Here is a 57,671-nt window from a genome sequence, read left to right as displayed (position 1 = left end):
TAACATAGTTATATGTTCTTTGATTCATCTACTTGTACCAAAACACCAAACAGGTACCAAGAGACATGGTGATAGCGTACCAATACAAAATCATAAAGTAGTCCCACCCTGATTACTATTTGCGCACTCATTAAATCTATTACGCACTATAAAAATATTTAATAAGTATAATTTATAGGGTTTCTTTCGATAGGTTATCCAAAATAATATTACTTTCATGAAAGAGAGTGTATTTATTATTTTAGTGTGATTGATTAGCTAAATTTTAATTTTTGTTGCTACTTGGCTTTTTGTGCCGTTTATAGGTTTTTAACTTTTCTAGGTATGCTTTTTTTCATGCTAATATTTAAAATAAATCCATTAATTTTGTGGGTTAGTGCAAATTTATTACTGTTTTTTAAACGCTTTATTTTTTTTAAGTTTAGACAAAAGGATGTTTCTAGTTGGTTACTTAATAATCGTCTTTAATACCTTTGTATGAAAAAATGACATTTGTAATAATCGCTGGCACACTTAAGATTGAATTTTTGTTATCTGTATCACTTACTGTTGCAGTGTGTTGGTTGATCGAATAGATTTAGCTCTCAATATCGAGAATGTGGATAGAAAATAATAAAAAAGTAAGAAGTCATTAGATAAAATCTTAAAGAGATTGCATATTGGGGGAACCCAGATGAATTTGCATAAGGAATATGCACGCCTCAAAGTTGTTTCGCAGGATCATGTTTGTAAGGGTCCCGCTGTTACCTTCTTAACCTCATCAGTCAACTTGCAGAGTTCAATTTTTGCAGGGCATATTGAAGAGGAGTTTAAAACCAGATGCTCCATTGTTCAGCGAGTCCCATCTTTTTCACTTGATGGAGTTAAGGCTGATTATCTCTTGCTCGACTGTGTTGGGCTCTTTAAAGCGGATCTTGATCAGTTATTACGTGATATTCATGCTTCTACTAACTCGCCTGGCATTATTCTCTTAAATGTTGACGACCCTAATGAGTTTGACTTTGTCTTACACTGGGAGAAGGTCCTAGGATTGATGCCGGCAAAATGTGAGCCCGGGGTTATTATGGAGCGATTAGGTAAGATATTCCTGGGGGAATATTGGTTCCCTAGAGATGTTCTGCATAACTTTTTAAGGCAGCATAGACGTCCTAAAAGATGGATGGATTCTAGCGCAAACCTTACACAAAGAGAAAGACAGATATTGGAGCTTATTTGTGAGTGTAGAACCAATGCAGATATTGCGGAGGTACTATGTGTCAGTGAGCATACCGTTAAAAGTCACCTATACAAGGTTTATAAAAAGATTGGTTGCAAAAACAGATTGGAGGCAAGTAGTTGGGCGAGTCAAAATCTGTGAAATTAAAAATTCTATTTTTTTCTATTTGGTTTATTTCTAGTACAGTTATTTCCCAGGAGTCAGAGTTTGCTCAGAGCGAAGAGTCAATCCTTACCGGTTTGGTGATTGATAACACAGTAAGTGGCATAGGGCATGAGTTCGCACGCTCTTTATCGTTGTATATTACATCCAACTTGACTGACTTTGATTATAACCTGACTGTGTATGAAAGGCCTTCTGCGCGGTGGGGTAGTGTTGTGTGGGTAAATTATGAGAATAAGCAGGTGTTCAGGACTGTTATTTACCCAGGCAGAAGACGTTTTGGGCAGATAGTTGAGCAAGCTGTTGCTCAAATCAATAATAATGTACGACAGCAAAGGCTGCAGCAGTTATTTTCACAAAACTTGGACTTGGCCGGGGAGGAATTATAGTGAGGTTGTATGCTTTATTGGTTTTATCTTTCTTTTCTGTCTCTGCTTATTCGACAGAGCTAATTTACACTCCAGTAAATCCATCCTTTGGAGGTAATCCATTAAATGGTAATTATTTGTTAAATAATGCCAGCGCTCAAAATAGTAAAAAAGATCCTAAAGCTGGTAAGTCACCATACTCTGATTCATCTTCTCTTGACAGGTTTACGGATACACTAGAATCCAGATTGTTGTCTCAGTTGCTCACAGATGTTGGAGATGGAAATGATGGTACTCTCGTAACCGATGACTTTATCGTTAATATACTCGATGTAGATGGTACCCTAACTATAACTATTACAGATGCTGTCACAGGAGAGCTTTCTGAGATCGTAGTCGTTGGCCTAAATCCTGGTAACTGATTTAATTGGTCAATAGATTGTTTGTTCTTTAGGGTGGTGGTGATGGTGGTTAGAATAATAGTTATATTTTTGGTTTTTATTTTAAGTGGTTGTAGTTTCTTTCAAAATGCAGGAGAGGCGTTGTTTGGCCCAGGGCATCAAAAAGCCACTTTGACGGATCGAATGAGTACTTATGCAGATCTTTTGAATTTGCCCTTACCGAGGGGGAAGATCGTAGTAGCGGTTTATGGGTTTAGTGATCAAACTGGCCAGTACAGGCCGGCACCGTCTAGCTCTTTTTCTACTGCAGTAACACAAGGTGCTGCCTCTATGCTCGTACAAGTACTCAACGAGTCAGGTTGGTTTGTTACTCTTGAACGTGAAGGGCTGCAAAACCTGCTTACTGAGAGAAAAATCATACGAGCAGCAATCAAAGAGCAAGAAACTCCCCAACCCTTTGAGCTCCCCTCCCTGATGTCAGCAAATATAATGTTGGAGGGCGGTATAGTCGCTTATGATACCAATATCAAAACCGGCGGAGCCGGTGCGCGTTATTTTGGTATTGGACTTTCTGAGCAATATCGAGTAGACGAAGTGACCGTGAATTTGCGTGCGGTCGATGTTAGAACTGGAAGGGTTTTAAATAGCGTTTTAACCAGTAAGAAAATTCTATCAAGGCAGATTCAGGGAGACGTTTATACATTTGTTGAGTATAAGCGTTTGTTAGAGATTGAGGCTGGAATGACGACCAATGATCCGGCTCAACTTTGTGTGCTTTCTGCGATTGAATCTGCAGTTATTCACCTTATTGCCAATGGTGTGACGAATAATATTTGGGCAATGCAGGATGTCAATGAATTCCCTGCATCTGTACTGAGTGAATATGCGGATGCAACTGTGAAAATTCTTTAGAATAATTTTTTTATTAAATATTCTGACTAATTTCTTTGTCTTGCAATGGTTGCTGGCTGCTCACATTCCTGTGTGGGCGGTTTTTCTTGTTGAATCTTTGTGTAAGTTTGTGTAATTTAGTAAATCTACTTGTCGATATCTTACATCTTCGTATTAAATCAACTTTCTAGAAAGGCTTTCATACAAAAGTCTTAAATATTTATTGTTTTCCCGCCCCAAAAAATATTCTTTTTTCTGATTTATTGTTTTCGCTTAAATTCCTATAGTGGTCCTCGATGAGCGGAATGGCTCTCGCTTTAATTAACCTTTAGGAGAATTTTGGTGGGCGTTATCAAAGTGAGCCTATGTGGTTTATTTTTACTCCTTACCTGTATTAACTCTGTCTGGGCTGGTGACTTAGATGATCATGATGAGCTGTTTTCTGGTCAGGGAAAGCTGGATCTCATGTTGCAACGGGATGAGTCTATTACTGGTCAGTTAGCTGAGGTCGTTCAGACAGGGGAATACAATTTTGCAGAAGTTTCTCAGTTTGGGCAGTTCAACCAAGTTTTTTTGGTTCAGGATGGCTATTCGAATGAAGCAGCAATTCAGCAGGCTGGGGAATATAACTATGCGGCAATTTCTCAGTCTGGAGCTTATAACCAAGCTACCGCTATACAAAATGGTTTAGATAATATTGCTCTAATAAATCAAGTGGGCAATGGAAACTCAGCCAACATCATCCAAAACGGAGATGGGCTCTTTGGATTTGTCGCGCAGTTCGGTGACAACCATGCGGTGCAGGTCGTTCAGCACGATTAAAGCACTGCTTTCTTTTTGTTTGTATTTGTTTACTTAGTCTGATGGAGAAACATAAATGAAAAAGCTTTCACTTGCTGCTGCGATTGCAATGCTTGTTGGTGCTGGTCACGCAATGGCCGATGCTAATTATGGTGATCAACTGCAGGTTGGAAATGACAACGCTGCTGATATCTATCAAATGGGCGAGTCCACCAATAATGCGGCTTATCAGTGGCAGGAAGGTAATGACAACCGTGCTTACGCAAGTCAATCCACCGCCGATGCTAACTATATCGACCAGACTCAGGTAGGTAATCGTAACTACTCTGAAACCACGCAATTCGATCAAAATAGCTCCCAAGCGTATTCCTATCAGCAGGGAGAGGGTAACTGGGGAGTTGTTCATCAGTGGGGCGGTAATGGCAATGCAGCTTATGCTACTCAAATGGGTAGTGAAAATACTATGCATCTAGATCAGTACCGCTCAGATGGTGGTGAGGCTAATTACAATACCCTTGATGCGGTTCAGGAGGGTAATGACAATATGGCTGCCCTGCAGCAGGACGGAGATAATAACCTGTTTGTCAGCACTCAGTCTGGTGATGGAAACAGCGTTTGGAGCAGCACCTGGATGAGCTCTGATGAAGGCTTCGTAGGAGGCCAAGTTGGTGAAGGTAACGTCGGTTTTGTTTATCAAGGCGGTGTTGAAAATACTTCTAACTTGGTGCAGTCAGGTGATTTCAACTATCTGAATATGTCCCAGGATGGGGCCAATAACTTCAATACTATTGCTCAGAATGGCACTGGTAACTCTAGTGTTACTGGTCAGTATGGTGATGCCAACACCATGACCGTTACGCAGAATGACCTCAACAATATTGGCGATATGTACCAATACGGCAATGATAATGCTGCAATTCTGCAACAAACGGGTGATCATAACGAAGCTGAATTCTCTCAGTTTGGGGATCTCAATACAGCTAATATTGATCAGCTGGGAAGTGCCAACTTCACTTATGGCCATAGCGAAGGTATGGCCAACACAGTTGATGTTGACCAGAGCGGTGAGCTGAACTTGGCTGAGATCCATCAGGACATGGGTGAGTTTAACCTGATGGTTGTATCTCAGGATGGCTTTGAGCACGGTGCTCACCTGGGACAGTCTGGTAGCGAGAACACTACCTATGTAACTCAGGCTGGCAATTTCAATATGGCCAGTGTGCACCAGGTCGGCAACAGCAATATGGCTACAGTTTCTCAAAACTAATACGCCTATATTGACTGTTGTCTAAACCCTCCTCGTTTCGGGGAGGGTTTTTTATTAGCGGCGTTTAAAAGAATCCGATTGCTTGGGCTAACTTTCTAAACGCTTTTCTGTCCACTCAAATTAAGTGTGAGTTCCATAAGGCCATTCCATGGGGACTGGTGAGTGTTGCCACCTTTGATCGCCGAATCCACCGCTCTGGCTTTTAAAAGAAGAGCCTCCAGTATATTTGGCGTTAGACGGTTTAAGGCATTTTGTACAAGTGGTTGGCGTTTTTGGATGCGAACTAAACGTGCTAGTTGCTGGCCCTGATTGAGTTTCTCCATTAGTTCCAGTAATGAGCGCATCTCTCTTGTTAGGGCCCAGAGCACCACAGGTGGCTCAATACCTTCCGAGCGTAAGCCTTGTAGCGTTTTGATCGCTTTCTCGGCTTCTCCTGCCAAAGCTCTGTCAATTAAATCGAAAACACTGTATCGCGCAGAGCTGGTTACACTTTGCTCTAACAGTTCGACCGTTATTGTCCCGTCACTATTTAAAAGTTTGAGCTTTTCGATTTCTTGGCTTGCTGCGAGCAGATTACCCTCTACTCTTTCGGCGAGAATACGTATAGCTTCTTTCTCAGCAGATAACCCTACGGCATTGATCCTTTGGTTGATCCAGTGTGGCATTTCCTGGGCGCTAACAGGCCAAATTTGTACGAGAGCACCATGCTGCTCAAGTGTTTTAACCCATTTGCTATTGAGTTGTGATTTGTCCAGCTTGGGCAAAACCAGCAGTAGTATCAAATCCTGACTGGCGAGAGCGGCAAATTCCTGTAAGGCTTTACTGCCTTTATCCCCTGGTTTTCCACTGGGAGCGCGTACCTCGATAAGCTTCCTCTCTGCAAAAAGAGACATATTTCCGGCTGAGGCAAGTAATAAACCCCAGTCGAAGTTATGCTCTGCATGTAGAAGTTCCCGCTCAGCGAAACCATTCTGCCTCGCTGCCGCACGTATTTGGTCGCAAGATTCCTGAACCAGGAGTGGTTCATCGCCTGAGATAATATAAACCGGCGCAAGCCCTTTCCGTAGTTGCTGGGGAAGCTGTTGGGGATTAATACGCATGACAGAACTACCTAGTAGCTCTTATCTTGTAAGGGGGCATTGACATCGATACGGCGCAAACGGTTGATCATTCGGCTAATCAACTCGCGGCGCATTTCCGCGCGTAAGAGGCGTTCCTCTTCTCCCTTGCTGACTATTTCTGAGACGTTCCACTCCAATGATCTATAGACATCGGCCTGAGCTTTATTTAGCAGTACTTCGCCACTGTGTGTACGCACGCTATAAATCGCGCTGGTAATCAACTCGTACTCAGAAGCCCGCCCTTCAGAATCCACGGCGACAGTTAATTTTCGTTCTATTTCTTTATGAATGGTGAGTAGGTAGTCCGCTTCAATAGGGGATGGAGCAACAGGGACCCCGCCGTTTTCCAGAAGACGGCTAATTTCATCGGCAATATCACTACGAGGGTTCTCACTCGATATGTAAATAGTACTGCCTGGAGGAAAGTTTTTTGGCGCTCCCCGCAGGTGCCAACCGCAACTGGCGGTGGCCACAAGGGTAACTAGCAGGACGATACGACGTGCAAATGTTTTCATAAACTACCTGGCTTTAGTGCCAGCAAATAAAGGGTTTGCAGATATGGGCCGGGAGCATAATGCTCCCGGCTATTGGTTGGATATAACTGCGCAGTAATTTTTACTTCGCGACAATATTTACCAGTTTGCCTGGCACAACGATGACTTTGCGTACGGTGGCATCGCCAATAAATTTCTGGACGTTTTCGTCGGCTAGGGCGAGTTTTTCCAAGCCCTCTTTGTCCGCATCAGCAGGCGCATCCAGCTTTGCACGTACTTTGCCATTGACTTGAACGACCAAAGTAATTGAGGTACGCACCAGAGCCTTTTCATCTACTACTGGCCAGGGAGCATCAATTAAGGTGTTGTTATTGCCCAGGATTTGCCACAGTTGGTGGCAAATATGCGGAGTTACCGGAGCCAGTAGTAAGACAGCTGCCTGTAGAGCCTCTCTCTCCACTGCCAGCCCCTGCTCATTACTGCGATCCGCCAGTTTACCAACCTCATTGAGAAGCTCCATCACTGCGGCAATAGCCGTGTTGAAGGTTTGACGGCGTCCGTAGTCGTCGCCAACCTTCTGAATCGTCTCGTGGGTTTTTCGGCGTAATTGTTGTTGCTGGTCGCTCAAAGACTGTTGGTCAATCTGAGCGCTGCTAGTGCTTACAGCAACATGTGCTTGTACAGTTTTCCAGAGCTTTCGCAGGAAGCGGCTGGCTCCCTCCACGCCGGCATCGTGCCACTCCAAAGTTTGTTCGGGCGGAGCTGCAAACATTGTGAACAGGCGTACAGTATCGGCACCGTATTCTTTAACAGCAGCATGGGGATCAATGCCATTGTTTTTTGACTTGGACATCTTCACAACGCCACCAGCAATTACTTCTTCACATGTTGCGCGCTCAACTGCCTTGATGGATTTTCCTTTCTCATCCCGCTCGACATCAACATCGGCGGGGTTGATCCAGGTTTTATGGCCGTTTTCTTCTTTGTAGAAGGATTCAGCCAACACCATCCCCTGGCATAACAGCTGCTTGAAGGGTTCATCGCTGTTGACCAAGCCCTCATCCCGCATCAATTTGTGGAAAAAGCGCGCGTAGAGAAGGTGCAGGATAGCGTGCTCAATACCACCTACATATTGGTCGACAGGTAGCCAGTAGTTGGCGCGGTCGGGATCGAGCATGCCCTCTTCGAAGTCTGGGCAGGTATAGCGAGCGTAGTACCAGCTGGACTCCATAAAAGTGTCAAAAGTGTCGGTCTCACGCTCGACCGGCGTACCATTGAGTTCGTCCTTGCGCCATTCGGGATCGGCTTTAATAGGGGACTGAACACCGTCCAGCTCCACATCTTCCGGCAGTAAAATAGGGAGTTTCTCGGCGGGCACCGGGATTTCTCCACCATCTGCGAGGTTGAACATGGGGATAGGGGCGCCCCAGTAGCGCTGGCGGGATACACCCCAATCGCGCAGGCGATAATTGGTGGTCACACGGCCTTTGCCTGCTGCTATTAAAACTTCGGAAATCGCGGTAAAGGCACCATCAAAATCCAGACCATCAAAATTGCCGGAGTTCACCAGTTTGCCTTTTTCGGTGAAGGCTTCTTTATTGAGATCGATTTTCTGGCCATCGGCGGGCGCTATGACTTGAGTCAAAGGCAACTGATACTTGTGTGCGAACTCCCAGTCGCGTTGATCGTGGGCGGGTACTGCCATCACCGCGCCAGAGCCATAATCCATCAGTACATAGTTAGCTACCCAGACGGAGACTTCCTCCCCGCTGATGGGGTGAATAGCCTTGAGACCGGTGTCCATGCCTCTCTTGTCCATTGTGGCTATATCGGCTTCAGACAGAGATTGCTTTTTGCACTCAGAGATAAATGTTTTCAGTTCGGGGTTAGTCTCTGCTAACTCCAGAGCGATTGGGTGTTCAGCGGCGAGGGATACATAGGTGACGCCCATCAGGGTGTCTGGGCGGGTGGTGTAAACATCGAAGTGATCCATACCAGCCACAGTGGTGGGCAGGCTAAAGCTCAGCTCCACACCTCGGCTCTTGCCGATCCAGTTGCGCTGCATGGTGCGCACCTGCTCGGGCCACTCCGGTAGCTTATCCAGGTCCTTGAGCAGCTCTTCTGCGTAGTCAGTGATCTTGATAAACCACTGGGCCAGCTCGCGCCTCTCCACGGTAGTGCCGCAGCGCCAACAGGCACCATCTTCAACCTGCTCGTTGGCGAGCACGGTCTGGTCATTGGGGCACCAGTTCACCGCGGAGTTTTTCTTGTAGACCAGACCCTTTTCATAGAGACGGGTGAAGAACCATTGCTCCCAGCGATAATAGGATGGCTGGCAGGTGGCTAGCTCGCGGGACCAGTCGAAGCCAAATCCGAGAGCTTTCAGTTGCCCCTTCATATAATCAATATTGGCGTAGGTCCATTTTGCTGGCGCGGTTTTATTCTGGATCGCAGCATTTTCAGCCGGTAAGCCGAAGGCATCCCAGCCCATGGGGTGCAGGACATTCTTACCCTGCATACGCTGATAGCGGGAAATAACATCGGTAATGGTGTAATTGCGCACATGGCCCATGTGCAGCTTGCCGCTGGGGTAGGGGAACATGGATAGGCAGTAGAACTTTTCCCTGCCGGTATCTTCCTTTACCTCAAAGCTTTTCTCTGCCTCCCAGAATTCCTGGGCGGAAGCTTCGACTGCGGAGGGGTTGTACTGCTCTTCCATCGATTGGGGACCTATACTCTGTGATCAAATTTTGCGGGGAAACTTTTCAGTGTTTTAGTGGAAGCAGCTCTGGATCGACAAGCAAAAGGATTGATTGCGATCAAGGACTGCCCCCAGAGCATCTTTTAGGATGCGTAAACGCGAGATTATAGGAGGGATACCGTGACGAAGGAACCGAAGTTACCGCCGAAGGACGATCTGGCCGATGAGTTTCGTGAAGACCTGGAGGATTTGATTGAGGGAGAGCTGGCAGTTGAGGACCTGACCGCAAATAAGGTCGCTTTTCTTCGCGCCTGGTTAAAAGATGATCTGCATCGAGCCGGGGATTATATGCGCGGTCTGGGAGGGGAGCTGATTACTCTGGAAGAGCGCGGGGGTGACTGGTTGCTGAACGCAGCGGACCCGACAGAAACGGCTTGGCCCAATCTTATGCGTTGTATCCGTGAAGGCAAACCCTGGGCCCTTGCGGGTGAGATAGTGGGGGCCGATGAGGAGCTGCAATGTCTGGGGTGTGGTTATCTCGCTCAGCCGCCGGAGAATAGTCAAATTACACCCTGTCACCGCTGTGGCTATGGTTGCTTCAGGCAAATAGAAGGCGGCCTTGAGTATTGATTGAGCTGTATAAAATAGCGGTCAATTTGTTGATGCCACCACTGGCGCCAATGCTGGGGCTGCTGGCGGCATTCTTGATACGCTTTTTTCCTGAAGGCTCTTTGCTGGAGAAATTGTCTCTGCCATTGGCGATCCTCTCATTTTGTCTGCTCTGGCTTAGTGCTACTCCGGCTTTTTCAAGCTGGATCGGTAAGCGCTTGGGCGTTGTAGCAGATTTACCTGATACAGAGGCAGCTCCAAGGGCTGTGGTGATCCTCGGAGGCGGTGTTTACAGGGATAATCAACAAGGCTATGAGTACCTATCTGCGTCCAGTTTGGAGAGGGTGATCTGGGCAGCAAAGCATGTCCCAAGGGATATGCCAATCCTGGTGTCCGGCGGCCGTGTTTCACCGGATGAGCATGTCTCTGAGGCAGAGTTGATGGCGAAAATGTTGGATGAGATGTCCCGCCCGGTGAGTTGGCGCGAAGCTTGCAGTCGAACTACCGCAGAGAACGCGGTAAATAGCGCGGAGATATTGCGCAATTCAGGTGTGGGAACTATTGTGCTCGCCACTCACTGGTGGCACATGCCCAGGGCTGCGGCAGTTTTTACCCGCGCAGGCCTAAAGGTACAGCCTTTATCAGTGGGCAGTGCTTCTGAGTTAGAGTCAAGGGAAAAGGGTGGGGTCTTAAATTGGGTTCCCAGTGCTGAGGCGCTGCTGCGGACTCAGGCCTATTGGCGGGAACTATTGGCACAAGCCTGGTATCAATATCGACCACTGCCACAGGCCAAAAAGTGCTGAGGAACTTTTGTGATGCGGTGCTCTCAGATACTTATCAGGCATGAGGGAATAGGCGTCGGCGAGGGATTGCATCTGTTTTTTGAAAGCTGGTTGTACTAGGTAAATGGACGACTGGCGCCACAGATCTCACCCGCTAATTACTACTTACATTGGAGTAGCGACTGTGGATAACAACCATAACAATAAACGAGATAACCTTATGATGAAGGGCATCCCGGTTTCCTTCACTCCCATCCAATTGCACAACCGACTCAACCGGGCTGTTTGGATCGGCTTCAAGCGTGTGGACCAGGATGGCCGAATTCTATTTTTCCTATGTGGCGGTGCTGAGAGCGGGGCCCATTTGAATAAAAATTTCGAGACATTTGCGGGGCAAATTGTCCGTGAGTTCGGTTTAGATCCTGCAGAAGTGGAATTCATCGAGCTGCGGGTAAATGCAGAGGAGTCCCAGTGGTATCGCTGGCACGCGCACTGGGTTGGCTCAGCCCCTATGGGTAGTCACGGGGATTTAGTCACCAGTGAATCCAGTCGGCGTTATTTAATGCAGGCCCTGGAGAGTAGCGTGGTCGCGGCTTAAGCAGCATAGCCTAATCCAGCCAATAAAAGTGCCCAGGAATCAGACACTTACCTTATTACTAGCATTGTCTTTAGCTAGTAGGTCGGCTAGTGCTTGTTCCAGGGTAGGAAACTGGAAACTGTAGCCGCTGTTTAAGGCGGCTCGGGGCTCCACTCTTTCGCTGGCAAGGAGTAGCTCTTCTGCCATCTCCCCGAACAGGGTTTTTAGCAGCCAGGCTGGAGAGCGGAAAAAGCAGGGGCGGTGTAGCTGTTTTGCCAATAAGCGGCTGAAGCTGTTATTGGTAACTGCTTCTGGAGCACTGGCGTTAAAAGGGGTGCATAGGCGTTGGTCAATAGCGTGAAGTATCAATCCGACTTCGTCGTCTTCGTGAATCCAGCTCATCCAGTGTTCGCCAGAACCCATTGGTCCACCAAGTCCCAGGCGAAATGCCGGTAGCATTTTGGGAAGTGCTCCCCCTCGGTTGGAGAGCACAATAGCGGTGCGTATGATTCCGACGCACATCCCGGCCCTTTGTAGTGGCAGTGTGGCCGCTTCCCAGTCACGGCACAGTTGTGCGGAAAACCCTCCGCCAGCAGGGCTGTCCTCCTTGAGCAGTTCGCCGCCACGGTCTCCGTAGTATCCAATAGCAGACCCTGAGAGAAAGTAATTGGGGCGTTCTCTTTGGGCGAGTGTCCAGCGTACTAGCCGTTCGGTGGTATTCAGGCGTGAGTGGCGAATTTCGGCACGGCGTTTCTCAGTCCAGCGAGAGGAAATGGGTTCCCCTGCCAGATTGACAACAACATCTACCCGCTCTTGCACCTCTTCAGGAGCGCTGGCGGCATTGACAGACTCTCCGCAGAGTTGGTGTATCTTATCCGGATGGCGACTAAGTACTGTAAGTGTGTCGCCACGAGCGAGCCAGCGTTGGCAAAAGAGTCTACCGATCAAACCGGTGCCACCACTGATTAAGCAATGCATAGACTGCCCATCCCCGCCATAATTTCACAGGTAAATTGCATGCAGCATAGCAGTCATCTGCACATGCGGGGTGTCTCGGCGGCGCACTTTAGAGTGATCAGTGGCAGGTCATTACTATTCGGTCACTCCCCCGGTCATCGGCTTGGCAGTGCTGTTTTTTCGCTTGCGATTGAGAATTACAGCCAGCGCCAACATTGGTAGTGCCAGGGCAAATACTGAGAAAATTCCGGCAAGCATAAATGGTGTTGAGCCGCGCATCGCACGTATGTCACCGCTCATATTGGCTTGCTCAAATTGTGGCAGCTGCTCAATGATAAGCCCGCGGGGATCGACAATCGCGGTTACACCGGTATTGGTGCCGCGGACTAAATAGCGACCGGTTTCCAGTGCGCGCATTTGCGCCATTTGCATATGTTGCAACGGCCCTATGGATTCACCGAACCAGGCATCATTACTGATGGTCAGGAGTACCTGGGAGGTGAGAGCGCTATCCGCCACTAGGCGAGGGTAGACAATTTCATAGCAGATTAGTGGAGCCCAACGTGCTCCTGCAGCATTCAGTGGCCCCTGTTGGTCGGGTCCGGAGCGAATAAAGGAGGTGGGTAAATTGAAGAATTCGATAGTGCCTCGAATCAGCTCCTCCAGTGGGACATACTCACCAAAAGGTACCAGGTGACGCTTATGGTAAACACTGGGGCTGCGGCCAAAGACCGCTGCGGAGTTGTGGACTTTGCGAGAGTTATCCACAGGGCTGTGGGTGTCGTAGAGAATTCCGCTGATAAGATCAATGCCGGTTTTCTCTGCATTGCGTTGCAGAGCCTGCATTAGGTTCGGAGCCTGGCCGTAAAACATGGGTAGCGCTGCTTCAGGCCAGATTATAACGTCGACATCACGCTCGCTCAGGGTGCGGGTACCCTCCTGATAGCGGCTAATAGTCTCGCCGCGAAACTCCGGCAGCCACTTTTTCTCCTGGGGAATATTAGCCTGTACCAGTCCAACGGTGATGATGCCTCCCTCTGCCTGAGTCCACTGTATATTGGCGAGGGCAGCACCGAGGGGCCAGGGTACGATTGCTGCTCCAATCAGTACAATATTGGCTGGTCGCTTGAGGGGGGACAAGCGGCCACTGGCAGCCAGTGCGATGACCGCACCGGAGAGGGCCAGAAAAAGCCCGATTCCGTAGACACTCACCACCGGAGCCCAACCAGATAGCCAGGTCTCCAAGTGGGCATAGCCGGCGAACAGCCAGGGAAAGCCAGTAAACATCCAGCTGCGGAACCACTCACTGATAAACCAGAGTGCGGCAAAGGCGAGGGCGAAGCTAAATTTGTTGGCGGTAAAGCGACCGAGGAAATAGAACGGTGCTGCAAGCAGCGCCGCCATCAGCGCGACGAAGCTGGCGGTGAGTGCGAATCCCAGCGGCGGCGAAGAATTGCCAAAATTGGTAATTGAGACATAGACCCAAGAGCCACCAGTGGCGTAAAGGCCTAGCCCATAACAGAAAGCTAGCCAGAGGCTGGTGCGCCCACGTAGCGGCTTGCCGCGAGAGGCAAACAGGAATAGCCCGGCAAAAAGCGCCAGAGAGAGTAGGCCGCACAACCAATAGTTGAAAGGGGCCAGGGAGAGCGTCATTAGCCCGCCGGCAGCTGCACCAGCGGCAGGTAAAAGTAATCTTCGCATAGACTCGCTTAATCGGTAGCCGCCGTTGCGGCTGCATCCTACCCGAGAAAATCTTGGCTAGAGCCCCAGAGGGGGCTTAGCTCAATCTTCATCGGGTGGTTTACGCATATGGGCCACGCGCAGCAGGTGGATTTGCCGGCTGTCCGCGTAGAGCACCCGGAAGAGGAAGTCTCCCAGGCGGGTGACTTCATCGCGACCGGGCAAGTGGCCGAAAGACTGCATAATCAGACCACCAACCGTGTCGAATTCTTCATCGCTGAATTCAGATTTAAAAAATTCATTGAACTCTTCAATCGGCGTGAGAGCTTTGACTATATAGTCATTTTCTCCCACCCGGCGGATAAAGCTATCTGCCTCTTCCTCATCGGTTTCGTCTTCGATCTCACCGACAATTTCTTCGAGGATGTCCTCAATGGTCACTACGCCGGAAACGCCGCCATATTCGTCGATAACGATGGCCATGTGGTAGCGGTTTTCACGGAACTCTCGCAGGAGAATGTTGAGGCGCTTACTTTCAGGAATGATATTGGCTGGGCGAATAATATCTTCGAGTTGAAATTCGCCGACGCCCTTGAGGAGCAGGGGGAGCAGGTCTTTGGCTAGCAGTATTCCGCGGATATCGTCGATACTCTCGCCGACGACAGGAAAGCGTGAATGGCCTGACTCGATAATCTTGGGGAGAAACGTTTCCGGCTTGTCCTGTAGCCCTACAACCACCATCTGCGAGCGAGGGATCATTATCTCCCGAACCTGCTGGTTGGATACGTCCAGGGCGCCCTCGATGATGGACAGGGCCTCGGCGTCAACCAGCTGATTTTCAGCGGCGTCTTTGATGATGTCCAATAGTTCATCGCGGGACTTGGGTTCGGCAGAAAATGCACCAAACAATCTTTCCAGCCAGTTTTTTTCACTCGACCTGGCTTTGCTGGAAGAGTGACTACTTGGGGGCTCGTCAGTGGTCATGGAAGTGGCCATGCTCCGAATATCTCTCGTCTATTTCAATCAGTAATCGTTAGGGGTAGATTCATTTCAACCCCCGTTATCCCGCCTCATCGAGAGGGGTGTAGGGGTCCGCAAAGCCGAGATGGGTCATTAGGCCAGTCTCTAGCCTTTCCATGATTTCCGCATCGCTGTCTTTGATATGGTCATAACCCAGAAGGTGCAGTGTGCCATGGACTAGCATATGTGCCCAGTGCGCCTCAGTCGTTTTGTTCTGTTGCTCCGCTTCCTTCTCCACAACGGGAGCACAAATTACCAAGTCTCCTAATAGTGGGAGGTTCAGCTCTGCGGGAAAGTCTGCTTGGAAGGACAGGACATTGGTCGGCTTATCTTTGCCGCGATATTGCGCGTTGAGCGCCTGGCTCTCCTCTTCGTCGACGATACGAACTGCCAGTTCGGCCTCATCTCGTCGACCGGACAGAGCGTTAATGACCCAGGTGCGGATCTTTTCATCGGAGGGGAGATTTGTGCAGCGGCTAGCCCGCTGCACATCAAGGGTTAAATCAATCATAACTCTGTGGAGGAACCTCAGGCGGCATTCTCGTCGGCTTTGTTGCTGACACTGGCATCCCGCTCAGCCTCGTGGATATCGTAGGCTTCGACAATACGTTGTACGAGAGGGTGGCGGACAACATCCTTGGCGCCGAAATGGGTAAAGCTGATGCCGTTGACCTTGCCCAGGACTTCCACCGCGTGACGCAGCCCCGAGGCCTGTCCTCGTGGCAGGTCCACCTGGCTCGGGTCTCCGGTAATCACTGCAGTGGAGCCGAAACCGATCCGGGTCAGGAACATTTTCATCTGCTCGCGTGTGGTGTTTTGGCTTTCATCGAGAATGACAAAGGCGTTGTTGAGGGTGCGCCCACGCATATAGGCCAGGGGGGCTACCTCGATCACATTGCGCTCTATGAGTTTGCCCACTGTTTCAAAGCCGAGCATTTCATAGAGTGCGTCGTACAGCGGTCGTAGGTAGGGGTCTACCTTCTGACTCAGGTCACCGGGGAGAAAGCCGAGCTTTTCGCCTGCTTCTACCGCCGGGCGCACTAGTAAGATACGCTCCACTTGGTCTTTGAGCAGGGCCTCGACCGCACAGGCTACTGCGAGGTAGGTCTTGCCGGTACCCGCTGGGCCAATACCGAAATTGATATCGTTACTCTGAACCGCATGCACATACTTGCGCTGATTCAAACCTCGGGGACGCACAGAGCATTTCTTAGTACGAATCAATACCACCTGGTCTGCTTCAGTGGATTCGCCCTTCTCTCCCTTGTGGAGAAGCTCCTCTACACCGGCTTGTTGCAGGGCTAAGTGGATCTCATCTGGGGTCAGTTGATCCCGGGAGTCAGTCTCCTTGTACAGGAAGCTAAGTAATTCACAGGCAGCCTTGGCTTTTTTAGCTTCACCGTAAACGGCGAACTGATTGCCGCGGTTGCGGATCTCAATATCCAGTCGCTGTTCTATTTGGCGCAGATGTTGGTCGAACTGACCGCAGAGGTTGGCGAGACGGCGAGCATCGTTGGGCTCGAGGGTAATACTTTGAGCGAGGGTTTGCGTTTCCAAACTGGTTTCCGGCACCTTAATCTAGAGGGTTCATAGCTAGGGTATACCCATTTTCCCCAGATAGGAAAGCTTTGGGTGCTACCAATAGGTTCTAACTTTACCCGATTTTAATTACAGCTTGTAATTTCAAAGGTGTTATTAGGAAATTTGGGTGGCAAGGGGTGGTTTTAAAGCACGCCTTGCCAGGAGGGAAGGGCGGTCACAACGCCTCAGATCAGAATAAGTCCTCTTCCAATTCCGAGGTGAGTAAAGTGCCGCGTAGGGAGTTTGGCAGGGCTTCCTCAATCAGCACATCGGCAAATTTGCCGATCAGGGCCAGGTCATCGGCGCGGAAATTTACCACCCGATTGTTTTCAGTGCGTCCTTGCAGCTGTCCTGGATCCTTCTTGGATACTCCGGTCACCAGAACCCTTTCAGTGTTACCTACCATGTGCCGGGCAATTGCCTGGGCCTGCTGGTTGATACGGTTTTGTAAAAGCTGCAGGCGCTCTTTTTTGATGCCTTCCGGGGTGTCGTCGGGGAGATCCGCTGCCGGAGTACCTGGGCGCGGGGAATAAATAAAGCTGAAAGATATATCAAAGCCCACTTCCTGAATCAGGTTCATGGTAGCTTCGAAATCTCTGTCGGTTTCACCGGGGAAGCCCACGATAAAGTCCGAAGACAGGCAGATGTCCGGGCGTATTTTCTTCAGGCGGCGAATCTTGGACTTGTATTCCAGCGCGGTGTGTCCACGTTTCATGGCCATTAAAATACGGTCGGAGCCACTTTGCACTGGCAGATGCAGGTGGCTGACCAGTTCAGGCACCTGTGCATAGACGTCGATCAAAGCGTCGGAGAACTCTACCGGATGCGATGTGGTGTAGCGGATGCGGTCGATGCCATCAATTGCCGCTACATAGGTGATCAGCTCGGCGAAGTCCACTTCCTGTCCGTCTACCCCGGCGGCGCGGTAAGCATTGACGTTCTGGCCAAGTAGGTTCACTTCCCTTACACCCTGCTCTGCTAAGTGTGCTACTTCTTCCAGTACATCGGCGACTGGACGGCTTACTTCCTCGCCGCGAGTGTAGGGCACTACACAGAATGTGCAGTACTTGGAGCAACCTTCCATAATGGAGACAAAAGCCGTGGCTCCGTCGGCTTCAGGTTGTGGCAATCGGTCGAACTTCTCGATCTCCGGGAAGCTGATATCTACAACGACCACGCCATTCTTCTGCTCTTTGGTTTCCATCATTTCTGGAAGGCGGTGCAGAGTTTGCGGGCCGAAGATCAGATCTACATAGGGCGCGCGCTTGGCGATAGCCTCGCCCTCCTGGCTGGCTACACAGCCTCCGACGCCGATAACCAGCTCGGGATTTTTTTCCTTGAGGCGTCTCCAGCGACCCAGCTGGTGGAACAGTTTTTCCTGAGCTTTCTCGCGAATGGAACAGGTATTGACCAGGAGAACGTCCGCCTCTTCGGGATCGTCGGTGGGTACCATAGCGTGAGACTCGCCGAGTAGATCGCGCATCCTGGCGGAATCGTACTCATTCATTTGGCAGCCGTGGGTTTTGATGTATAGCTTTTTCGCCGGTGTATCGGACATATCGTGCCTGATTAAAAACTGGTCAATTAAACGGGTGGGGCATTATAGCGACAGGACCCGGCACTGCATAGATGGCTATATTAGCGGTTGAGAACCTGTGCTATTCTTGCGCGCTTTTTCGGGCTTTGCCCGCTTTCTGAACAACTTCGAGCTTCGGGGTATTCCCCATCCTGAGAGACTTATGGCCAACCCGATATATAAAGTGATTTTCCACAACCAGAGCCAGGTGTATGAACTCTATGCCCGGGCGATTTATCAGAGCGATATGTACGGCTTTATTGAAGTCGAGGAGTTTGTTTTCGGGGAGAAGGCCCAGCTGGTAGTGGACCCCAGTGAAGAAAAGCTAAAAACCGAGTTTGCCTCGGTAACCCGTTCCTATATCCCGATGCACAGTATTGTGCGTATCGATGAGGTGGAAAAAGAGGGGACAGGCAAAATTGTTGAAGTTAAAGGCGATAAAGTTGCAAAGTTTCCCTTTGCACCGCCCATTCGTCATCCCCAAGATACCGAATAACCCTCCCCCTTTACCGAATCAGCTGGCCTTGGGGCAGGCTGATTCGGGCGCCTAAAGCCCTCGCAGTCTAGCGGGTTTCACTGCAATATAAGCTTCAATAAAGGTCCTCTGGACTGTCATCAAATCGCTGCAAAGTGACTGCGCAGGCGATCATTGGCCTTAATGGTATTTGATCGATATCTAATAAACGTTCGCCTGTTCGCGGCTTGCAAACTATTGACCGATAAATTCCACTGCATGGCATAGGTTGGCGCTCGGCAGGCAGGTTATCAGTCTTTACGCGAGTTGATTACTGGTCAAAGGTTGGAGCCTTGCTATGGGCAATCGCTACCGTGCGCTGTGGATATCTGATGTCCATTTGGGCAGTAGAGACAGTGAGCCTCATCGGTTGGCGGATTTTTTGGCACAGAATGGTGCCGATAAGGTGTACTTGGTAGGGGATATTTTCGATATGTATGCCCTTTCTAAAGGGAAGGGCACCTGGTGTCAGGCATCCTCCATGTTATTGGGGATGCTTTCGGAGTTAAGCAGTCTTACTCCGGAGGTTATTTATATTCCCGGAAATCACGACGCCCCCATGCGCAGCTGGGCGGGTAAACGTTTGGGCAATATTCGTATCGAGCGCGATTGGATTCACACAGCTGCCAGCGGTAAACGCTACTGGGTAACCCACGGCGATCAATTTGAACATAATATCAAAATTAATCCGTTCAGTTATCACATTGGGGATCGCAGTTACTATCTTATGCTGCGATTTAACCGCTGGATTAATTATTGGCGCAGTCGTTTCAACAAGCCCTGGTGGTCTCTGGCCAGCCAAGTAAAGAACCGTGTGAGTGCAGCCAGGCAAATGATGACCGATTTCGAAAATGTCGCTGTGGGTGAGGCTCAGGCCAAGGGGATGGATGGGATTATCTGTGGGCATATTCATCGCCCGGCGCTGCGCAATAAGAACAGAGGTGGGCGTACGGTTACTTACGCAAACTGCGGTGATTGGGTTGACTCGATGAGTGCCGTGGCAGAACAACAAGATGGCAGCCTGGAACTGCTCCATTGGTACCGGGCCCCAAAAATAGCCAGCATAATGACAGAGGTGGTGGCCGCATGATTCAGCTTGAAACACTGTTACAAAAAAATGCCTGGTACAGCGCAGCGCCGCAAAAGCCCACACGAAAATTGGTCTCCGCTACCCTTAAAAAAATTTGCTGTGAGGAACAGATTGTAGAATTTGGGCGGCGTTACCCTCACTTGGGGGGGCTGGATTTTATTCGCCAGTTATTTAGTGACCTCAATTTCCGCTATGAGTTAAATCCTTCGGAATTGGAGCGGGTGCCAGTGACTGGGCCCTTGATTATTGTGGCTAATCACCCTCTGGGCAGCCTGGATGGCCTGGCATTAATCGATATGGTTGCCAGAGTGCGCAAGGATGTGCGTGCAATTGCCAGTCACCTTTTATGGAATATTCATCCATTGCGTCCATATTTTTTGCCGGTAGATAACTTTAACGGGCGTACCCGCCGTGCCGATGTGCAAGGGATTTATGATTATCTCGGCCAGGGTGGGGCTGTAATTATTTTTCCCGCCGGTGAGGTTTCACGCCTAAGCCCCCAGGGGGTGCGCGATGGGCGCTGGAATCCTGGATTTGTACGCTTTGCTGAGAGGGCCAATGCACCGATCTTACCGGTGCAAGTGCTCGGCAGAAATTCCTGGTGGTTCTACGGCCTGTCGATGCTGAATAAACCACTTTCAACCCTTTGGCTTATTCGAGAAATGTTCAAGCAAGCCAGTCGTGGTATTGATATCCGTATTGGCCGCCCCTTGGAAGCGGAGCACTTCCGCAGTTGGCCGCTAACTCCCCGTGCCCAGGCGGCTCTCTGGCGCAAACATGTTTATAAATTGCATCGTTCTCCCGCGCCTCTAGGGCCGGAACTTATTGCCGCTGCTGAGTCTCGGGGGGAGGTGAAAAAAATAATCGAGAGCTGTGAAGCTCTGACCTCCCAGGGGAACTTCTCCGTGCGACTCTATCGGCAGCGGCCGGATTGCCCGGTTATGCGTGAGCTGGCGCGTACGCGTGAAGTGGCTTTCCGGGCAGTGGGTGAGGGTACAGGACAGAGTCGGGATTGGGATGCATTTGATGCGCACTATGACCACTTGCTACTGTGGGACCATCATTGCCAGCAGATAGTGGGCGCCTATCGTATAGCGGGCACCGAGAGCTTGGCAGAGAATGAAATCTACAGCAGCACCCTATTCAATTATCCCTCCCCACCGCGATATTGCCTGCCGGGTTCGGCAGAACTTGGTCGCAGTTTCTTACTGCCCGAATACTGGAGGGGCAAAGGGCTGGATCTGCTTTGGAGTGCTATCGGCCAGTGGGTCTTGCGCAATAAAGTACGCTATTTATTTGGGCCTGTTTCTATGCCGGGAACATTTTCGGTGCGGGCAAAGTCGGCAATTGTAAGATATTTTTCCCATTATTTTGCTCCGCAAAACCCACTGGGCGATGCGCGTCTGCCTTTCCTGCAAGCGGGTGCACCTCTGCCAGATCTCTCTGGGGATTCAATTGCGGATATGCGCCAGTTAAAACTGGTATTGCGTGAAGAAGGGGTGGTTCTACCGCCACTTTTCAAAAAGTATGCTGCACTGACCAAGCCGGGTGGCACTAGTTTTCACGCCTTCAATGTTGATCCAGACTTTTGTGATTCCGTTGATGGGCTCGTGGTGGTCGATTTAAATTTAGCCGATGAGAAGTTCGCACGACGCTATCTCTCAAGCGAAAACGCTGCCTGAATCAAAAGGGCAGCTTTTAATGCCGCCCTTTTGGTTCTCGGCCAAACCATTTCAGAGGGTTATCCTGCCTTTCGCTGTTGCTCCAGCTTCTGGCGCACGCTGGCCAGTTTCACGCACAGTACAAACACCGACATGGCGGTGTCGAGTTCTTCCAGGGGTGGAAAACTCGGTGCTATGCGGATATTGCTGTCCTCAGGATCTTTGCCATAGGGGAAGGTGGCACCTGCTGGGGTGAGCTTTACACCGGCCTCTGCTGCCAACTTGACTACGGCCTTGGCACAGCCTTTGCGGGTATTGAAGGAGACAAAATACCCTCCTTGAGGTTTTTCCCATTGGCCCAGATCCATTTCAGCCAGACCGTTGTGCAGGTGTTCCAGCACACAGTCAAATTTGGGCTTAAGGATATTGGCATGCTTGCGCATGTGTTCCTTCAGGGTGGTGAATTCGGTAAAGAAGCGTGAGTGGCGCAACTGATTCACTTTATCTGGGCCAATAGTCATGGTCTGCATCTGTTGCTGCAAGGATTGCAGGTTGGCACCACTGGCACTGACAAATGCGACACCGGCGCCAGCATGGGAGACTTTAGAGGTGGAGGCAAATTGAAGCACTGAGTCTACAGTGTCATTTTCCAGAGTGGCAGCACGAATGCTGGCGAGACTGACATAGTGTCCAAGGTCGTGTACAGCATAGGCGTTATCCCAGAATATTCGAAAGCCTGGATTGGCGATTTGGCCGAGCTGAGCCAGGCGCTCTACGGTTTCATCACTGTAAGTGATACCACTGGGATTGGAGTACTTGGGCACGCACCAGATACCGATAATTTCATTGTCCTCACGAATATACTTTTCTACAAGGTCCATATTAGGTCCTTGATCATTCATGGGGATGCTGACCATACCGATCCCCAGTTGTGCACAAATACTGAAGTGCCGATCGTATCCGGGCACAGGGCAGAGGAATTTGGGGGCTTTCAATTCTCGCCAGGGGGTATTGCCGGCAAAGCCGAACAGGTAGCCGGTTAGCACTGCGTGATACATCAGGGTTAGGGAGCTGTTGCCTGCGGCGATAACCTCTTCTGTGGGTACTTGAAGCATATCCGCACCAAGTTCACGAGCACTAGTGAGCCCGATTAAACCGCCGTAATTGCGGGTGTCAGTGCCTCCTGCGGCGCGGTAATCGTTACACAGGATACCGTCGAGTTTGTCGGATAAATTCAACTGTTCTGTGGAGGGTTTGCCACGGGTGATATCCAGATTTAGCTCGTGTTGACGGATGCGCTCATAATGGGAGCTCAGCTCTTTTTCCCACTCGGCTAACTGGTCAAAACTGGCGGATTCGATTTGCACGTGAAGTCCCCTGGCTGGTCATTAGAGTTGGCGAGCTTAGCAGTATGAGCTGGGCTTAGTCAGCCCCATGTTACGATTTTTGAAGGTTACTTTTTAGGGTGCATTGGCTTATAAGTGCGCTTTATCTTTTTTCTTCGGTATTTTTATTGGTTGGCGAGGGAGTGAAAGTCCTGCGCGTATTCTCTTAGTGTTTTACTGAGATGTCGGCGTTGTTCAAGGCTGGTACTCGTTAATATTTTTTTGGCCAGTTCTTGCGCCTGCTGTTGGCGCTGTTCCTGATTCTGGCGATATTCTTGCGACCAGAGTTGTTCTGGGTTGAGCAGCAGGCTGCGGATTTTTTCAAGGTATCCCTCCGGTTTGTTACGCAATAATTCGAAGGTTTTGGATTGCCAGAGTCTTCGTTGCTCGATGCGCTGTAGAGGGTTGTACTCCATTTTGGATACCCAGGCGGTAATCATTTTTTTTTGCTCTTCGGTAAGGGCGCCGAGCCAGCGAATGCTTTCTCTCCGGATAATTTTGTCGCGCTTATGTTGTACTTTTTCCGGAGAGCGTTGCCATTTTTCCAATCTCTTTTGCTCTTTTCTCCACATATTGCCTTGTAGTTCATTAATCTGTTGTTCACTCAACTGCGCTGCCAAAGGCAACATCAGGTTGTAAGCATTTTCACAGGCGGCGGCTAAAAACTGATGGACCTGCTTATCGATAGGTTGCAAGTTGGGATTTTCCAGTGCTCCTTCATCGACCCTTTTTGCTAGGTTATTCAAAAAGTCGGCGTAGCGAGGGAGTTGGGTCTGTCGGTGCCAGCGAAAAAAGCTGTTAAGGGCGCCCTGCAGCTCACCTTTTTGGGTGCGGTCCAGTTCTACATATTTTTGGGCTTTCCAGCGAATCCAGTAATCCACATTGTTGTAGGCAAATTGGATGCTGGAGCAACTGTTAATAAATTGTAATAGGATTAGGAGCGTTATAACTCGCCAGAAAAGGTGTGTTGGCGTGCCGCCCGCTTTTGTCATCGATTGTTTCCTGTAGGCATTGCCCGATTGATGTCGGGGAATTATTAGAAAGCATAGATGATTAGGATATAAGCGTCTTGTGGCGTGAAACCTCCTGTTTCTCTCGTGTAGGCCTGCTTTGGGAAGCTTTTCACGCTTATCGGGAATGAGTCGAAAATGGCTTGATAAAAGAAGTGACAATGACCTCCCCAGCCATTAAAACAGCCGCTCTTTATGTGTTACCTGCACATAAACTGATAGTTGGATTCCCCCCAAAAGTTTGCCGGGAGTCCGGTTTCGGGGAGGGAGAGGTAGCCTGAGTGAATGATGGAATGACTACGACGATCATGGAGGCCGAAGCCCGTGAGGCTCCGGCAAGAATTGCTGAACAGCTACAAACGAATGCGAAAGTGATGGAGCGCCTGGGGGAGCGTTTGCAAGCTCATGCTCCGCGCTTTGTCATGATTGTTGGGCGGGGTTCTTCTGACCATGCTGGTGTTTTTGCCAAGTATCTGATCGAAATAGAAACAGGGACGCCCACCTTTGCTGCGGCGCCTTCAGTTTCCAGTGTGTATGGACGCCGATTGAAATTGGAAGGGGCATTGGTGCTGGTGATCTCTCAGTCGGGGCGCAGTCCGGATATTCTGGCTCAGGCGAAGATGGCCAGGGAGTGCGGCGCCTATACGGTAGCCTTGGTGAATGATGAGCAGGCGCCAATCAAGGATATTGTCGATTTACTGATCCCCTTGAAGGCGGGGCCGGAAAAAGCGGTGGCAGCTACCAAAAGTTACCTGGCCACGCTTTCGGCAATTTTGCAGCTGGTGGCTTGCTGGAGTGGTGACAAGAGGCTGCGCTTGGCCTTGGAAAAACTACCTGAAACTTTAGAATCTGCTGTTCGTGCAGAGATACAATTGAGACCTGAGGATCTGGCTTCGGTGCAGAATCTGGTGGTGCTCGGACGCGGTCCCGGTTATGCCATAACCCGCGAGCTGGCACTGAAATTAAAAGAAGTGTGCAATATCCATGCGGAGTCTTTTTCCAGTGCAGAATTTTTGCATGGGCCGGTTACTCTCGTTGAAGACAAGTTGACCGTGGTAAATGTCCCTATTGAGGATGAGTCATTCAAGGCGCACAGTGAGCAAATCGATGACATAGTGCAAAGAGGGGCAAGCCTGATCAATCTGCATGTGCCGAGTAAAGGAGTACATCCCCGCATCGCCCCCCTTGCTTTACTGCAGCGCTTTTATATCGATGTTGCCCATGTGGCAGTAAACCGCGGTATTAATCCTGATGAGCCGGCAGGCCTAAAAAAGGTCACCCAGACCGTGTAATAATCTGCCAGGAATTTCGGTGTAAATAATATTCAGTGTTAAGGAGAGGTTGTGGCTTTCGCCCTGGTCGCAGAGAAGCTTTTTGATGGTGAACGGATCTTGGAGGACGTGTCACTGATTATCGACGATGATGGTCGCATTGCCTCCGTTGGAAAATCCCCGCAGTCCTCAGCGACATATTTACAGGGCCTATTGGCGCCGGGGTTGGTGGATGTGCAGGTGAATGGTGGTGGTGGTGTACTGTTTAACCAAGAGCCCAATGTTGCAGGGCTGCGTACAATGGGCGAGGCTCATGCCCGGTTCGGCACTACAGCTTTTCTCCCCACGCTGATTACCGACTGTCTCGATATTATGCAGGATGCTGCGAATGCGGTTAGTGCTGCGCTGCATCAGCAAGTACCCGGTGTGATCGGTATCCACTTTGAAGGACCACATCTTAGCGTGTCGAAAAAGGGGACTCATGAGCAGTCATTTATTCGTCCTCTTAGCGATGAGGAGTGGGAAATTTATGCGCGAGAGGATCTGGGTATCAAGGTTGTTACCTTGGCGCCGGAAACAGTGCCCATGGAGGATATCAGTCGATTGTCTTCTATGGGGGTGCGGGTGTGTTTGGGGCATTCTAATGCCGATGGGGAAACCGTGCGTTCGGCATTGCAGGCTGGCGCAGTGGGTTTTACACATTTGTACAATGCCATGTCGCCGTTGCATTCTCGCGAGCCGGGTATGGTGGGATCCGCTCTTGTTAGCGACGAAGCCTGGTGCGGAATTATTGCTGATGGTCATCATGTCAGTGCCGAGGCTATTACTCTGGCGCTCAAGGTTAAGCCGCATGGAAAGCTGCTTCTTGTGACTGATGCCATGTCCTTGGTGGGAAGTGATGCGCTGAGCTTTCCGTTATTTGATCGGGTGGTAACTAGAGAGGGGGATAAGCTCACTTCAAGTACCGGAGAGTTGGCCGGTTCGCATCTGGATATGATGGGGGCAGTGCGTAATATCAGCGACTGGTGTGGCTTGGATATCTGTGAATCCTTGCGAATGGCAAGCCTCTATCCTTGCCAGTTTCTGGGTTCGCAGGGCGGAAGGATTGTTCCTGGAACCAAAGCGAATTTTATTTTGCTCGACCGTAGTTTTAATGTGCAAAAAACCTGGATCGGTGGGCGTCAGGTTTATGGTGAGTAGTGTGCCTGCCTCTTAATCAAGTTTGAGGGTTGTAGGCTTTCTCAACTACCGGACCGCTGGATTCTCGCACGATTAGACTCGGAGTAAAGCTGCGGTAATTGCTATCTGGCTTTACGCCGTTTAGTTGTTCTTTTTCCTGTCCTCCACGGCATTGAATACGCTCCAATAACAGTTCTGCAGCGCGACGGGCAATATCTTCGTTCGGTTGGTGGGCGGTGGTGAGCTTCGGCCAGGTCTGGCGTGAAAAGGGGCTGTCTTCGAAGCCAGCGATAGAAAGTTGTTGGGGCACCTCAATGTTTAACATGCGCGCGGCAAAAAGTGCTCCTGCAGCCATTTCATCGTTACCGGCAAAGATGGCCGTGGGAGGGGTGACTGAGTGTAATAAGGCGGTCGCCCCGGCTACGCCGGAGTCAAAGGAATATTCGCCCTCTATGACCTGCTCTTCAGTAAAAGGTAAGCCAGCTTTTTGCAGGGCCTTTTTGTAACCCGCTAGGCGGCTGAGGGTGGATAAGTGTTCGGCGCCACCGCCAAGGTAGGCAATTTGTCTGTGTCCCAGCTGCAATAAATGTTGGGTAATTGTGAAAGCGGCGGTTTCGTCATCAATTGCAATGCAGTTTTCCTCTCCCTGGCCGCAACCTTCAGAGGAAATTATCCGTACAAACTCCACATCCAGTGACTTCAAAGTATCGATAACTTCCCGGGTCTCGGAGAAAGGGGGAGTGAGTACCAGTCCGGCAACCCGGCTTTGCTCTATTAGTTTGCGCAACTCTTCATGGATGGTTTCTCTTCGGCCACTGCCAGGATGGATAAGCAGTTCGTAGCCCCGTTCGCGGCAGGCTTCGAGGATGCCGTTTTGCATGTCGATCACATAGTAGGCATTAGGGTTGTCGTAAATAAAGGCAATGGAATAGGAATGGGTACCTGCCAGATTGCGCGCGGCCAGGTTGGGACGGTAGTTTAGGGCTTGTACCGCCTGCATGACCCGCTCGCGGGTGCTGGGGCGCACAGAAGGTTCATTGTTTATGACCCGGGAAACTGTCTTTATTGATACGCCTGCGCGTGCGGCAACGTCGTTAATGGTGACTTTCATCGGCACCGATTCCTCTAGCAAAATCTGCCCTGGGGAGGCCTCAGCCTCAAGCTCATCTCATCTTCTTTGTTCGGACCATCCGAAGTAAAAGGGATCACTCGGTACTGACAGTTTGGCAGCAGCTAGTAATCCCGGTTAATGGCGGTAGTGGGCATGAGCAAAATATACTGATCTGACATCTTTTTGTAATTTTCTTACATTATTACCTTTTGGTACCAAAAATTTATTTCCCGTATATCTTGCTATTGTGGCGCTTAATTCTCCTTATTGGAGGGTTTCGCATCGTTTCACTTGGCCTTCCCAGGCTAATGGCTTGGTTCTTATGTCGGCTAGAGACTGGCTCTTGATCTTTTTTGTAGTTTTACTACATAATGCACTTCATTAAGCTTGCAGGACCTTATTTGCTAGTGCCATTTGAGGTTTGTGAGCTTTCTACTCCATCTGGAGGGGGGAGGATTTGATCTCACTGGCCCACTAGTATCCGATGGGGTTAGTGGGCTCCGGTAAAAATTAGGCCTGGTAAGAAAGTGCATTTCTTGAGGTTTGGTAGGGATGTTGATCAAGCCTATTAGTTTTTCTTGAAAAAAAAGTGCACTTTTTTTGCTAGGTGGGTGATGGAATTCTCCAGCTTGTCCATCGCCTGCCGGGTGATAGGGCTTCGTCCGCACTACAACCCAGTCAGGCGGCGGGATTTTACTTGCCGAAAGGCCCTTTCAGGGATGAAAACTCAATGGTGGCTGTGCCGCCACCGCAATAAGGCATCGATGTCAGCTCAAGCGTGCATCGAGCAGAATTAATACGGAAGAGTCATGGTTCACAGCAAGGTTCAGGCAGTTACCGAGCGAATTATCCAGCGCAGTGAGGAAACCCGCGCTCAGTATTTGGCTCAGGTGGAGAAGGCGCACATTGAAGGGCGTGCCACTGCGCACCTGTCCTGTGGCAATCTGGCCCATGCTATTGCAGCCTCTCCAGAAAAGGACAAGCAGCTTATTGTTTCCGGGCGTGGTCCCAATCTGGGGATTGTTACCGCTTATAACGATATGCTTTCAGCGCACCAGCCCTATGGGCTTTATCCGCTACGCTTGAAAGAGGCGGCGGCGCGCCACGGTGCCACTGCGCAAGTAGCCGGTGGAGTACCGGCGATGTGTGATGGGGTGACGCAGGGGCGGCCAGGTATGGAGCTGAGTCTCTTTTCCCGCGATGTCATTGCCATGTCCACAGCCATCGCCCTTTCCCACGATGTTTTTGAAGGCGCTATGTTCCTCGGCATCTGCGACAAGATAGTGCCGGGACTGGTAATCGGTGCCCTCGCTTTTGGACATCTACCCTCAATTTTTGTACCGGCGGGCCCAATGCCCACTGGGCTTTCTAATGCGGAAAAAGTACGAGTTCGCCAGCTCTATGCTGAGGGCAAGGTTGGTCGTGCCGAATTGTTGGAGGCGGAGAGCGCTTCTTACCACAGTGCTGGCACCTGTACTTTTTACGGTACCGCTAACAGCAACCAGATGTTGGTGGAAATTATGGGCCTGCAGTTGCCAGGCAGTTCATTTGTCAATCCTGGCACTGGCCTGCGCGATGCACTTAATGAAGCGGCGGTGGCACAGTTAGCAAAAATTACTGAGCCCAGCCAGCACACACCCATCGCGAAAATCCTCACAGAAAAAACATTTGTTAACGGTATTGTGGGACTGCTCGCCACAGGTGGTTCCACCAACCATACGCTGCATTTAATAGCGATGGCGCGAGCTGCCGGTATCCAGATCACGTGGCAGGATATGGCCGACCTCTCTGAAGTGGTGCCTCTGTTGTGCCATGTCTACCCGAACGGTACAGCCGATATCAATCACTTTGCGGCAGCTGGCGGTATGCAATTCCTGATGAGTGAGTTGCTTGAGGCTGGCCTGTTACATGGTGATGTATGCACGGTGCTGGGTGATAGTGGTCTTGAGTCCTATTGCCAAGACCCCTTCCTCAACGAGTCTGGTGATGGTGTAGTTTGGCGGCCAACGGCGAAAGAGAGCGGCGACACTACAGTGATTCGCCCTGTTAGCGATCCTTTCTCCCATCACGGCGGCTTACAGCTACTGGAGGGCAACCTCGGTCGTAGTGTGATCAAAGTTTCCGCGATTAAACCAGAGCATCTCAAGGTGAAAGCGCCGGCGATTGTGCTGCATAACCAGGATGAATTGCTGGAGCGTTTCAAAGCTGGCGAGCTGGAACGGGATTTTGTTGCGGTAGTGCGTTTTCAGGGACCACGAGCAAACGGTATGCCTGAACTGCATAAGCTGACTCCAACCCTGGGTGTACTGCAAGATCGAGGCTTCAAAGTGGCCTTGGTCACCGATGGGCGGATGTCCGGTGCTTCCGGCAAGGTGCCGGCGGCTATTCATATGTCTCCTGAGGCCGTCGAAGGCGGCCCCATTGCCAAGGTGCGCGATGGTGACATAGTGGAGCTAGATGCCGAAGCTGGCGTGTTGCGGGTCTTGGTGGATGAAACGGAATTACATGCGCGCGAACTCGCTCAGTGCGATTTATCTAAAAGCGCCCGCGGTATGGGCCGGGAACTCTTTGCCAATATGCGCGCTATCGCCAGTGGTGCCGAGAGTGGTGCCAGTATCCTTTATTAATATGTGTCGCTCAAAAGAAACGGCGCAGTAGAAAACGATTTCAGAGCAAAATTTATGTCTAACCCATTTGATATGGTGTTATTTGGTGGTGGTGGTGATCTTGCCCTGCGCAAGTTGATTCCAGCACTGTATCGCGCTTACCGAGAGGGCAGCTTAGCAGAGGGCTGCCGAATTCTTCCTGTTTGTCGCCACCAGCAAGACGCCGATCAATATCTAAATGTGGCACTTCAGGCCCTACAGCAGCATTTGCGCGATGGTGAATATTGCAATTCCATCTGGACTGGTTTTAGCCAGTTATTACGCCCTGTGGCCCTGGATATTTCTGTACCGGATCAACAGTGGACGCACTTATCGGACATCCTCGAATCAGATCCCGAGCGAGTGCGAATTTTTTATTTGGCTATTCCCCCTGGTGTTTTTGGCCCCTGCTGCGAAAACCTTTCATCCAAAGGCTTGATTAGTAAAAATTCCCGGGTGGTGGTAGAAAAACCTCTCGGTTATAACGCGCAGACTTCTGACGAAATCAATAGCAAAATTGCGAGTTACTTTCCGGAAAATAGTATTTTCCGCATCGATCATTACCTGGGTAAGGAAACCGTTCAAAACTTGCTGGCCTTGCGTTTTAGTAATGTATTGTTCGAGCATCTTTGGGATGCAAAAACTATTGACCATATACAGATTAGTATTTCTGAAACTGTCGGCCTTGAAGGCCGCGCGGGTTTTTATGATGAAACCGGTGCGCTGCGGGATATGGTGCAAAATCATCTTTTACAACTTTTGTGCCTGATCGCTATGGATTCTCCGAATTCCATGACCGCGAAGAATGTTCGAGCGGAAAAAATCAAGGTATTGGAGGCGTTGCGCCCACTAAAGGGCGGCCTGGTAGATAAAAACGTTGTGCGTGGCCAGTATGTTGCTGGAGAAATTAATGGTCAAAAGGTGCCGGGGTATCTGGATGATCTGGAAGGTGGCGCTAGTGCCACGGAAACCTTTGTCGCTTTGCGTGCATATATCGATAGCTGGCGTTGGGCGGGAGTACCTTTTTACCTGCGTACAGGCAAGCGTATGGAAAAACGCTGTGCGGAAATTGTGGTGCAGTACAAAAAAGTTTCCCACCTAGTCTATGACGAGAGTGCCGGCAATGTTGTCCCCAATCGTTTGGTTATCCGCTTGCAGCCGGAAGAGAGCATCCGGCTGATTTTGATGGCCAAGAAAATGGATAGCCTGACCACTGAGCTACAGCCGGCGGAATTGAATTTAACGCTTTCAGACACTTATGACAGCTTCCGCAGTGATGCCTATAAGCGGTTGATGCTCGATGCCGCTGCCAATAACTCGGCCCTGTTTATTCACCGCGATGAAGTGGCGGCAGCCTGGGCCTGGGTGGACCCTATTATTGAACACTGGCGTGAAACCGAAAATCAGCCCAAGCCCTATCCTGCGGGTAGCTGGGGACCAGAAGAAGCTAACGAACTGCTAGCGCGTGATGGTCGCCAATGGTTTAACGCCTACTAATGATTTTGTGGATTACCTATTTTTACGGTGATCCATAACGATGGATGGAAGTATTCATGGCAGAAGAGAAATTCTTTACCGATCGTGAACGCCTGGTACAGGCACTGGCCTACGACTGTGCCTGCGAACTGCAGCAAGGCATTAAAGAATCTGGTCAAGCCACTTTTCTTGTCTCGGGAGGCAGTACCCCGGAACCGGTTTATCGCGAACTTTCCAAGCGTCCACTGCCCTGGGCGCAGATTACGGCGGCGCTGGTGGATGAACGCTGGGTAGCAAAATCCCACAGTGGCAGCAACCAGGCATTTATTGAAAACAGCCTGCTGCAAAATAATGCCGCCGAGGCCACTTTGCTGGGCATGAAAAACACTCATAGTAGTGCTGTAGAGGGTGAAGCTGATTGTGAGCGCGCCTATGACGAGCTGCCGCGCCCCTTTGATGTGTGCATTCTGGGAATGGGTAACGACGGCCACACCGCTTCTTTATTTCCCCATGCGCAAGGGCTTGCAGAAGCACTAAATCCAGGTTCGGACAAATTGTGTAGCGCCATTACCGCGCAACAGAGTGCCGTAACCGGTACCAATACCGAACGTATGACGCTGACCCTAAATGCCATTTTACAGGCAAAAAATATCAAGCTACTGATTACCGGTGAGGAAAAACTCAGGGTTTATCGTGAAGCCCTGCTCGGTAGTGATGAAATGGAAATGCCGGTGCGCAGTATTCTCAAGCAGGGACTGAAGCCGGTCACTGTGTATTGGGCGCCTTAACGAACGATTTGGAATTGATTGATGCAGAAAAATATCGCCGACATTTTGCAGTCTGCTGGCGTTGTCCCAGTGTTGGTTATCGAGCGGGCTGAAGATGCGTTGCCCCTGGCTGAGGCCTTGCTCAAAGGTGGCTTGAATGTTCTTGAGGTGACCCTGCGTACAGAAGCGGCCTTGGCTGCAGTAGAGCAAATTGCCAAACATCTACCCGAGGCTCATGTGGGTTCCGGCACAGTGCTAAATGGCGATGACCTGCGCCGTTCTGTCGATGCAGGAGCGCGCTTTATGGTAAGCCCTGGTGCTACAGAAAAACTATTGGCATCAGCGGAAAAAAGTGATGTGCCTCTATTACCCGGTGCCGCCAGTGCCTCTGAAGTAATGAGCCTGTATGAGCGGGGTTACCGTTATCAGAAATTTTTCCCTGCCGAGGCCGCCGGTGGTGTGGCCATGCTGAAGTCCCTTGCCGGTCCATTAGCGGAAGTAAAATTTTGCCCAACGGGTGGTGTGAGCCCCAACAACGCGGCGGATTACCTGGCACTTAACAACGTGGTTTGTGTGGGAGGTTCCTGGATGGCCTCAAGTGCCCTGGTACAGGAGAAAAATTGGGCCGAGATTACCCGTCTTTCGCAACAGGCTGCAGCACTGGAATCTTAATCTGTTAATTGCCTGTGTCGTTCCCGAATTGTTCGGGTAGTACTTTAGTGACTGATGCAAGTGCGCTACACCATCAGGCAAATCGTCATAAAAGTTCGCTAGAGTGCATTCATAAATGGATGCAATAGGGGATAACCAGAAGCTAAAAAAAAGGTAAAGCCAGATGAAAATTAAAGTCGCCATCAATGGTTACGGCCGTATCGGTCGCAACGTCACCCGTGCCATCTACGAGTCCGGTTACCGCGATCGTATCCAGTTGGTTGCGATTAATGACTTGGCTCCGGTTGCCTCCAATGCGCATTTGACGCGTTTTGATACTATTCACGGCCGCTTTGCCACCGAAGTAAAAGTGGACGGCAATGCGTTGATTATCGGCTCTGATAGAGTTCAGGTCTATCAGGAGCGCGATCCGGCTAAACTGCCTTGGGCAAAGCTGGGGGCGGATCTGGTATTGGAATGTACCGGCCGCTTTACTGACAAGGCTTCTGCTTCTGCCCATATCGAAGCCGGTGCTGCAGCGGTGCTGATTTCCGCTCCTTCAAAAGATGCAGATCTCACCGTAGTTTACGGCGTGAATAATAGTAACCTGACCTCGGAGCATCGCGTAGTTTCCAATGCTTCCTGCACCACCAATTGCCTGGCACCGGTGGCACAGGCGCTGCACCGTACGCTGGGAATTGAGCGGGGCTTTATGACCACGGTGCATGCCTATACCAACGACCAAAACACTCAGGATGCGGTACATGCGGATATTTATCGGGCACGTGCTGCGGCCGACAATATGATTCCCACCAAGACTGGGGCGGCGGCGGCCGTGGGTCTGGTATTACCGGAATTAAAGGGGCGCTTGGATGGAATGGCGGTTCGGGTGCCGGTAAGTAACGTCTCTCTGGTGGACTGTCAGTTTATTGCGGGCCGCGATACTACGGTTGAAGAGGTAAACCGTATTATGCAGAGCGCCGCAGAAGCCAGTGGTGGTGTTTTGAGCTATTGCGACCAGCCTTTGGTTTCTGTGGATTTTAATCACACCACCGCTTCCAGCCACTTCGATGCCAATCACACGCGGGTGAATGGAAATCTGGTGAAGGTGATGGCCTGGTATGACAATGAATGGGGCTTCTCCCACCGTATGTTGGATACCAGCTTGGCCATGGCAGCAGCTTTACAGTTGGATCTGCCGGTGGCGGAATCTGCCTGAGTATATTCTTATGATAGGTTGCCCCTAAATTAGAAAACCCTTGTGGGAAAGCCTGTGAATTCGTCTTGTACTCTAGTGGGCCGGCTAAATTTACTTTTGCAGTGCTAGCCGGTCGTAGAGATTTTCTTTCAAACAAATATCTAACGGGACCATATGATTCGCCATACAAAAATCGTCGCCACTCTGGGACCCGGTACCGATAAGCCGCGTGTGATCGATGAAATGATTCGTGCCGGCGTGAATGTTGTGCGTTTAAATTTCTCCCATGGTAGTGTCGATGACCATCGCCGTCGGGTGCGGGAAGTGCGAGATGCTGCTGAGGCCCAGGGGAAAACTGTCGCAGTACTGGGCGACTTACAGGGCCCCAAAATTCGAATTGCCCGTTTTACAGCCGGCAGCGTGGCGCTTGAGAACAATGATGAGTTCACACTGGATCTCGACTGCCCTCCGGAAGGGGGCGATGAGCATCGTGTGGGGGTCGACTACCCCAGTCTGATCAGCGATTGCCATTCCGGTAATATTCTCCTGCTCGACGATGGCAAGATTCGCCTGGAGGTGACGGGCACAACTGCCAGCAAACTGTATTGTCGTGTGCTACAGGGCGGTAAACTCTCCAATAACAAGGGTATTAACCTGCTTGGCGGTGGCTTGTCCGCGCCAGCTTTAACTGAAAAAGATTACCGCGATATTGAACTGGCTGCCGAGTTGGAAGTGGATTTCCTCGCAGTGAGTTTCCCCCGCTGTGCCGAGGACCTGGAGACCGCGCGCAAGGCCATGCAGGCTGCTGGTAGCCAGGCCGCCATTGTGGCCAAGATTGAGCGCGCCGAAGCCGTTGCCGACGATACACAGATGGATGCCCTGATACTTGCTTCTGATGCGATTATGGTGGCCCGTGGCGACCTAGGGGTAGAGATTGGCGATCCCGCTCTGGTGGGTGTGCAAAAGAAACTGATCAACCGTGCCAATGCGCTTAATCGTGGCGTAATCACCGCGACGCAAATGATGGAGTCCATGATTACCAGCCCAACGCCTACCCGCGCGGAAGTGATGGACGTGGCTAATGCTGTGCTGGATGGTACCGATGCGGTGATGCTTTCTGCAGAGACCGCTGCAGGAGATTACCCGGTCTCTGCAGTGGAATCCATGAGTGAGGTGATTGTGGGGGCAGAGCAGTATCTCGGCAGTGTGCCTTACTCGCCAGAGGAACATGGTGCTTCGGATCGTATTGATACCGTGATCGCCCAGGCCGCTATTGATGTGGCTGCCCGAGTGGAGAATCTCTGCGCAGTGGCTGCGTTGACAGAGTCTGGCCGAACCCCGCGTATGATGTCCCGCGCCAATACTCGCCTGCCGATTTACGCTATGACAAGGCACCCCAATGTTGCACGTCAGCTGGTACTCTTGCGCGGAGTAGAGCCCATCAGTTACGACCCAGCCACGGTGCCTCTGGGGCACCTTACCGAGTCAATTATCGAAGTGCTGGGCGCGCGCATAGACCTGCAAAAAGGCCAGCGGGTATTGATCACCCAAGGTGAGCGCCTCAATGTCGGTGGTCATACCAACTCGATGCGTATTAAAGAAATCGAATAAATCTTTATGGTGTAAGTCATTACTAACGATTTGGGAGTTCAAATTAGTAATGGCTTTCACCTGAAAAGAAAGATTGTCGATAAACTTTTCATTTCTCCATTCTCAGCTGCTCACTTTTTCACCCAGCTCTAAATTCTTTCCAATCTTTTCTCCTCTCCTGGTTTGTGATGTTGTTCACGTTGCGCCTGATCCTGGAGTGGTTCTATAGATCCAACTAGTAGCTACTAGTTAAAGCAGTGAAGAGGGATGGCAGCACAAATAACTTTTTTAATGAGTTATTGCCGGTTAAATTCGAATTTGATTTTTCTTTTAGATCTTTGCAGTAAATTATCTGTTGCTAGGATGATTGCCTTTATATTTATTACGCTTAATTCAAAATATTTTCAGTAATTTATTTGTCTGCAGCGCTACTCTCGTTGTCGTACTCGTGTAATGCCGTTTATCTATCCCCCCCGACCTATTTGCGGTAATCTGCCCAGATAGGTCGCAATTTCAGGTATCCCTTACCGGTAGCTTTGGCCTCATCCCATCCAGGTGCCGGTAAATTGGAGCTATTGGCAAGTAGTTTTCCATAAGCTTTCGGGATCATGAGGTTTACTATTTAAGATTTCACAAATTGCGAACATCCTAATCCAAAAGATTTTGGGCTGTGACAAGTACTAATCGTGTTATTACTTGCAGAGTGAACAATTTTTATTGGAATAGAGGCCGGCCATGTGCGCCGGGTTGTAAATAGATGTGAAGATAAATCGGGATGATTTATTGGATCTGGCAAAGATAAAAGAAGCTGGCGTAGAGCGGGCTTACGGCGTTTGAAGGATTATCCATGCAGCTAAGTGTCGAGAATAGGCAAGGCATTCGTTATATGGTGAGAGTTGGCTGGGCGTACCAGATGGGTATTCCCCTGCAGGTGGATGCCACCCAGCTCTTATCTATGTTCGATAACGCCGCCATTCAGGAGATCTATGAATACTTTTTCGGCTTGAATGGGATTTCCTGCAATACGCTGAGTGTCAGTATCCAGTCCAGTCAGTCGGGTACGATATTTCTTGGCCCCTTAAGTGAAGCTCCGGGACATTTAACCAGCCGGGAAAAAGAAATCTACCTGGCCCTGGTACAAAACCGCCTGATTATTGAGGAAGCCCCATTTGCCGCTACCGAGCTGGTCGACAAGCAGGCGCAACTGCTCAGCAAAATCCGTATAGGGTTTCAGCAGATTATTGCTCAAGAGCGGGCTGAGGCTGCGTTGATTCAGCAGCGCCATGAACAGCGCTCGGGTCTAGAGAAGGTAGGTGCTTATATTAATCGAGGCGCTACGGGCCTGGGCAACGCTGCCTGGGGGCTGGCCGTTTGGGCTAAAGACGTGCTTGAAGTGGCTGCACTAATCCATCCTGTACGTCAGTCCTTTGAGCAAAATAAAGCGGTTGTCAATTACCTGCTACATGATAAAAGTCTTGTAGAGTCTCAACGGGAATATTTATCGGCTGTTCAGCGAGAAGCGGTAGATGTACTCGGCTTCGACCCCTCTAAAATCACCAAGCAGCAATTTGATCTGGCCCTTGAGGTGGCTGAACTGATTTATGACGATCCGGCGCTACGCGATATCATCATCCGTTTTGCCAAGGATTACGCCAGTGCCCAGCACAGTTTAGAAATCACCGAAATGGCCGGTGGTGGAGCTTTTGAGATTATTCTCACTATCGTGTTGGCTGCGGCTACAGGGGGTATTGGTGCGGTAGCGGCTATGGCGAAAAATACGCGCCTGCTAAAAGCCTTCCGTGGCATCGGCGACCTGATGATGGATTTTGCCAAGCTGAAAAAGCAGCACAATTTGCTCTCCAAAAAACGCGGTGGCAATGTCAAGGGCAATGGAGCCAGCTTCTCCGATTTAAGCTCTTCAGAGGCTTCAGTGCCGTCATCTTCCAGCGGCCCCTCGTCAAGCGGTTCCTCCTCAAGCAGTACTTCCTCTAGTGGTAGCTCTAGTACTAGCAATAGCTCTTCTAGCGGTTCCAGCAATGGCAATCAAAGTAGCCAGGGTGCTGGTTCCGGCTCCAACACAGAGGGCGGGAGTCAAGCAGGTGGCAACTCCGCCTCCAACGAGCCTGATAGAGCCAACAGTGAAACAGGTACAAACCAGAATGGTGGTACTTCCCAGTGCAATGCGAATGCCTGTGAGGGCGGAGAGCCTATCAACCTAAAAACCGGTGAGGAGCGTCTCACTCTGGTGGATACGGTATTAGATGGGCCTCTGCCAATCACTGTAGCGCGTACTTACCGCAGCAGTAACCCCAAAGACTTTGGTATGGGACACGGCTGGACCCATACCCTGGGGGAAAAGCTGATATGGCGACCCGGTAAAGCGGTGCAGCTCCACGATGCCGAGGGCCGAGTGATTAACTTGCCGGCACCGGGTGACAGTGGCCGCAGCCACAATGTGGTGGAGCAGTTAACGCTTACTCGCGTTAATGATGAACATTGGATCGTTACACCCTATGGTGCGCCCAATGGAGTGCAGAGGCACTTTAAAGCTATCGGGGATAAGGGGACTCTTAAGCTCGCAGAAATTCGCGATGACTACGGGAATTTCTACCTGTTCCACTATATCGATGAGCGTTTAATCTGCATCGAGAGCAGTCTCGGTGAAGCCCTGCATATCAGCCCACCAGAAGGGCAGGCGAACAGCCTGCGTATCGGTGAATTGAAAAAAGAAACCCGCGATGGCCGCATTAAAGTACTCGCCAACTATGAGTACAGCGATGAAGGCGACCTGATCAAGGCCACCGATGCTGATGGCCACAGCGAGCAGTATCAGTACCGCCAGCATGTTATTAAGCAGCGTACCCTAAAAACCGGCTACAGCTTCCACTTCGAATGGGATGCCGAAGGTCCCTCGGCCCGCTGTGTTCGCCAGTGGGGCGATCCTATCGATGGGCAGGCCACTTACAACTACCAGTTTGATTGGGATGATGATGGCAAGGGTGTCACCGTAACTGATACCCGCGGCGGTAAAGAGCGTTATCGCTTCAATGATCGTGCCCTGCCCATTTATCACCGCGACCCTGAAGGTGCCGAGACCCTTTACAGTTACAACGACCTGGGCCAGATCACTAAGGCACAGCTGCCAAGCGACGATGGCAGCCTGCGCGAAGAGATTTATCAATACGACGATCAAGGACGCCTGGTACAAAAAACCGATGCCGCCGGCAATAAGCGCCGTATTGAATACAATAGTGAAGGTCTGCCCGCAAAAGTTACGGATGCTGCTGGCAATAAATGGCAGCGTGAGTACAACAAAAATGGCCAGATCGTTGCTACCAAAGACCCTCTCGGCAACAGTACCCAGTATGGCTATAACCCCGTTGGTCTGATCGGCAGCGTTACCGACCCACTGGGAAATACCACCCGCTACTTGTGGAACCCCGAGGGTAAACTCGCCGCGGTCAAAGACCCTATGGGCCGCGCCCAGCACTACCGCTACGACAGCGCTCGTCGCCTGGAAGAAGTACAACACGCCCCTGGCCAGGTCACTCGCTACGAATACGATGCTCAGGATCGCATCCATGCGGTAATCACCCCAGATGGTGCGCGGACCCAATACAGCTACAACCCTCAGGGGTTACTGGCCGAAGTTACCGACTCCGAAGGTCGCAGTACCTGCTACGCCTACGACGGCCTTAGCCAGATTAAGGCTCGTACTAATCCGGATGGCAGCCGCCTGCAATACAACTACGACGGCGAGCGCAACTTAGTTGGCCTCACCAACGAAAATGGTGAACGCTACCAGCTTAAATACGATCTCAATGAGCGCCTGATTGAAGAAGTCGGTTTCGATGGCCGCGTGACCCGCTACGCCTACAACCGCGCCGGCCACCTGATTAGCTCCAGAGCAGTGACGGATACGGATTCAGGTAAGGGCATCGACACCATCTTCGAGCGTGACCCCTTCGGTCGTTTGTTAGAAGAAGTGACCCCGGATGGAATTACTAACTTCCGCTACAACCGCAGTGGGCAATTAATTGAGGCGGAAAATACCCACCGTAAATTGCGCTGGGAGTACGATGCTAATGGGCGTGTTGTTGCCGATTGGCAGGGCAAAGACAAACTGAGCCACCAATACGATGCCGTCGGTAATCGTATTGCCACAACATTACCCGATGGTGAAGTACTGAACTTCGCTTTCAATCCCGCCGGCCAATTCCAAAGCCTGCACCGCTGCCCAGTAGGTGGCGACACCGATCAGCTGATCACCAGCATCAGCCACGATGAACAGGGCAGGGAAAGCCAGCGCCAACACGGTAATGGGCTGGAAAGCCAGAGAGATTACGATCCTCAGGGCCGCCTGCAAAAACTGCGCTTGGGCAAAGCAAATGGCCCGGTATCAGATCCAACTCAGTCAAACTCCATCCTGGAGCGTAGCTACCAATACAATAAAGCCGGCCAGATTGCCCAAATTGAGGACAGCCTGCGCGGCACCCGCAGCTACCACTACGACGCCCTCGATCGCCTCACTCAGGTAGACGGCCCCAACCCCGAATACTTTGTGCACGACCCTGCGCACAATGTCCTGGCTGCCGCCAATTCGAAAGACGAAGCCAAGCAGCAAGCCAGCGCCACCCAGGTCAAAGGCAACCGTTTAGCCTTCCGTGGTGATATCCACTATCGCTACGATATTCATGGCAACCGCATCGCCGAACTGCGCGGTAAAGGGCAAAAACTGCAAACCCGCTACCACTATAACAACGGCCAACAGCTGGCCCGTGTAGAAAAGCTTAAGGTAGAAAACGGCACGGAACAGTTCCAGCAGGTGATCCACTACCAATACGACCCCCTGGGGCGCCGTATTTGTAAAGCGAGTGAAAGCGAGCAAACCCATTTCCTCTGGGATGGTGACGTACTCCTGCAGGAAAATAAAGTCGATACCCAAACCAAGCAGGATATCAATACCCGTACCTACTACTTCGAGCCGGGCACTTTCAAACCTGTTGGGTTAAAAGAAGATAATCAGGTTTATCACTATCATCTGGATCACCTGGGAACCCCAGATACCCTCACTAATCATGAAGGTGAAGTGGTATGGAGTGTTGCTTATAAATGCTACGGTAATATTGCCTTGGCCCATGAAAACCAGATAGAGCAACCGATTCGTTTTCAGGGCCAGTACTTTGATGAAGAAACCGGGCTACATTACAACCGGTTTAGGTACTATGATCCGCAGGTTGGGGAGTTTACTCAGCTGGACCCGATTGGGTTATTGGGCGGGGTTAATAATTATCAGTATGTGCCAAATCCAGTAGGGTGGATAGATCCCTTTGGGTTAAGCTGTAAAGAAACCGCCGCTGGAAAATCAGCTTCATATCAAGGGTCAGATCCTTATTTTGGTGTTGATAAGCTAGAAAACATAGAACTAAAAAAAGGGACAAAGTTAGCCCATGTGACATGGAAAGAGGACGGTGGAGTAGCTGGAAATTACTTTACAACAGTTGATGCTCTAGAGTACACAAGGGCTAAAGATGGATTGGTTAGCTCTAAAGCCTTGAATCAAGGCTTACAAGTCTATGCAGGTGATGGGAGAACAGACTATAAAAAATATGTAAATGTTTTCGAGGTTTCAGAGAACATTCCATTTGGTGGTGCTGCAACTGGACCTACTAAAGCAAATCCGCAGTTCAATCCAGGGCGTTATAAGACTCATGATCAATATTTTATATTGGATGAGCACTTGGATAAATTAAAGCCGGTTTCAGGAAAGCTTGAGGTAATGAAAAATACTACAGCTCCTGATATAACTGAAAAACTTACTAATTTGAGGTCTCAGTAAAATGAAAAAGATAGTTAATTCCTATATGGGAAAGGGCAGAGATTACGATCATTTATCTCCCGTGGTAGATTTTCTTCTTGGGCAGGGATTGGTGTCAAACAATGATTTCTTATGGGGAAATAATAGAACTGGCTATTTTTGTCATTTAAAGGGAGATATCGATTTTTCTTTACTGAGAGATAACTTTGAATTTCCTGATTCGATAGTTCTAAATGAGGATCTGCAAACTATAGATTGTCAAATTACTTATTCGCTTATTAAAGGTGGGTTCTAATGAGGGGGGCAGATCATAGGAGAAAGTATCGATCTGAATAGTGCGAGAGGTTTCTTGAAAATCATTTCCAGCTGAGAAATCTTGTATATTTCACCTCGATGTGGATTTTAGTTTAGTTGCAGCTGAATAGAAAAATGACGTTTAATTAACCTTTGATCAGATTTCAGATTGTCAATTATAAGTACGATGTCCAAGAACCTGTTCTTGCAGTATACACTCCAGATGATGCCCGTAGTCAACTTTCTGCTTTCAATTTAAACCTATTTCTTTAATAAATGTAAGTAAGAGAGGGGGCTGCTCTACAAGTAACATCTGGGTATCTCAGATGCCCTCACTAAACAGGTTGGTGCTACGGTATGGAGTATTGCTTATAAGTGCTACGATAATATTGCGTTAGCTCATGATAATCAGATAGACCAACTGATTTGTTTCCAGAGGCGGTACTTTGATAAAGAAACCGAGCTACATTACAAACGGATTAGGTACTATGATCCATAGGTTGAGGGGTTTACTCTGTAAGACCTGGTTGGGTTGCTGGGGTAGCAAATAATTATCGGTATGTACCCAACCCGGTGATTGTAATAAAAGTGGAAATATCAATTCAGATCCACTTCTAGAAAAGCATTTAAAAACCTTGCCTAAGGGATAGTGTGAACTTATTGAACAAGTTGACTGCCCAGGGCAGGCTTTACGGGCGATAAAGCTGTTAAGATTGCGTTTTTAGATACAGTGGAAGGTCATCGATTTTCGCGAGATGGTTCAAACCCGGCGGGACCATATGTAGCAATTGGTGATATGCCCTCCTCTAGATATGAGGCAAGACAATTGCTAGCTCTCAAGAATTTTAGTAGAGGGGCTTATAACGATATGACATATTATACTTCTGTAACAATGGAGAAAGGAGCAACCCTTTATATCGGAGAAGTTGCTCCCCAGGTGTCAAAAGCAGGTACAAAGTATAGTGGAGGGGGTACCCAGGTGTTTGCAGAATTTTGGCAGTCAGAAAATTCTGGAAAAATTTCGTTTTCAACACCTAAGAAAATGCCAAGAAAAAAATTAGCACGAAGAAATAGATAATTATGCCTAAGGTGAAATTTAAGGAGGTTTCTCCAGGTGATAGCTCGGAGTTAATATTTTTAGACAAAAAAGGAAATGGATACCGCCTTTTTTCTGACTCGCGAGCGAGAGAGGTAGCGGGTGTAACCTCGGATTTTTGGGATAAGTTCTATTTCTGTAAAAAAATAGTTATTGACTACGTTGTGATAGGTAACTTGAGAGTAATTACTAAGATTATATCTTATAAATAGCCTGCTATTATTTATGCTTGTATAGGGCTTGTGTGTGGTGGCCAATTTTTTGGTCACTAACTTTTGAGCGTGAAAGTATTTAATCCTGCTCCGATAAAGTCAAAATAGAGAAAGACCTATCTAGCAGTGGTAGTCCTCATTACGATATCTTGCTCGCCTCCCCCAAGTAGGCGTCCTCTCTCCTGAAAACTTTGTAGATGCCCCTGCATACAATATTCTCGCCACGGCTGGTTCAATTGAGGAGGCTAAGTAGCAGTTCTGTGCCACTCGGGTCAAAGGTAACCGTTTTGCATTCCGCAGTGAAACCAACTACCGCTACGACATTCACAGCAATCGCACAGCTGAACTGCGCGGTAAAGGACAAAAACTGCAAATCCGCTACCACTACAACAGTCGTCAGCTGTTAGTATGGGTAGAAAAGCTTAAGGTAATAGAGAGGGGAGAGCTTCCTCAGCAAGAGATTCACTACAATAAGACCCTCCGGGGCGTCGTATTGGTAATGCTTCTAGCGATGGGCAAACAGGCTTTCTTTGGGATAGTGGATGTCCTCCTGCAAGAAACCAAAACAGATCTCCAAACTCAACAGGACCTCAGTAGCCGTACCTATTAACTTGAACCAAGGACTTTCAAACCTGTTGCACTGAAAGAAGATGATCAGGTTTATCACTACCATCTGGATTACCTGTGAATCCCAGATACCCTTACCAACCAAGATGGTGAAGTGGTGTGGAGTGTTGCTTATAAGTGCTGCGGTAATATTGCTTTAGTACATGAAAATCAGATAGAACAGCCGATCTGCTTCCAGAGGCAGTATTTTGATGAAGAGGCCGGGCTGCACTGCAACCGGTTTAGGTATTATGATCCACAGGTTGGGGGTTCACTCAGCAAGATCCGATTGGACTTTTAGGTGGGGTTAATAATTACCAGTATGTGCCTAATCCTGTTGCTTGGGTTGACCCGCTCGGGCTTACAGCTCAAAAAGAGTCTCCTAACAGACAAGTTGAATCAATATCTGCAGCTAAGCCTGACTTTTACGTTGGTCCAAGTGGGCCAGAATCCACCCTGCCGTCCACAGGGTATAGATATATGCGGTATAAAAATGACGACGGAACCGTAAATAAATTTGCTCCGATGACAATAGAAAATAAGTCAGCTCCAACTAGCTACTTTGGATTTGAAAAGTATGAGACTGGAGCTCAGGCAAGGGATGCGTTTCAAATTAAAGGGCCAGAAATAGGCCCCGATGCCAACGGCGATGGCTCATGGAGTGATGCTCGACTTAGAGGAGAGTTTAATACGTTACAGCTCTATGAAAATGGTGAAGTTAATGCAAGGGTTCCTAATTGGGCTGGAGATCAAGATAAGTCTAAATTAGAACCTTTTGCTGAGGCTTATCCCGAGTATGGAGAAGGAGGAGCAGTGCAACTCCATGCTAAAGATAAAATAATAGAGTTTGATAAAGTAGATATTTTTCCGGAGAAGTAAAGATGTCAGAAGCATACTATGTGATTGCAGAAGTAGATCGAAGGGCCTTAAAAAGTGGGAATGATAGCAATTGGCCTAAAGTATTAGCTTATTCCAACTCAGCAAAAAAAATATTCCTTTCGGAAGGGTGCGGGCATGGGCTTATGGGGGGGGAGATTTCTCTAATAAAATTTAATGCCTCAGATTGGGATGATTTTTTTAAGGACACCAATTCTATTTGGTTTGAAAAATTAATAGTGGATGGCACACTTTTTTCAATAAATGAAGAGTCTGATTTTCTTGATCTGTTGGCAAAAAATAACTGCAATGTAAAAATTGTTTATTATTGAGGTGGGTTTTAGGTTTGTCATTTTTTGTCATCAGGAGATGGTAAAATAAATATGGTTTATATTCACTGAATGGTCATGCTGGATGTTCAGTGAACAATGTTGTAAAATAGAGATAAAATAATGATATTTAACTAACCTTAAATCAGGCTTTAAATTGCCTGTTATTAGTACGATGCTCCGGATTATATCCATGCGGCAATCATCCTAGACAGCGCCCACATCCAACACAAAAGCTCTTCAAGGGGTACTGGCTGAGTACTCTGAAGGCCGTAGTACCTCTTACGTCTACGACAGCCTTAGCCAGTTTAGTATCAACTTTGAGGCGCGATACTCCTGATTTAATTCCATAGTAGATTTCCTGGAATGTTTTGTAGCTGTGTCGTTTGCGCGGGCGGCTATTTGGTTTCATAACCAACACGGCAAGAGACTGGAAAGCCAGAGAGACTACGATCTTCAGGGCCGTCTGTAAAAAACTGCGACTGGGCAAGGCCAATGGTCCGGTATCAGATCCGACTCAGTCAGACTCCATCCTGAAGCGTAGCTAGCAATACAACAAAGCAGGCCAGATCGCCAAAAGAGAAGACAACCTGCATGAGAACCTGCAATTGTAACTACTGCACCCTAGAGTGCCCCTCACTGAGGGCCTTGGTTTCAAGCAAAACTATAATACCTACTGTGGCTTCGATTACACAGGTCAGGATAAATTCCTATCAGCCGTAATACCGCTGTAATGTAGAGGATAAAGTAAATTGCATTACTATTGGACTTAATGAGATCTGTCAGTATGGATATGATTTCAATGAATGCTGGAGCGCAAAAGTCAACTCTAGTGGATTCGATGCCTATCATATCCACAATTGCTCTGATCGCTTAATAAGTTAAACTCATTGATGGATGCAGATACTGCTGGCAGGAGTAATGATTCTTCCATCAAGGGCGATCTTTTTTATCAATCATCTAAATAAATTACTTTGATTGGCGCTTATATTTTTATATACATTAGTACCGTGCCAGTCATCTAATTTTGGTGGGTTTTAAAAATGTAATAAGTGCTTTGTGTTTTTCAAGTGTCTTAGAATTGCAGAATACTTTCTGATGGGTTTGCTGGTTAAAGCTAATTCATTTATACAGAAGTACATGCCATTACATACAATATATTTTTATTGATTTATAAAGTTTTAAATTGTTTAATTTTAGTATTAAAAAAACTGCATAGAGTTGACCATGAGCAATAGAGCTAAAATGTCAAAGCCATCTTCCCGGCCAAAGATCCATAAGGAAGGGGTTTCAGAAAAGTTGATCGGGCGTTTTGATAAAGATTTACTAGGTTTCAGTAGGCATCATATTGTTGATATACAAGGAATGGGCGAGTTTTTCGATATTGGGCGCATGATAATCAAAAATCCAGCTTTTGATGGATCTAAAGTTGATTCTTTGCAGCGCAGTGTGGCCTCAGGAGGACCACTAAGCAATGCAGCTAGATCTGCCCCAATTGGATTATCAACCCAGCAGTCATTGAGGGATTGCTTTATGTGGTCGCCTATTAATTTATTTAGCGGTCCAAGTGCTAAGTTTAGAAGTGATGATCCTGAAAGTGGCTATGAACAGGTTAGGCCACTAAGTATGTCAAAAGTTCGGTGGGAAGTTTTAACGGATATTCAGACTTTTTTGGATCTATTTCCAAGAAGGCAAGGGCGAATTGATGGTGATATATTGAACTCTCAATTGGTAATTCAATATATGGAGTTATTGGATAAGTTGGTAGGCTTAACAAAGACAGGTGAAGGTAGGATTCATATCTTTAATTATTCTGACTGGAAGCTGACAGGGACAAGGCGGGAAAATAGCTTTGGTTATCGATTAAAGAAGTCACTTTACTAGTGCTTGGTTGATGAGTACAACTTTCTGATGCTATGAAGGTTTTGCTGTAGTCTAAATTAGATAAAAAATAATTTCCCAGGTTTTGGGTAGATTATAGGTCTGAAGATTAAGTTCCCAAGTGAAAATGGTTGGTTGGTTGGTTGGTTGGTGTGTGGATGTTTATCGTTTATATAGCACTCACACAGGAACTAGGTGCCCATCTAGGAATATGGTCCCCATGGTCGGTTACATATGGTAATTGCTTCAGGTTTTTCCTGAATCTTATGCACCTGTACCCCTAAGAGGCACCAGCTAATGTTAAGGGTTCCAAAGACAATGGAGCGATTTTATCTACGAAGATCTCTGTCAATTCAAGGGTCTAAAAAAATCCCTGCTCGTATCGAGCAGCTTAATCTGGTTTTCTGAGATTGTTGGTTCCACTATGAATAATCTTGCCTAGTCTGTAAATACACAGCTACTTAATCTAATATAAATCTAAATAAACCAAGCGCATATAAGATAGCTAGCTATTCCATACATAGCTAATAGGCTAATGCTCATAAAAAGACCTCGCAAGCCAGTTTTTCCTGCCAGATAGGCGATTGAATGACCTAGCCTGCCCATAGCAAAACCTATAATCCAGATAGCGGTGATTATTAATGGCGGAGAAATTAATAGAAAAGGAATCGCGAGCACGGTGAAGATACAAGTGTTTTCAGTTAGGTTTCTGTGTGCATTATGATTTCGCTTAAGCTCACTAATTGCTAATTCAGATGTTACTTCTCTACTATTACCGCTTTTTTGCCATTCCTCTGGTGTGGAGTACATTTTAAATTTTACTCTAGTGATCTCCGTCGATGTCATTAACAGGCTGTGGTTTACTGTTAATATCAGAGCCGAAATAATTATTATATGCAAGTGTGATACAGAAGGTAGGCTGAGTTTGGCTGATTCTATATCCGCAAGGGATAAGTTAATAAAGGTTGAAATAATGAATAAGATAAATGGATAGATGGTAACTAATTTTATTGCTTTTCTTTGCTTTTGATCGAATTCCATTCTTTGTTTTTCCTAGATTTTTAATCTCTGTTGTTATCAAGTCGATTGGCTTGTATCGAGTGTGTCAATGGGCTTAGGTCATTTTTGAAATTTCTGTAAGGGGTGATGGTAGCTAACAACTAATTTTTAAAAAGACTTATCGGATATTGACTCATCGTAAGGTGGTGGTTTTTAGAGTGTGGAAAGCATTTGTTAATCTTTTTTCACCAGAAATGATTACCCTTGAAACTATTTTTCCTGTCTTTATTGTGTTTCTGGTGTGGAAGCTTCATTTGAAGTAGTCCTTGAATTTAATTCTTTTTATGCCATTTGGTTGAACTTGCCGCCTCATTAAAGAAACCAATGTCATTATTCCTATTTTGAGAGTTGGTACTATTGACAGTAGTTGTCTTCAGCATGGAAGGTGAGCGGGCTGTCTGGGGTTATCAATTTAATAAAATAATTAAGGTTCAGGTTATGAGAAAAGCTAATCTTTCAACTTCAATAAAAACTGCATTATCTTTGTGTTTGCTAATATCACCTGCTATCAGTTTTGCTGAAAGTGATTCTTCACTTGAGCGTGCTAATGACAACGCTAAATTTAAACGTTGTGGCACTAATCACCCCTCTATTCAGGAGGCTGCTTTGAAAGAGCAGCATTTTACTGCGCTGCGCGGACAGTCTCGTAGTATAAGCAGTGGAACTCATACGCTACGTCCAGCGGGTTCTGTAACTATTGATGTATATTTCCATGTTATTACTGATAACGCCAATAATGGGTCGCTACCCAGCAATGTAATTAATGCGCAAATGGCAGTACTTAATGATGCTTATGCGAGTACACCATTTACTTTTAATCTGGTTTCAACTTCAGTAACGGCTAATAATTCTTGGTATAACGTTGGATATGGTTCCTCCGCAGAGCGCGCTATGAAAAGTTCATTGCGTGTTGGTGATGCGGGAGACCTGAATATCTATGTGGCTGATATCGGCGGTGGTCTACTTGGGTGGGCAACTTTCCCAAGCAGCTATTCTTCAGATCCGCTGGATGACGGGGTAGTTATTTTAACCGGTTCTGTGCCTGGTGGCGATGCAGCGCCTTACAACGAGGGCGATACTCTTACTCATGAGGTTGGTCACTGGTTAGGTTTGTATCATACCTTCCAGGGCGGCTGTGGTGGTAATGGTGATTATGTTTCCGATACTCCTGCCGAGAGGTCGCCGGCTTATGGGTGTCCAGTAGGTAGGGATTCCTGTACTAGGGGGCGGAACGCAGCCGGTCTTGATCCGATTACAAATTTTATGGATTACACTGACGATAGCTGTATGTACGAATTCACAGAGGGGCAGGCTACTCGCGCAGATGAGCAAAGCAGTACCTACCGCGGTCTATAATAATATTTTCGGGGGGATTATTCCCCCCGATACACTGATAATTATGAAAAGTATCCGATTTTTTATCCTATTTACTTTGATATCTATAAATACGGCTAACGTAACTGCCCAGAGGCTCGCTGTGCCAGGCTATGTGGCTTGTAATAGGAACCAGCTGACTTCCTGGCAGGGAGAGGTAACAAAATTAGTGCGGACAGGAAACAGCATTAAAGTATGGATTTCCACTAATTACGACACCAAAGAATCATTAGAATTGACGATGCCTAGCTGGAAAGCACTTCTCGGTCAGTTCCGTTTACAAGGGAAAGAGTTTCTGGAGAGTGACTGGGGAAAGGTTGCTGATCCACAAGCAGGACTTAGGCCTGGGATTCGAGCAGTAATTTGGTTGTGCGAGAATAAGGCCTATCCCACTGTGATCAATTGGCAGCCTCGGCCAGAGTAGGTGACTGCATTCTTACTTTATGTGTAATCAAGATTTAACTAAATTTTTAGTGCCACCCTAATTAAGTCAAAGAAATCTTCTCTGATGGTTGGTGATTTTTAAATTAAAGATTACAAGTCGTGGAAAAGTAACCCCTCAATAAGTTTCGGAAGCCTGCTCCTATATTGAGAGGCGTTTGTTGGGGGATATTTAAGAGGATTCAATTGCTGGAGTTCTCATCAATTAATTGATTTCTTTCTTCGTACAGAATTTTCTGCATTTATATTTGCGCTAAGATCTACATCAACCTTGTAAATGTATTCTCGATATGGGTTGCTGGAGCTAACTGAGTAGTCCTCAAGTTCAACCCCCTTGCTTGAATATAAAAATGAACATCTGGCTATTACTATCTGTATACTTCCTTCTGAGAAAAAAGAAGGATGTGAGCATCGCTTGGGCTAAAACACTGTGTTGAGGTCGTTAGATAGACTCCAGTTTTAGCAGGCTGCCCTTGGTGTTTCCTGCTGGGAGTTCCTTTTATAAATTTATCTGTAATTTTTTAAAAGACTCATTTTTTTGGTATTCCCTGATCTAGAAATCCAGAATCGACACCGAACCAAAAGCTTCCATCTTTATTGTCAAAATACATATATCGAATGTTGCCTCCGCTGGGTACAGTCGTTTGACTGACAAACTTTTGTGCTTCTGTATCAAAAGCAAAGATGATGTTAGGAATATTACCGGTGTCTGCTACCCATAGCCGGCCTTTGTTATCCATTGCGGTTCCGTAAGGGCGTGGATTTTCAGTGGGGAGCTTCCATTCTTTGAATTCTTTTGTACTGGGCGTATATCTGCCAAGATAGCCCTCTGGATAGTCCACATACCAGATATTGTTAGATGTATCGATTTCCAGCCTGCGAGGCCGAGCGTTTGGTCGGGGAATTGAGATTTCGTTTACCACCATGGTTTTAGGGTCTACCCAAGCTAGTTTATTCGTGCCAAATAGAGCAACCCAGGGGCGATCTTGAGAGTCTACCTTGATTCCATAAGGGCGTGCGTTGGCAGTTTGTGGTGTAGCTACTTTCACCTCTCCATTATTTACATCCAAAATACCTATGCGATTGCTCTGTTGGGCAGTAAACCAAATATTGCCCTCACGGTTGAATACCAGTGTATGTGGATCATTTACACCTTTAGGCATTGGGTATTGAGTAATTTTACCGGTCTCAGCATCCATACGCCCAATATGAGCATTGCGGTTGCCCGCATACCAAACCATGCCCTGCTTATCTACTATCAAGTTGTGAGGGTGGGTTCCTTCAGGGACCTCAAATTTTTTAAACGTCTGATCAGGCGGAGAAAATCGACCGATGTAGTTGCCGGCCTGCCCACAGAACCAAACTTGCTGCCTGTTATCCACATGGGGGTCTCTGGGCAGTCCCTGCCAGGGGACCTTCCATTCGTTTAATTTGAGTCCGTCTGGCAGTTTATTTTCTTGTGCCGTAGTATTTAATGACGTCGATAAGAAATAAATGACACAGATGGTGAATTTTAGTGACAGCGCAGGAAGTTTTGGGGAGATGTTCATTTGCCAATTCCAGTGATTAAGCCGTCAAGGAGAATTTATGCGTATATGCTGTAATATGGGAAAATGGGAGATCTGAGTCCTGGTCAAAGCATAGGTGATAATTGATGCATATTGAAAATGGTTTACAGGATCAATGTTTCGCCGAAGAGTGATTTCAAACTGCTATTTAGCGATTAAGAATCTCATTGGGGCACTTGATCATATTTACGAAAGAGATACTGAAGTCTCAGAGCTCTATTTGTGTAAGTTCTAATTGACCCAGAGGGGTTTAAATGAGAAGAGCCTTGTCTTTACTACAAGGCAGAATTAATAGCCGGTTTGGTGGTGATTGGCAGTCATCTTAAGCTCAATTTACACGCCAGCGTTGTATAGCGTATATTGCTGTCCTCAGTGTAGGAGTCCCGCTATGTTACAACGCCTCCGTCGACCGGAAATTCTGCTGTTGATCCTTGCAGCCTCAATGCCACTTTCTTTTTCTGTCTGGAATACCCTCCTTAATAACTTTGTGATAGCCAAAGCTTCATTTACTGGGGCTGATATTGGCTTGCTGCAAAGTGTGCGGGAAATCCCAGGTTTCCTTGCCTTTACAGTGATCTTTGTTTTACTGCTTATTCGTGAGCAGCGGTTGGCACTTCTCTCACTTGTAGCAACCGGGATTGGTGTAATGCTGACCGGTTTTTTTCCATCTCTCACGGGTTTATTACTCACGACATTATTGATGTCGATCGGTTTTCACTTCTATGAAACCCTGCAGACCTCTCTGGCTTTGCAGTGGTTTCCAAAGAAGACTTCGGCAATCTGGATGGGGCGAATGGCTGCAGCTGGCTCTTTTGCCGCATTATTGGCCTATGGGCTAGTTTGGGGCTTGATGGATTTTGGCGGGTTGGACTATTCCTGGGTTTACCTGATTGGAGGAGGGAGCACAGTTATTATTGCCCTGGTGGCCTGGATACTTTTTCCTCAATTTCCCCAGCCCCATAGCCAGAGAAAGCAGTTGGTTGTACGCAAACGTTATTGGCTTTACTACGCTCTGACAATGATGAGCGGTGCACGTCGGCAGATCTTTATTGTTTTTGCTGGTTTTTTGATGGTTGAGAAGTTTGGTTATAGCGTAGGGGAAGTTGCTGCACTTTATACCGTAAACCACCTGTTGAATTTATATATTGCCCCGAAAATTGGCCAGTTTATTGTTCGCTTTGGTGAGCGCAGAATCCTCACTCTGGAATATATTGGTTTAGCACTAGTCTTTGCTGGTTATGCATTGGTGGAGAGCGCGATGATGGCAGCTGCGCTTTATATTATCGATCATCTGTTTTTCTCTATGGCCATTGCCATCAAGACCTATTTCCAAAAGATCGTGGATGAACGTGACATCGCAGCCTCTGCAGGTGTCAGCTTTACCATTAATCATATCGCGGCGGTTATTATCCCCGTTTTGTTTGGTTTGCTATGGCTCACCTCTCCAGCGATGGTTTTCTTTGCTGGATCTTTGATGGCTTTGGTTTCTTTGGGATTGGCTCAGCTGGTACCGGAACACCCCGGACCAGGCAATGAAGCGCGCTTAGGGCAGGGTGTTGCTGCCACATAGTGGCTCTATTATTTTTTAAGTTTGGATTCTTTGATCGTTATTATGGGTTGTATATGCATCAAATCCTCCTACTCATAGTGCTTGCACTTCCGCTATATGCTTTTGCGGCGCCGGAACAGATCCCTGTGGGTGAGTACCGTATTGAATATGAGATCAAAGGATCTGGTAAGGCTATCCTGTTTTTAGAAGCGGGGGGCTCGGCTGGCATGTCTGACTGGAATCCAATCTATGACAGGTTAGCAGAGCATACACGAGTTATACGTTACTCGCGTGTTGGCAATGGTAATTCTACAGCCATCAAGAAACATTTTAGCTCTGAGGATTATGCTCAAGGGGCCAAGGCCTTATTGGAGGCTTTGGGGGTTAAAGAGAAAATTACTTATATTGCGCACTCCTATGGTGCTCATGTAGCCCGAACGTTTGCCGCACAGTACCCAGAAAGAATGGCAGCGTTGATGCTGATAGAGCCTTCTTCTGAGCATGATGTGGATATTATGCGATCTCTGAATTTGGAATTGGCCGAAGAGCAAATTGCCCAGGTAAAACTGGATGATATGAAGAACGGCATGTCGAATCAGTACCTGGATTTTTGGTCTAAACGCCCTTTACCTGACTATCCACAAATCCCAGATATACCCGTCACAGTAATTGCCTCAATTAAAAAGTATGACAATCCTCCTCTTCTTTTCTTTACTGATGAGGCCCGGGATAGATGGGGGGAGTTACATTCAAATTGGGCCCATGCATTTCCACAGGGGCGGGTTGTTTTGACTGAGAAGAGCTATCACTATCCTCAAAATGATGAGCCAGAAATGGTGGTGAAAGAGATTTTGGCACTCACGTTAAAGGCTTATCCACAAGAATGAAAGTAAAGAAGCTACGCTTTAGGCTATCTACTTTTCACGATGAAATGTTCTTTTTTTAAGGTGAGCTGAGCTACCTACCTCATTTAAATCTGTAGCATGAGGCACCTTGGTTTTAGGACGTATATTATGTTAAAAAAAATAATTCTAGCATTTTCTATTGTGGCGGCCTCAGCGAGCACTACCTATGCAGATAGCATTGATGTAGTGCCCGATAACTTATCTGATGAAGAAAAGTTATACGGTCTTTCTTTGTTTTGGAAAGAGGTCAGTTACAATTTTGCTTTCTTCGATCAGGTTCCAGATCTTGACTTTGATGCGAAGTATCGAGAATTTATTCCACGAGTTTTAGCTACAGAAAACAGCTATGAATACTATCGTGAGTTAAGCCGCTTTAACGCATTGCTTGAGGATGGTCACACCAATGTTTATTTCCCCAAAGATATGTCTGCTAAGTATGTCGGATGGCCGCCTATTCGCCTAAAGGAAGCTGACCAGCAGCCGGTGATAATCGGGGTAGAGAGGAGCTTAGCACCTGAAATTCCTTTGGGGTCAACCATTGTTACTGTAGATGGCCAGGGTGTGCAGGAATACATGAAGGAACAGGTGATACCTTATATCGCCAGCTCTACCAAACACGTTTTATGGGGTATAGCTGTGCGAGATCTGTTGGACGGCGTTCCGGGTTCCAAAGTTGAGCTCACTATAGAAACCCCTAAAGGTGAAATTAAGAAAGTACAGGTTGAGCGGGATGCGCGTGGGAGGAAGATTGATTACACCTCTATTGCACAACCTCAGTCGAATGGTGAGCCATTTGAGCTTAAGTGGCTTGATGATGATATAGCCTATGTAGCTTTAAATACTTTTGGGAAACAGGCGGTTGTTGAGCAGTTTAAATCTCATTATGAAGATATTGCCAAATCAAAAGGGTTGATAATAGATTTACGCTTTAATGGTGGCGGCAATACCAGTCACGCAGGAGAGATTATCTCTTATTTGGCTGACCGAGATTTACAAGGCTCTGTCTGGAAGACTCCCAAGCATATCGCAGCCTATAAAGCCTGGGGCGCTTTTGCTGACCAGTTTGAGGAGATGGAAAAATATCGCCCTTATGGGGAGGGGAATGCATGGGAAGTCGGTGGGGACCCTTCAGAAAAGCTTAAGGCTAAACTGGATAATAATCACATAGTGCCTACTTATGTGCTAATTGGAAGAAATACGGCATCGGCAGCGGAAGACTTCTTGATTTATGCTGACTCACTTGAGCACTTTACCATTGTTGGTGAGCCAACAAATGGTAGTACAGGCCAGCCAGTATTTTTCGATCTTCCTGGAGGTGGTTCTTTTAGGGTTTGTACCAAGCGGGATACCTATCCAGATGGGCGTGAATTTGTTGGCTATGGAGTTAAACCGGATATTTTAGTCGAGCGTACAGTGGATGGTGTCCGTAGCGGTACGGATATTGTACTCAGTAGAGCGGTCAGTGAGCTGAAAGCTAAGTTAAACCTGTAGGTAGAGCTGCAGTCCCGTCGGCAACTTGTGCTATGGGAAATTAATAACAAGTTGTCGGCCTATGCTTATATAACTTGGTAGCACCTTATCATTAGCGTGCCTGGAAGTTATTCGTCAGTGGGGTTGCAATATTTCTCTAAACGCGTCACTGGGTCCTTTCGTATCTCCTCAATGACTTTCTTTCAAACAAGTTGTTGCGGCCTGCTTGAAAGTCTTCCTTATAATCCACTAAATTTGGTTTTTGGCATTTACAACAGGCTTTGTTTGCCTGTTGGCCCGCTTACCTGTTTAATGCTGACTTTGGTTTCCGGCGACTACAGGAAAGCGCTTGTCATCGTTTATAAGCCAATTAAGTGGTACGTTAGGGTATCTCTGAAAATTAAGTAACTATAAAAGTAGCTAGGAGTTGTACTTATGGCACAGATCAAAGCTTTGGATAAAAAGGCACACGCCAACCTGAAACTCACCCAGGACATCACTTTTGACCATGTGAGCAGCAATCATATTTTGCCGCTGGTGGTTCAGGAAATTGTTCAGGCGGCCCAGAGCTATCCGATCCTGTTCGTAAAAGACCAGAATACTGAGCAGTTTAAAGTGGTGGCTCTTACAGGCCTGCGTCCCGGTGAAAACCTGTTCTCTGGCGCTGAGGGCTGGAATGGCAGCTACATTCCTCTGCAGGTTCGCACCTACCCATTCGTGCTGGTGAAGAACCCAGAGAACACTGATCAGGCGGTACTGTGTATCGATGAAGACTCCAGTATGTTGAGTGAGTCCGCAGGCGAGGCTCTGTTTGACGGTGAGGGCGAGCAGACTGACTACCTGAAAAACCGCGCTCAGGCGGTGGTAGAAACTGCCCAGCGCGTATCTGTTACCGAGTCGTTTATCGAATTCCTGGTATCCAAAGACCTGCTGACCCAGAAGAAGCTGACTCTGCGTATTACCGAAGAAGATAAGCCCTACGATCTGACTGGTTTCTACGTGATTGACGAAGAGAAGCTGAACAAGCTGTCCGATGAAGACTTCCTGGAACTGCGCAAGCGTGGCGCTCTGCCGGCGATCTACGCTTCCATGATGTCCTCCATGCAGGTTCAGAATCTGATTCGCAAGAAGCGTCTGAACTAATCCTGTACAGCCCGGCAATTGCGGTTGCCGGGCTGCCTGCGCGCATCAGTATTACGAGATGCAGTTATCAGCAGTCATTATCCCTCCTTGATCCCGCCTTGCACTCGTACCACTATTAGCCCCTCTGACGTTTAAGTTCGCGAATAATAAAATGAAATACCTAGCGCGGCTCTCTCTCCGCTACTGGTTTGCCTGGTTGGCGTTATTTTACGGAGTCTGGCTGTTTCTAGTTATGCAGGGCGATAACTTGGCCCTAGCACTGGAGCATTGGTCCATGGCGCTTGCAATGGCGCTCGGCAGCTATGCCGCCGGTTCCACGCCCATGGGTGGAGGCACGGTGGGCTTCCCCGTGTTGGTGCTCTTATTTGATATGCCTGCTAGTCTCGGCCGCGACTTCAGTTTTGCGGTGCAGTCGATCGGTATGGTTAGTGCCAGCCTGTTTATTCTTTGTCGGCAGCAGTCGTTAGCCTGGTCGATGCTACGCGGCGCCTTGCTCGGTTCTTTATTGGCCACTCCTGCGGGCATATTGCTGTTTGCGCCGATGATTTCCGAGCTGTGGGTGAAGCTCTCTTTCGCGGTGCTTTGGGGCAGCTTTGGGATATTTCATTTGTATCGGCTCTCCGAGATCACCGACTGTGAGCACAAGGGTGATCCGCAGTGCCCAACGGATTTTCGTGTAGGTCTTCTGCTTGGGGCTTTTGCAGGCTTCTGTGTGGTCTCGGTAACCGGGGTTGGTGTGGATATGCTGGTGTACGCGGCTTTGGTGCTGCTGAGCCGTGTGGACCTGAAGGTAGCGATTCCCACCTCGGTAGTGATCATGGCCTTCTGCTCTGTACTCGGTGTGCTGGTGAAGTCGCTGGCCGGCGACTGGCAGCCAGGGGTTTTTGGTAACTGGCTGGCAGCGGCGCCGGTGGTGGCCTTGGGGGCGCCCCTTGGTGTTTTTGTTGTGAGCTTGCTGGGGCGCAAACCCACCCTGCTAATTGTGGCTCTACTGTGTGTTGTACAGCTTGTGTGGACCTGTGCGTCGGAACGGCAAGCCCTAAGCGGCCTGGGAGGACCTCTAGTGCTATTGGCGTTATTGCTGTGCTTACTGGGATTCGAGTGGCTGCGGGTATTGGGGTTGCGCCGAGAGCGCAGCCGTGGCGCGGCAGCAATTGGGTCTGGTGCAGAGATTAAGGCCGTTGCCGTAGAGGAGAGTTTGATACCGGGGGTTAAATAAGAGTGCTTGGCGAGTGCTGGCGCGCGACTGCGCGCCGGCGGCAAAGACTAGATGTTTTGCGATAAAAAATATCAGCTGC

At 48.4% G+C, this 57,671-nt stretch carries 49 protein-coding genes (1 of these 49 running past the window's edge); 33 read left to right on the top strand and 16 right to left on the bottom strand.

Annotated elements, in window-relative coordinates; genetic code table 11:
• Positions 1-6, bottom strand: partial view of an acyl-CoA dehydrogenase family protein gene (locus ACJJIB_RS17750; RefSeq protein ID WP_444887023.1) — the 5' portion only. The gene continues 1,683 nt to the left of window position 1, outside the view; 6 of the gene's 1,689 nt are visible here — the first part of the coding sequence; the start codon lies at positions 4-6; its stop codon lies off the left edge, out of view.
• Between the two features lie 667 nt (positions 7-673).
• Between ACJJIB_RS17750 and ACJJIB_RS17745 the strand changes: the two genes are divergently transcribed.
• From ACJJIB_RS17745 to ACJJIB_RS17720, 6 genes are all read left to right on the top strand, one after another.
• Positions 674-1,357 (top strand): response regulator transcription factor, encoded by a 684-nt coding sequence (locus ACJJIB_RS17745; protein ID WP_252083083.1) that lies wholly within the window; start codon positions 674-676, stop codon positions 1,355-1,357.
• Entirely contained in the window at positions 1,354-1,767 is a 414-nt protein-coding gene (locus ACJJIB_RS17740) for a CsgE family curli-type amyloid fiber assembly protein (RefSeq protein WP_252083082.1), read from the top strand. The genes ACJJIB_RS17745 and ACJJIB_RS17740 overlap by 4 nt, the downstream gene beginning before the upstream one ends.
• Entirely contained in the window at positions 1,767-2,168 is a 402-nt protein-coding gene (locus ACJJIB_RS17735; protein ID WP_444883971.1) for a curli assembly protein CsgF, read from the top strand. Before ACJJIB_RS17740 ends, ACJJIB_RS17735 begins: the two co-directional genes overlap by 1 nt.
• A 42-nt stretch (positions 2,169-2,210) precedes the next feature.
• Positions 2,211-3,059: a CsgG/HfaB family protein gene (locus ACJJIB_RS17730; RefSeq protein WP_444883972.1), complete on the top strand. Its 849-nt coding sequence runs from the start codon at positions 2,211-2,213 to the stop codon at positions 3,057-3,059.
• A 321-nt stretch (positions 3,060-3,380) separates the two neighbouring features.
• A complete protein-coding gene (locus ACJJIB_RS17725) occupies positions 3,381-3,860 on the top strand; it encodes a hypothetical protein (protein WP_252083079.1) in 480 nt (159 codons plus the stop codon).
• Between the two features lie 55 nt (positions 3,861-3,915).
• Positions 3,916-5,106 (top strand): hypothetical protein, encoded by a 1,191-nt coding sequence (locus tag ACJJIB_RS17720; protein WP_444887022.1) that lies wholly within the window; start codon positions 3,916-3,918, stop codon positions 5,104-5,106.
• A gap of 95 nt (positions 5,107-5,201) precedes the next feature.
• On the opposite strand, the gene holA is transcribed toward ACJJIB_RS17720, so the two are convergent.
• From holA to leuS, 3 genes are all read right to left on the bottom strand, one after another.
• Complete coding sequence (holA, locus tag ACJJIB_RS17715) at positions 5,202-6,206, bottom strand: DNA polymerase III subunit delta (protein ID WP_444887021.1); 1,005 nt, start codon at positions 6,204-6,206, stop codon at positions 5,202-5,204.
• 11 nt (positions 6,207-6,217) lie between these two features.
• The gene (locus ACJJIB_RS17710) at positions 6,218-6,742 is read right to left on the bottom strand and encodes an LPS-assembly lipoprotein LptE (RefSeq protein ID WP_444887020.1); all 525 of its coding nucleotides are present in this window, start codon (positions 6,740-6,742) and stop codon (positions 6,218-6,220) included.
• Between the two features lie 100 nt (positions 6,743-6,842).
• Complete coding sequence (gene leuS, locus ACJJIB_RS17705) at positions 6,843-9,440, bottom strand: leucine--tRNA ligase (RefSeq protein WP_444887019.1); 2,598 nt, start codon at positions 9,438-9,440, stop codon at positions 6,843-6,845.
• Between the two features lie 162 nt (positions 9,441-9,602).
• On the opposite strand from leuS, the gene ACJJIB_RS17700 reads away from it, so the two are divergent.
• From ACJJIB_RS17700 to ACJJIB_RS17690, 3 genes are all read left to right on the top strand, one after another.
• Complete coding sequence (locus ACJJIB_RS17700; RefSeq protein ID WP_252083074.1) at positions 9,603-10,052, top strand: zinc ribbon-containing protein; 450 nt, start codon at positions 9,603-9,605, stop codon at positions 10,050-10,052.
• The gene (locus ACJJIB_RS17695) at positions 10,049-10,834 is read left to right on the top strand and encodes a YdcF family protein (RefSeq protein WP_444883976.1); all 786 of its coding nucleotides are present in this window, start codon (positions 10,049-10,051) and stop codon (positions 10,832-10,834) included. Before ACJJIB_RS17700 ends, ACJJIB_RS17695 begins: the two co-directional genes overlap by 4 nt.
• Before the next feature lie 199 nt (positions 10,835-11,033).
• Positions 11,034-11,411: a hypothetical protein gene (locus ACJJIB_RS17690; protein ID WP_444887018.1), complete on the top strand. Its 378-nt coding sequence runs from the start codon at positions 11,034-11,036 to the stop codon at positions 11,409-11,411.
• 39 nt (positions 11,412-11,450) lie between these two features.
• Here the strand turns inward: ACJJIB_RS17690 and ACJJIB_RS17685 are convergent, their stop codons facing one another.
• The 6 genes from ACJJIB_RS17685 to miaB all read right to left on the bottom strand — a co-directional run bounded on the left by ACJJIB_RS17685 (position 11,451) and on the right by miaB (position 18,186).
• Positions 11,451-12,368, bottom strand: a complete 918-nt coding sequence (locus ACJJIB_RS17685) for a TIGR01777 family oxidoreductase (protein WP_444887017.1) — start codon at positions 12,366-12,368, stop codon at positions 11,451-11,453.
• Positions 12,369-12,482: 114 nt separating this feature from the next.
• Positions 12,483-14,048, bottom strand: a complete 1,566-nt coding sequence (gene lnt / locus ACJJIB_RS17680; protein ID WP_444887016.1) for an apolipoprotein N-acyltransferase — start codon at positions 14,046-14,048, stop codon at positions 12,483-12,485.
• An 81-nt stretch (positions 14,049-14,129) separates the two neighbouring features.
• Entirely contained in the window at positions 14,130-15,023 is an 894-nt protein-coding gene (locus ACJJIB_RS17675; protein ID WP_435583622.1) for a CorC family transporter, read from the bottom strand.
• 64 nt (positions 15,024-15,087) lie between these two features.
• Complete coding sequence (gene ybeY, locus ACJJIB_RS17670; protein WP_444887015.1) at positions 15,088-15,558, bottom strand: rRNA maturation RNase YbeY; 471 nt, start codon at positions 15,556-15,558, stop codon at positions 15,088-15,090.
• 17 nt (positions 15,559-15,575) lie between these two features.
• Positions 15,576-16,604 (bottom strand): PhoH family protein, encoded by a 1,029-nt coding sequence (locus tag ACJJIB_RS17665; RefSeq protein ID WP_252083068.1) that lies wholly within the window; start codon positions 16,602-16,604, stop codon positions 15,576-15,578.
• 214 nt (positions 16,605-16,818) lie between these two features.
• A complete protein-coding gene (miaB, locus tag ACJJIB_RS17660) occupies positions 16,819-18,186 on the bottom strand; it encodes a tRNA (N6-isopentenyl adenosine(37)-C2)-methylthiotransferase MiaB (RefSeq protein ID WP_444887014.1) in 1,368 nt (455 codons plus the stop codon).
• Positions 18,187-18,367: 181 nt separating this feature from the next.
• Here miaB and ACJJIB_RS17655 point away from each other — a divergent pair, with 181 nt between their 5' ends.
• From ACJJIB_RS17655 to olsF, 3 genes are all read left to right on the top strand, one after another.
• Positions 18,368-18,700 (top strand): DUF1820 family protein, encoded by a 333-nt coding sequence (locus ACJJIB_RS17655; protein ID WP_211214910.1) that lies wholly within the window; start codon positions 18,368-18,370, stop codon positions 18,698-18,700.
• A 316-nt stretch (positions 18,701-19,016) separates the two neighbouring features.
• Positions 19,017-19,808, top strand: coding sequence for a UDP-2,3-diacylglucosamine diphosphatase (locus ACJJIB_RS17650; protein ID WP_444887013.1), 792 nt, complete (start codon positions 19,017-19,019; stop codon positions 19,806-19,808).
• Complete coding sequence (olsF, locus tag ACJJIB_RS17645) at positions 19,805-21,490, top strand: bifunctional ornithine lipid synthase OlsF (protein WP_444887012.1); 1,686 nt, start codon at positions 19,805-19,807, stop codon at positions 21,488-21,490. Before ACJJIB_RS17650 ends, olsF begins: the two co-directional genes overlap by 4 nt.
• 59 nt (positions 21,491-21,549) lie before the next feature.
• On the opposite strand, the gene ACJJIB_RS17640 is transcribed toward olsF, so the two are convergent.
• On the bottom strand, positions 21,550-22,836 hold the full coding sequence (locus ACJJIB_RS17640) for an aspartate aminotransferase type Ic (RefSeq protein ID WP_444887011.1): 1,287 nt from the start codon (positions 22,834-22,836) through the stop codon (positions 21,550-21,552).
• A 143-nt stretch (positions 22,837-22,979) separates the two neighbouring features.
• Entirely contained in the window at positions 22,980-23,846 is an 867-nt protein-coding gene (locus ACJJIB_RS17635) for a DUF6279 family lipoprotein (RefSeq protein WP_444887010.1), read from the bottom strand.
• A gap of 311 nt (positions 23,847-24,157) precedes the next feature.
• Here ACJJIB_RS17635 and nagB-II point away from each other — a divergent pair, with 311 nt between their 5' ends.
• Both nagB-II and nagA read left to right on the top strand, forming a co-directional pair.
• A complete protein-coding gene (gene nagB-II / locus ACJJIB_RS17630) occupies positions 24,158-25,156 on the top strand; it encodes a glucosamine-6-phosphate deaminase NagB-II (protein ID WP_444887009.1) in 999 nt (332 codons plus the stop codon).
• Positions 25,157-25,207: 51 nt separating this feature from the next.
• Entirely contained in the window at positions 25,208-26,335 is a 1,128-nt protein-coding gene (nagA, locus tag ACJJIB_RS17625; RefSeq protein ID WP_444883987.1) for an N-acetylglucosamine-6-phosphate deacetylase, read from the top strand.
• A 16-nt stretch (positions 26,336-26,351) separates the two neighbouring features.
• Here the strand turns inward: nagA and ACJJIB_RS17620 are convergent, their stop codons facing one another.
• Positions 26,352-27,425, bottom strand: coding sequence for a LacI family DNA-binding transcriptional regulator (locus ACJJIB_RS17620; RefSeq protein WP_444887008.1), 1,074 nt, complete (start codon positions 27,423-27,425; stop codon positions 26,352-26,354).
• Positions 27,426-28,234: 809 nt separating this feature from the next.
• On the opposite strand from ACJJIB_RS17620, the gene edd reads away from it, so the two are divergent.
• From edd to ACJJIB_RS17555, 13 genes are all read left to right on the top strand, one after another.
• Positions 28,235-30,052 carry a phosphogluconate dehydratase gene (gene edd, locus ACJJIB_RS17615; RefSeq protein WP_444887007.1) on the top strand — a complete coding sequence of 606 codons (1,818 nt, stop codon included), beginning with the start codon at positions 28,235-28,237 and terminating at the stop codon, positions 30,050-30,052.
• Between the two features lie 54 nt (positions 30,053-30,106).
• Complete coding sequence (zwf, locus tag ACJJIB_RS17610; protein ID WP_444887006.1) at positions 30,107-31,567, top strand: glucose-6-phosphate dehydrogenase; 1,461 nt, start codon at positions 30,107-30,109, stop codon at positions 31,565-31,567.
• Positions 31,568-31,623: 56 nt separating this feature from the next.
• Positions 31,624-32,334 (top strand): 6-phosphogluconolactonase, encoded by a 711-nt coding sequence (pgl, locus tag ACJJIB_RS17605; protein WP_444887005.1) that lies wholly within the window; start codon positions 31,624-31,626, stop codon positions 32,332-32,334.
• 21 nt (positions 32,335-32,355) lie between these two features.
• A complete protein-coding gene (locus ACJJIB_RS17600; protein WP_444887004.1) occupies positions 32,356-32,985 on the top strand; it encodes a bifunctional 4-hydroxy-2-oxoglutarate aldolase/2-dehydro-3-deoxy-phosphogluconate aldolase in 630 nt (209 codons plus the stop codon).
• Between the two features lie 163 nt (positions 32,986-33,148).
• Positions 33,149-34,183, top strand: a complete 1,035-nt coding sequence (gap, locus tag ACJJIB_RS17595) for a type I glyceraldehyde-3-phosphate dehydrogenase (RefSeq protein WP_444887003.1) — start codon at positions 33,149-33,151, stop codon at positions 34,181-34,183.
• Positions 34,184-34,336: 153 nt separating this feature from the next.
• Complete coding sequence (pyk, locus tag ACJJIB_RS17590; RefSeq protein WP_444887002.1) at positions 34,337-35,773, top strand: pyruvate kinase; 1,437 nt, start codon at positions 34,337-34,339, stop codon at positions 35,771-35,773.
• An 826-nt stretch (positions 35,774-36,599) separates the two neighbouring features.
• Positions 36,600-41,591: an RHS repeat-associated core domain-containing protein gene (locus tag ACJJIB_RS17585; RefSeq protein ID WP_444887001.1), complete on the top strand. Its 4,992-nt coding sequence runs from the start codon at positions 36,600-36,602 to the stop codon at positions 41,589-41,591.
• A gap of 1 nt (position 41,592) precedes the next feature.
• Positions 41,593-41,865, top strand: coding sequence for a hypothetical protein (locus ACJJIB_RS17580; protein ID WP_444887000.1), 273 nt, complete (start codon positions 41,593-41,595; stop codon positions 41,863-41,865).
• Between the two features lie 867 nt (positions 41,866-42,732).
• The gene (locus tag ACJJIB_RS17575; RefSeq protein WP_444886999.1) at positions 42,733-42,942 is read left to right on the top strand and encodes a hypothetical protein; all 210 of its coding nucleotides are present in this window, start codon (positions 42,733-42,735) and stop codon (positions 42,940-42,942) included.
• Between the two features lie 951 nt (positions 42,943-43,893).
• Entirely contained in the window at positions 43,894-44,079 is a 186-nt protein-coding gene (locus tag ACJJIB_RS17570; protein ID WP_444886998.1) for an RHS repeat domain-containing protein, read from the top strand.
• A 179-nt stretch (positions 44,080-44,258) separates the two neighbouring features.
• Positions 44,259-44,657 (top strand): hypothetical protein, encoded by a 399-nt coding sequence (locus tag ACJJIB_RS17565; protein ID WP_444886997.1) that lies wholly within the window; start codon positions 44,259-44,261, stop codon positions 44,655-44,657.
• A gap of 2 nt (positions 44,658-44,659) precedes the next feature.
• Positions 44,660-44,986, top strand: coding sequence for a hypothetical protein (locus ACJJIB_RS17560; RefSeq protein ID WP_444886996.1), 327 nt, complete (start codon positions 44,660-44,662; stop codon positions 44,984-44,986).
• Between the two features lie 1,224 nt (positions 44,987-46,210).
• The gene (locus ACJJIB_RS17555) at positions 46,211-46,867 is read left to right on the top strand and encodes a hypothetical protein (protein ID WP_444886995.1); all 657 of its coding nucleotides are present in this window, start codon (positions 46,211-46,213) and stop codon (positions 46,865-46,867) included.
• A 474-nt stretch (positions 46,868-47,341) separates the two neighbouring features.
• On the opposite strand, the gene ACJJIB_RS17550 is transcribed toward ACJJIB_RS17555, so the two are convergent.
• Positions 47,342-47,905, bottom strand: coding sequence for an MAPEG family protein (locus tag ACJJIB_RS17550; protein WP_444886994.1), 564 nt, complete (start codon positions 47,903-47,905; stop codon positions 47,342-47,344).
• Between the two features lie 449 nt (positions 47,906-48,354).
• Positions 48,355-48,501: a hypothetical protein gene (locus ACJJIB_RS17545; protein ID WP_252083045.1), complete on the bottom strand. Its 147-nt coding sequence runs from the start codon at positions 48,499-48,501 to the stop codon at positions 48,355-48,357.
• Positions 48,502-48,529: 28 nt separating this feature from the next.
• Between ACJJIB_RS17545 and ACJJIB_RS17540 the strand changes: the two genes are divergently transcribed.
• Positions 48,530-49,279 (top strand): zinc metalloprotease, encoded by a 750-nt coding sequence (locus ACJJIB_RS17540; protein WP_252083044.1) that lies wholly within the window; start codon positions 48,530-48,532, stop codon positions 49,277-49,279.
• A 989-nt stretch (positions 49,280-50,268) separates the two neighbouring features.
• Here ACJJIB_RS17540 and ACJJIB_RS17535 read toward each other — a convergent pair.
• Positions 50,269-51,288, bottom strand: a complete 1,020-nt coding sequence (locus ACJJIB_RS17535; protein ID WP_444886993.1) for a Vgb family protein — start codon at positions 51,286-51,288, stop codon at positions 50,269-50,271.
• A 406-nt stretch (positions 51,289-51,694) separates the two neighbouring features.
• Here ACJJIB_RS17535 and ACJJIB_RS17530 point away from each other — a divergent pair, with 406 nt between their 5' ends.
• From ACJJIB_RS17530 to ACJJIB_RS17510, 5 genes are all read left to right on the top strand, one after another.
• Positions 51,695-52,876: an MFS transporter gene (locus tag ACJJIB_RS17530; RefSeq protein WP_444886992.1), complete on the top strand. Its 1,182-nt coding sequence runs from the start codon at positions 51,695-51,697 to the stop codon at positions 52,874-52,876.
• The gene (locus ACJJIB_RS17525; RefSeq protein ID WP_444886991.1) at positions 52,876-53,742 is read left to right on the top strand and encodes an alpha/beta fold hydrolase; all 867 of its coding nucleotides are present in this window, start codon (positions 52,876-52,878) and stop codon (positions 53,740-53,742) included. Before ACJJIB_RS17530 ends, ACJJIB_RS17525 begins: the two co-directional genes overlap by 1 nt.
• A gap of 96 nt (positions 53,743-53,838) precedes the next feature.
• Positions 53,839-55,251 carry a S41 family peptidase gene (locus ACJJIB_RS17520; protein ID WP_444886990.1) on the top strand — a complete coding sequence of 471 codons (1,413 nt, stop codon included), beginning with the start codon at positions 53,839-53,841 and terminating at the stop codon, positions 55,249-55,251.
• A gap of 414 nt (positions 55,252-55,665) precedes the next feature.
• Complete coding sequence (locus tag ACJJIB_RS17515; protein ID WP_444884007.1) at positions 55,666-56,373, top strand: SapC family protein; 708 nt, start codon at positions 55,666-55,668, stop codon at positions 56,371-56,373.
• 151 nt (positions 56,374-56,524) lie between these two features.
• Entirely contained in the window at positions 56,525-57,592 is a 1,068-nt protein-coding gene (locus ACJJIB_RS17510; protein WP_444886989.1) for a sulfite exporter TauE/SafE family protein, read from the top strand.
• The last annotated feature ends 79 nt before the right edge of the window (positions 57,593-57,671 follow it).

Source organism: Microbulbifer mixtoriginis (SeqCode) (genome assembly GCF_052467705.1).
Note: the sequence above shows the minus strand (reverse complement) of the source record. Positions and strands in the feature narration are given on the sequence as shown.

Excerpts from the sequence above, each read along its gene's own strand:
- ACJJIB_RS17530 (WP_444886992.1), top strand. The coding sequence starts at position 51,695 with ATGTTACAACGCCTCCGTCGACCGGAAATTCTGCTGTTGATCCTTGCA.
- ACJJIB_RS17550 (WP_444886994.1), bottom strand. The coding sequence starts at position 47,905 with ATGGAATTCGATCAAAAGCAAAGAAAAGCAATAAAATTAGTTACCATC.
- pyk (WP_444887002.1), top strand. The coding sequence starts at position 34,337 with ATGATTCGCCATACAAAAATCGTCGCCACTCTGGGACCCGGTACCGAT.
- miaB (WP_444887014.1), bottom strand. The coding sequence starts at position 18,186 with ATGTCCGATACACCGGCGAAAAAGCTATACATCAAAACCCACGGCTGC.
- ACJJIB_RS17555 (WP_444886995.1), top strand. The coding sequence starts at position 46,211 with ATGAGCAATAGAGCTAAAATGTCAAAGCCATCTTCCCGGCCAAAGATC.
- ACJJIB_RS17560 (WP_444886996.1), top strand. The coding sequence starts at position 44,660 with ATGTCAGAAGCATACTATGTGATTGCAGAAGTAGATCGAAGGGCCTTA.
- ACJJIB_RS17710 (WP_444887020.1), bottom strand. The coding sequence starts at position 6,742 with ATGAAAACATTTGCACGTCGTATCGTCCTGCTAGTTACCCTTGTGGCC.
- gap (WP_444887003.1), top strand. The coding sequence starts at position 33,149 with ATGAAAATTAAAGTCGCCATCAATGGTTACGGCCGTATCGGTCGCAAC.
- lnt (WP_444887016.1), bottom strand. The coding sequence starts at position 14,048 with ATGCGAAGATTACTTTTACCTGCCGCTGGTGCAGCTGCCGGCGGGCTA.
- olsF (WP_444887012.1), top strand. The coding sequence starts at position 19,805 with ATGATTCAGCTTGAAACACTGTTACAAAAAAATGCCTGGTACAGCGCA.
- ACJJIB_RS17650 (WP_444887013.1), top strand. The coding sequence starts at position 19,017 with ATGGGCAATCGCTACCGTGCGCTGTGGATATCTGATGTCCATTTGGGC.
- zwf (WP_444887006.1), top strand. The coding sequence starts at position 30,107 with ATGTCTAACCCATTTGATATGGTGTTATTTGGTGGTGGTGGTGATCTT.
- ACJJIB_RS17730 (WP_444883972.1), top strand. The coding sequence starts at position 2,211 with ATGGTGGTTAGAATAATAGTTATATTTTTGGTTTTTATTTTAAGTGGT.
- edd (WP_444887007.1), top strand. The coding sequence starts at position 28,235 with ATGGTTCACAGCAAGGTTCAGGCAGTTACCGAGCGAATTATCCAGCGC.
- ACJJIB_RS17515 (WP_444884007.1), top strand. The coding sequence starts at position 55,666 with ATGGCACAGATCAAAGCTTTGGATAAAAAGGCACACGCCAACCTGAAA.
- pgl (WP_444887005.1), top strand. The coding sequence starts at position 31,624 with ATGGCAGAAGAGAAATTCTTTACCGATCGTGAACGCCTGGTACAGGCA.
- ACJJIB_RS17565 (WP_444886997.1), top strand. The coding sequence starts at position 44,259 with ATGCGGTATAAAAATGACGACGGAACCGTAAATAAATTTGCTCCGATG.
- ACJJIB_RS17580 (WP_444887000.1), top strand. The coding sequence starts at position 41,593 with ATGAAAAAGATAGTTAATTCCTATATGGGAAAGGGCAGAGATTACGAT.
- ACJJIB_RS17620 (WP_444887008.1), bottom strand. The coding sequence starts at position 27,425 with ATGAAAGTCACCATTAACGACGTTGCCGCACGCGCAGGCGTATCAATA.
- ACJJIB_RS17655 (WP_211214910.1), top strand. The coding sequence starts at position 18,368 with ATGGCCAACCCGATATATAAAGTGATTTTCCACAACCAGAGCCAGGTG.
- ybeY (WP_444887015.1), bottom strand. The coding sequence starts at position 15,558 with ATGATTGATTTAACCCTTGATGTGCAGCGGGCTAGCCGCTGCACAAAT.
- ACJJIB_RS17745 (WP_252083083.1), top strand. The coding sequence starts at position 674 with ATGAATTTGCATAAGGAATATGCACGCCTCAAAGTTGTTTCGCAGGAT.
- ACJJIB_RS17675 (WP_435583622.1), bottom strand. The coding sequence starts at position 15,023 with ATGGCCACTTCCATGACCACTGACGAGCCCCCAAGTAGTCACTCTTCC.
- ACJJIB_RS17635 (WP_444887010.1), bottom strand. The coding sequence starts at position 23,846 with ATGACAAAAGCGGGCGGCACGCCAACACACCTTTTCTGGCGAGTTATA.
- ACJJIB_RS17720 (WP_444887022.1), top strand. The coding sequence starts at position 3,916 with ATGAAAAAGCTTTCACTTGCTGCTGCGATTGCAATGCTTGTTGGTGCT.
- ACJJIB_RS17600 (WP_444887004.1), top strand. The coding sequence starts at position 32,356 with ATGCAGAAAAATATCGCCGACATTTTGCAGTCTGCTGGCGTTGTCCCA.
- ACJJIB_RS17510 (WP_444886989.1), top strand. The coding sequence starts at position 56,525 with ATGAAATACCTAGCGCGGCTCTCTCTCCGCTACTGGTTTGCCTGGTTG.
- ACJJIB_RS17690 (WP_444887018.1), top strand. The coding sequence starts at position 11,034 with ATGATGAAGGGCATCCCGGTTTCCTTCACTCCCATCCAATTGCACAAC.
- ACJJIB_RS17520 (WP_444886990.1), top strand. The coding sequence starts at position 53,839 with ATGAGGCACCTTGGTTTTAGGACGTATATTATGTTAAAAAAAATAATT.
- holA (WP_444887021.1), bottom strand. The coding sequence starts at position 6,206 with ATGCGTATTAATCCCCAACAGCTTCCCCAGCAACTACGGAAAGGGCTT.
- ACJJIB_RS17535 (WP_444886993.1), bottom strand. The coding sequence starts at position 51,288 with ATGAACATCTCCCCAAAACTTCCTGCGCTGTCACTAAAATTCACCATC.
- nagB-II (WP_444887009.1), top strand. The coding sequence starts at position 24,158 with ATGACTACGACGATCATGGAGGCCGAAGCCCGTGAGGCTCCGGCAAGA.
- leuS (WP_444887019.1), bottom strand. The coding sequence starts at position 9,440 with ATGGAAGAGCAGTACAACCCCTCCGCAGTCGAAGCTTCCGCCCAGGAA.
- ACJJIB_RS17685 (WP_444887017.1), bottom strand. The coding sequence starts at position 12,368 with ATGCATTGCTTAATCAGTGGTGGCACCGGTTTGATCGGTAGACTCTTT.
- ACJJIB_RS17585 (WP_444887001.1), top strand. The coding sequence starts at position 36,600 with ATGCAGCTAAGTGTCGAGAATAGGCAAGGCATTCGTTATATGGTGAGA.
- ACJJIB_RS17575 (WP_444886999.1), top strand. The coding sequence starts at position 42,733 with ATGACATATTATACTTCTGTAACAATGGAGAAAGGAGCAACCCTTTAT.